At 56.6% G+C, this 45,455-nt stretch carries 53 protein-coding genes and 1 pseudogene; 13 read left to right on the top strand and 41 right to left on the bottom strand.

Annotated elements, in window-relative coordinates:
* Nucleotides 1–131: 131 nt before the first annotated feature.
* On the bottom strand, nt 132–818 hold the full coding sequence (locus RMO15_RS32925; protein WP_309723522.1) for a heme exporter protein CcmB: 687 nt from the start codon (nt 816–818) through the stop codon (nt 132–134).
* Nucleotides 819–907: 89 nt separating this feature from the next.
* On the opposite strand from RMO15_RS32925, the gene RMO15_RS32920 reads away from it, so the two are divergent.
* From RMO15_RS32920 to RMO15_RS32890, 7 genes are all read left to right on the top strand, one after another.
* On the top strand, nt 908–2,188 hold the full coding sequence (locus RMO15_RS32920) for a dicarboxylate/amino acid:cation symporter (RefSeq protein WP_309723519.1): 1,281 nt from the start codon (nt 908–910) through the stop codon (nt 2,186–2,188).
* Nucleotides 2,185–2,586, top strand: coding sequence for an ATP-binding protein (locus tag RMO15_RS32915; protein WP_309723516.1), 402 nt, complete (start codon nt 2,185–2,187; stop codon nt 2,584–2,586). Before RMO15_RS32920 ends, RMO15_RS32915 begins: the two co-directional genes overlap by 4 nt.
* A 202-nt stretch (nt 2,587–2,788) precedes the next feature.
* Nucleotides 2,789–3,622 carry a flagellin gene (locus RMO15_RS32910; protein ID WP_309723513.1) on the top strand — a complete coding sequence of 278 codons (834 nt, stop codon included), beginning with the start codon at nt 2,789–2,791 and terminating at the stop codon, nt 3,620–3,622.
* 214 nt (nt 3,623–3,836) lie between these two features.
* On the top strand, nt 3,837–5,801 hold the full coding sequence (gene fliD, locus RMO15_RS32905) for a flagellar filament capping protein FliD (protein WP_309723510.1): 1,965 nt from the start codon (nt 3,837–3,839) through the stop codon (nt 5,799–5,801).
* A gap of 32 nt (nt 5,802–5,833) precedes the next feature.
* Entirely contained in the window at nt 5,834–6,247 is a 414-nt protein-coding gene (gene fliS, locus RMO15_RS32900; RefSeq protein ID WP_309723508.1) for a flagellar export chaperone FliS, read from the top strand.
* Nucleotides 6,247–6,579, top strand: coding sequence for a hypothetical protein (locus RMO15_RS32895; protein WP_309723505.1), 333 nt, complete (start codon nt 6,247–6,249; stop codon nt 6,577–6,579). Before fliS ends, RMO15_RS32895 begins: the two co-directional genes overlap by 1 nt.
* Nucleotides 6,580–6,817: 238 nt before the next feature.
* Nucleotides 6,818–7,645 (top strand): flagellin, encoded by an 828-nt coding sequence (locus RMO15_RS32890; RefSeq protein ID WP_309723502.1) that lies wholly within the window; start codon nt 6,818–6,820, stop codon nt 7,643–7,645.
* Between the two features lie 92 nt (nt 7,646–7,737).
* On the opposite strand, the gene RMO15_RS32885 is transcribed toward RMO15_RS32890, so the two are convergent.
* The 28 genes from RMO15_RS32885 to RMO15_RS32750 form a co-directional block, all read right to left on the bottom strand.
* A complete protein-coding gene (locus RMO15_RS32885) occupies nt 7,738–8,094 on the bottom strand; it encodes a hypothetical protein (protein ID WP_309723499.1) in 357 nt (118 codons plus the stop codon).
* A gap of 9 nt (nt 8,095–8,103) precedes the next feature.
* The gene (locus RMO15_RS32880) at nt 8,104–8,937 is read right to left on the bottom strand and encodes a FliA/WhiG family RNA polymerase sigma factor (protein WP_309723495.1); all 834 of its coding nucleotides are present in this window, start codon (nt 8,935–8,937) and stop codon (nt 8,104–8,106) included.
* Nucleotides 8,938–8,978: 41 nt separating this feature from the next.
* Nucleotides 8,979–9,308: a hypothetical protein gene (locus RMO15_RS32875; protein WP_309723492.1), complete on the bottom strand. Its 330-nt coding sequence runs from the start codon at nt 9,306–9,308 to the stop codon at nt 8,979–8,981.
* Nucleotides 9,305–9,982: a PilZ domain-containing protein gene (locus RMO15_RS32870; RefSeq protein ID WP_309723489.1), complete on the bottom strand. Its 678-nt coding sequence runs from the start codon at nt 9,980–9,982 to the stop codon at nt 9,305–9,307. The genes RMO15_RS32875 and RMO15_RS32870 overlap by 4 nt, the downstream gene beginning before the upstream one ends.
* Nucleotides 9,983–10,918, bottom strand: a complete 936-nt coding sequence (locus RMO15_RS32865; protein ID WP_309723486.1) for a P-loop NTPase — start codon at nt 10,916–10,918, stop codon at nt 9,983–9,985.
* A gap of 4 nt (nt 10,919–10,922) precedes the next feature.
* Nucleotides 10,923–12,062, bottom strand: a complete 1,140-nt coding sequence (gene flhF, locus RMO15_RS32860; protein ID WP_309723482.1) for a flagellar biosynthesis protein FlhF — start codon at nt 12,060–12,062, stop codon at nt 10,923–10,925.
* A complete protein-coding gene (gene flhA, locus RMO15_RS32855) occupies nt 12,043–14,130 on the bottom strand; it encodes a flagellar biosynthesis protein FlhA (protein WP_369016190.1) in 2,088 nt (695 codons plus the stop codon). Before flhA ends, flhF begins: the two co-directional genes overlap by 20 nt.
* Before the next feature lie 9 nt (nt 14,131–14,139).
* The gene (flhB, locus tag RMO15_RS32850; protein ID WP_309723476.1) at nt 14,140–15,246 is read right to left on the bottom strand and encodes a flagellar biosynthesis protein FlhB; all 1,107 of its coding nucleotides are present in this window, start codon (nt 15,244–15,246) and stop codon (nt 14,140–14,142) included.
* Nucleotides 15,247–15,258: 12 nt separating this feature from the next.
* Nucleotides 15,259–16,041 carry a flagellar biosynthetic protein FliR gene (locus tag RMO15_RS32845; RefSeq protein WP_309723473.1) on the bottom strand — a complete coding sequence of 261 codons (783 nt, stop codon included), beginning with the start codon at nt 16,039–16,041 and terminating at the stop codon, nt 15,259–15,261.
* Between the two features lie 6 nt (nt 16,042–16,047).
* On the bottom strand, nt 16,048–16,320 hold the full coding sequence (locus RMO15_RS32840; protein ID WP_309723470.1) for a flagellar biosynthetic protein FliQ: 273 nt from the start codon (nt 16,318–16,320) through the stop codon (nt 16,048–16,050).
* 18 nt (nt 16,321–16,338) lie between these two features.
* The gene (fliP, locus tag RMO15_RS32835; protein WP_309723467.1) at nt 16,339–17,130 is read right to left on the bottom strand and encodes a flagellar type III secretion system pore protein FliP; all 792 of its coding nucleotides are present in this window, start codon (nt 17,128–17,130) and stop codon (nt 16,339–16,341) included.
* A complete protein-coding gene (locus RMO15_RS32830; protein ID WP_309723464.1) occupies nt 17,118–18,110 on the bottom strand; it encodes a flagellar biosynthetic protein FliO in 993 nt (330 codons plus the stop codon). The genes fliP and RMO15_RS32830 overlap by 13 nt, the downstream gene beginning before the upstream one ends.
* A 33-nt stretch (nt 18,111–18,143) precedes the next feature.
* Entirely contained in the window at nt 18,144–18,524 is a 381-nt protein-coding gene (fliN, locus tag RMO15_RS32825) for a flagellar motor switch protein FliN (protein WP_309723461.1), read from the bottom strand.
* Complete coding sequence (locus RMO15_RS32820) at nt 18,521–19,426, bottom strand: FliM/FliN family flagellar motor switch protein (RefSeq protein ID WP_309723459.1); 906 nt, start codon at nt 19,424–19,426, stop codon at nt 18,521–18,523. Before RMO15_RS32820 ends, fliN begins: the two co-directional genes overlap by 4 nt.
* 27 nt (nt 19,427–19,453) lie before the next feature.
* Complete coding sequence (gene fliL / locus RMO15_RS32815) at nt 19,454–20,008, bottom strand: flagellar basal body-associated FliL family protein (RefSeq protein WP_309723456.1); 555 nt, start codon at nt 20,006–20,008, stop codon at nt 19,454–19,456.
* A 107-nt stretch (nt 20,009–20,115) separates the two neighbouring features.
* Entirely contained in the window at nt 20,116–21,336 is a 1,221-nt protein-coding gene (locus RMO15_RS32810) for a flagellar hook protein FlgE (protein WP_309723452.1), read from the bottom strand.
* Nucleotides 21,337–21,413: 77 nt separating this feature from the next.
* Nucleotides 21,414–21,818, bottom strand: a complete 405-nt coding sequence (locus RMO15_RS32805; RefSeq protein ID WP_309723449.1) for a flagellar hook capping FlgD N-terminal domain-containing protein — start codon at nt 21,816–21,818, stop codon at nt 21,414–21,416.
* Between the two features lie 9 nt (nt 21,819–21,827).
* Nucleotides 21,828–22,682: a flagellar hook-length control protein FliK gene (locus RMO15_RS32800; protein ID WP_309723447.1), complete on the bottom strand. Its 855-nt coding sequence runs from the start codon at nt 22,680–22,682 to the stop codon at nt 21,828–21,830.
* Between the two features lie 318 nt (nt 22,683–23,000).
* Nucleotides 23,001–23,777, bottom strand: a complete 777-nt coding sequence (locus RMO15_RS32795; RefSeq protein WP_309723444.1) for a lytic transglycosylase domain-containing protein — start codon at nt 23,775–23,777, stop codon at nt 23,001–23,003.
* A gap of 22 nt (nt 23,778–23,799) precedes the next feature.
* Nucleotides 23,800–24,243 (bottom strand): flagellar export protein FliJ, encoded by a 444-nt coding sequence (fliJ, locus tag RMO15_RS32790; protein ID WP_309723442.1) that lies wholly within the window; start codon nt 24,241–24,243, stop codon nt 23,800–23,802.
* Nucleotides 24,240–25,571 (bottom strand): flagellar protein export ATPase FliI, encoded by a 1,332-nt coding sequence (gene fliI, locus RMO15_RS32785; protein ID WP_309723439.1) that lies wholly within the window; start codon nt 25,569–25,571, stop codon nt 24,240–24,242. The genes fliJ and fliI overlap by 4 nt, the downstream gene beginning before the upstream one ends.
* The gene (locus tag RMO15_RS32780) at nt 25,568–26,287 is read right to left on the bottom strand and encodes a FliH/SctL family protein (RefSeq protein ID WP_309723436.1); all 720 of its coding nucleotides are present in this window, start codon (nt 26,285–26,287) and stop codon (nt 25,568–25,570) included. Before RMO15_RS32780 ends, fliI begins: the two co-directional genes overlap by 4 nt.
* On the bottom strand, nt 26,280–27,314 hold the full coding sequence (locus RMO15_RS32775; RefSeq protein ID WP_309723434.1) for a FliG C-terminal domain-containing protein: 1,035 nt from the start codon (nt 27,312–27,314) through the stop codon (nt 26,280–26,282). The genes RMO15_RS32780 and RMO15_RS32775 overlap by 8 nt, the downstream gene beginning before the upstream one ends.
* A 51-nt stretch (nt 27,315–27,365) precedes the next feature.
* Nucleotides 27,366–29,006 (bottom strand): flagellar basal-body MS-ring/collar protein FliF, encoded by a 1,641-nt coding sequence (gene fliF, locus RMO15_RS32770; RefSeq protein WP_309723431.1) that lies wholly within the window; start codon nt 29,004–29,006, stop codon nt 27,366–27,368.
* Between the two features lie 33 nt (nt 29,007–29,039).
* On the bottom strand, nt 29,040–29,720 hold the full coding sequence (gene fliF / locus RMO15_RS32765; protein WP_309723428.1) for a flagellar basal-body MS-ring/collar protein FliF: 681 nt from the start codon (nt 29,718–29,720) through the stop codon (nt 29,040–29,042).
* Nucleotides 29,721–29,761: 41 nt separating this feature from the next.
* Nucleotides 29,762–30,346, bottom strand: coding sequence for a flagellar hook-basal body complex protein FliE (gene fliE / locus RMO15_RS32760; protein ID WP_309723425.1), 585 nt, complete (start codon nt 30,344–30,346; stop codon nt 29,762–29,764).
* A 24-nt stretch (nt 30,347–30,370) separates the two neighbouring features.
* Nucleotides 30,371–30,781, bottom strand: coding sequence for a flagellar basal body rod protein FlgC (flgC, locus tag RMO15_RS32755; RefSeq protein WP_309723422.1), 411 nt, complete (start codon nt 30,779–30,781; stop codon nt 30,371–30,373).
* Between the two features lie 25 nt (nt 30,782–30,806).
* Complete coding sequence (locus tag RMO15_RS32750) at nt 30,807–31,190, bottom strand: hypothetical protein (RefSeq protein ID WP_309723419.1); 384 nt, start codon at nt 31,188–31,190, stop codon at nt 30,807–30,809.
* Nucleotides 31,191–31,405: 215 nt separating this feature from the next.
* Here RMO15_RS32750 and RMO15_RS32745 point away from each other — a divergent pair, with 215 nt between their 5' ends.
* The 3 genes from RMO15_RS32745 (at nt 31,406) to RMO15_RS32735 (ending at nt 34,193) form a co-directional block, all read left to right on the top strand.
* Nucleotides 31,406–32,089, top strand: a complete 684-nt coding sequence (locus RMO15_RS32745) for a response regulator transcription factor (RefSeq protein WP_309723416.1) — start codon at nt 31,406–31,408, stop codon at nt 32,087–32,089.
* Between the two features lie 214 nt (nt 32,090–32,303).
* Complete coding sequence (gene motA / locus RMO15_RS32740; RefSeq protein WP_309723414.1) at nt 32,304–33,164, top strand: flagellar motor stator protein MotA; 861 nt, start codon at nt 32,304–32,306, stop codon at nt 33,162–33,164.
* 9 nt (nt 33,165–33,173) lie between these two features.
* The gene (locus RMO15_RS32735) at nt 33,174–34,193 is read left to right on the top strand and encodes a flagellar motor protein MotB (protein ID WP_309723412.1); all 1,020 of its coding nucleotides are present in this window, start codon (nt 33,174–33,176) and stop codon (nt 34,191–34,193) included.
* A 33-nt stretch (nt 34,194–34,226) separates the two neighbouring features.
* On the opposite strand, the gene RMO15_RS32730 is transcribed toward RMO15_RS32735, so the two are convergent.
* From RMO15_RS32730 to RMO15_RS32675, 12 genes are all read right to left on the bottom strand, one after another.
* Nucleotides 34,227–34,517 (bottom strand): carbon storage regulator, encoded by a 291-nt coding sequence (locus tag RMO15_RS32730; protein WP_309723410.1) that lies wholly within the window; start codon nt 34,515–34,517, stop codon nt 34,227–34,229.
* A gap of 9 nt (nt 34,518–34,526) precedes the next feature.
* Nucleotides 34,527–35,012 (bottom strand): flagellar assembly protein FliW, encoded by a 486-nt coding sequence (locus RMO15_RS32725; protein ID WP_309723408.1) that lies wholly within the window; start codon nt 35,010–35,012, stop codon nt 34,527–34,529.
* Between the two features lies 1 nt (nt 35,013).
* Nucleotides 35,014–35,901, bottom strand: a complete 888-nt coding sequence (flgL, locus tag RMO15_RS32720; RefSeq protein ID WP_309723406.1) for a flagellar hook-associated protein FlgL — start codon at nt 35,899–35,901, stop codon at nt 35,014–35,016.
* Between the two features lie 25 nt (nt 35,902–35,926).
* The gene (flgK, locus tag RMO15_RS32715; RefSeq protein WP_309723404.1) at nt 35,927–37,267 is read right to left on the bottom strand and encodes a flagellar hook-associated protein FlgK; all 1,341 of its coding nucleotides are present in this window, start codon (nt 37,265–37,267) and stop codon (nt 35,927–35,929) included.
* Nucleotides 37,268–37,317: 50 nt separating this feature from the next.
* Nucleotides 37,318–37,680, bottom strand: a complete 363-nt coding sequence (locus RMO15_RS32710) for a hypothetical protein (RefSeq protein WP_309723401.1) — start codon at nt 37,678–37,680, stop codon at nt 37,318–37,320.
* A gap of 2 nt (nt 37,681–37,682) precedes the next feature.
* Entirely contained in the window at nt 37,683–37,949 is a 267-nt protein-coding gene (gene flgM, locus RMO15_RS32705; protein WP_309723399.1) for a flagellar biosynthesis anti-sigma factor FlgM, read from the bottom strand.
* Between the two features lie 2 nt (nt 37,950–37,951).
* On the bottom strand, nt 37,952–38,245 hold the full coding sequence (locus RMO15_RS32700) for a rod-binding protein (RefSeq protein ID WP_309723397.1): 294 nt from the start codon (nt 38,243–38,245) through the stop codon (nt 37,952–37,954).
* A gap of 1 nt (nt 38,246) precedes the next feature.
* A complete protein-coding gene (locus RMO15_RS32695; protein WP_309723395.1) occupies nt 38,247–39,623 on the bottom strand; it encodes a flagellar basal body P-ring protein FlgI in 1,377 nt (458 codons plus the stop codon).
* A 72-nt stretch (nt 39,624–39,695) separates the two neighbouring features.
* Complete coding sequence (locus RMO15_RS32690; RefSeq protein ID WP_309723392.1) at nt 39,696–40,283, bottom strand: flagellar basal body L-ring protein FlgH; 588 nt, start codon at nt 40,281–40,283, stop codon at nt 39,696–39,698.
* Between the two features lie 18 nt (nt 40,284–40,301).
* Complete coding sequence (gene flgA, locus RMO15_RS32685) at nt 40,302–41,255, bottom strand: flagellar basal body P-ring formation chaperone FlgA (RefSeq protein ID WP_309723389.1); 954 nt, start codon at nt 41,253–41,255, stop codon at nt 40,302–40,304.
* 5 nt (nt 41,256–41,260) lie between these two features.
* The gene (gene flgG, locus RMO15_RS32680; RefSeq protein WP_309723386.1) at nt 41,261–42,043 is read right to left on the bottom strand and encodes a flagellar basal-body rod protein FlgG; all 783 of its coding nucleotides are present in this window, start codon (nt 42,041–42,043) and stop codon (nt 41,261–41,263) included.
* A 27-nt stretch (nt 42,044–42,070) separates the two neighbouring features.
* Complete coding sequence (locus RMO15_RS32675) at nt 42,071–42,796, bottom strand: flagellar hook-basal body protein (RefSeq protein WP_309723383.1); 726 nt, start codon at nt 42,794–42,796, stop codon at nt 42,071–42,073.
* A 75-nt stretch (nt 42,797–42,871) separates the two neighbouring features.
* Here RMO15_RS32675 and RMO15_RS32670 point away from each other — a divergent pair, with 75 nt between their 5' ends.
* The 3 genes and pseudogenes from RMO15_RS32670 to RMO15_RS32660 all read left to right on the top strand — a co-directional run.
* Nucleotides 42,872–44,191, top strand: a complete 1,320-nt coding sequence (locus RMO15_RS32670; RefSeq protein ID WP_309723380.1) for a hypothetical protein — start codon at nt 42,872–42,874, stop codon at nt 44,189–44,191.
* 12 nt (nt 44,192–44,203) lie between these two features.
* Nucleotides 44,204–45,025: pseudogene (locus RMO15_RS32665) on the top strand (M55 family metallopeptidase).
* 90 nt (nt 45,026–45,115) lie between these two features.
* Nucleotides 45,116–45,455: hypothetical protein (locus RMO15_RS32660; protein WP_309723377.1), on the top strand; the 340-nt coding region annotated here is incomplete at its 3' end.

Genomic DNA, 45,455 nt, shown 5'->3' with positions numbered 1-45,455 from the left:
AGGTGTAGCGCGACGATGCGGGCGAGCTCAGTGTTCTGAAAGCCGCGTGCGGGGGGCAGCTTCAGAAAAATAAAACCGAGCGCCAGGGTCATCCAGAGCCCGATCCCCATTTTCATCCAGTTTTTCATAGCTTAGTCATTCCAGATAAAATCAAACAGCCAGAGCGAGAGCACGATCGCCGCCACCGTGTAGAGCCCTAGCATCATCATATCGCCTGCCGCCACCTGCCACGCGGTTTTCGTGGTGGCCTCCATCCCAATCCCCAGTGCCGCTTTGGTTCCGTTAAGCCCTGCTTGGAAGGCAGGGACAAGAAGCGGGAAAGCCAGTGCCGCCAACAATCCCCCGCGCGCGGTGGTCTGTGCCACCAGTGCCGCCATCGTGGTAAACACGGCCGCGATGGCCAGCGTTCCCACTGCTAGGACGCCGCTTAGCACCCCGACGTTCACTGTTTCTAGATCTATCTGCAAAAGCGAAAAAAGCACGGGGGCGGTGAGAGCGTTGAGCACCAGTAAAAGCGCCGCGTTGAAGGCGAACTTGCCCAGCCAGAGATCCGTCGGGTTTGCATGGAGCCGTAGCACCAGCGCCGTGCCCCGCTCTGCCTCTTGCACAAAGGCCCGGCCCAGCCCCGTCGCTGCCGTAAAGAGTGCGAGCACCCAGACCAGCGCACCTGCCGTGAGCCTACTGACTGAGGCGTCTTTGAGGCCCAGGCCGAGGAGCAGCAGTGCACCCACCACAAAAAGCCCAACTCCCGAGAGCGCGACCCGTGTGCGCCACTCCGTTTGGACTTCCTTGAGAAAGATCGCGGTGACCCCTTGCATACTTAATTCTGTTTGTACCATTTTTCACAAAGATTGTCGAGTCTCTCGCACTAGAGGATTTCGTCTTACTTCCCTCGAAAGAGAGAGACATGAAACGCATACCGCTGGCGCTCCAGGTTCTGATCGGGGTCGCTCTTGGCATCGTGCTGGGAGTGATTGCGGGTAAGGGGAACCTGACCGAGACTCTCGGGGCGATTGGGATTCTCTCGATCAAGGCGCTACGGGCGCTGGCGGTGCCACTGGTCTTTTTTGCGGTGCTTGATGCCTTTGTCAAGACACGGATCGAGGGACGCAAGTTCGGACGGCTGATGCTGATCTGTGTGGTCAATGTCTCAGTGGCGATGGTCATTGGCCTGACGATTCTCAATGTCTTTCAGCCAGGCAAGCTCTGGCAGGGAAAGCTCGAAGCGCTGATCGCCCAGACACACGCCAAAGCGCCCGAGGCAAAAAAAGTGGAGGACCCGGAAGCGCCGGGGGCCACGCTGGAAGTGCTACCCAATGTTGCCTACTATATTCCGTCGTCGCTGGTGCGACCCTTTGTCTACAACAATCTGATCTCCGTGGTGCTCATGGCCCTTCTGATGGGGGCGGCGATCCGGCGGGTACGCTCCGAGCAGGAGGCACACGGGGAGATGAGCATTCGCACGGTGGAGAGCTTTATCGCTGCCTGCTATCAGGTGCTTCTTGTCATGCTGGAGTGGGTTGTTAAGACCATTCCCTACGCCGTGTTTGGGACGGTGGCCAAAGTGGTGGGGGCATCGGGCCTTGGGGTCTTTGCGCTACTCTGGGTCTTTTTGCTGGTGGCGATCAGCGGGCTGGCGATCCACAGCCTGATCTACTACCCCACGATTGCCTGGTTCTGGGGCAAGAAATCGCCCAAGGTCTATCTGGGACAGGGGGCGGACGCCATTCTCACCGGGCTCTCCACCAACTCCAGCCTGGCATCGGTGCCGATCACGCTCAAGTGTTTAGAGCGCATGGGAGTCTCGACATCGTCGGCGCGGCTCGCGGCCTGTGTGGGCACCAACCTCAACAACGACGGCATCACGCTCTACGAGGCGATGGCGGCGCTCTTTCTGGCACAAGCGCTGGGCAACAATCTCTCGCTGGGCGCTCAGTTTCAGGTGGTGCTTGCCTCGATTATGGCGGGCGCGGGGATCGCGGGAATCCCAGAGGCGGGCCTGATCGTCCTGCCGCTCGTGCTCAGCACCGCCGGGCTCTCCGCCGAGACCATTGCGGTTGCCCTGCCGTTGCTTATCCCCGTGGACTGGATCATCGCCCGCGCACGCTCAGGCGTGAACGTGATGAGCGATATGCTGGTCGCCATTTTGCTCGATGCGGGGCAAGAGACGAAGATCGCCGACGAATGAGCGAGCAGCTCTTACGCCTTCGGTTACCGACGGACAGTGCTTTTGTCAGTGTGGCGCGGGAAGCGGTGGTCTCGGTGGCGCGGAAGCTGCGTTTTCCTGAAGCGGAGCGCGAGGCTCTGCGGTTAGCGGTGGGCGAGGCGTGCAACAATGCGGTGGAGCATGGGGGCCAGCGAGGAATGCTTACCCTGCGCTGTTTGCAAGACTACGAGTTCTTCATTATCGAAGTGAGTAACTCAGGCGAGGGGACTTTGCCCGCTGATCCCGCCGCGATGCCCGACCCAAGTGCCGAAGGAGGCCGTGGTCGGGCACTCATGGAAGCCCTCACGGACAGCGTTGAGTATCTGATTGGTGAGGGGAATACCCTCGTAAGGCTCAAAAAGCGTCTCCCAACCTCCTGAAAACCTGCGGGTAATACTAGGTTTTAGCGTTTTTTGTTAAAACACCCTCCAGAACATACCCGGATCTGTCGAAAACATACTCAGACGTTGTGAGAAACTGTACAAAATAAGAAGAATCACAGAGTCTTGGCAGGAAGCCACCCGGAGAATAATCTGTTCTTGAAACAGAGAAGCTACCGGTAATTCACGGAGGATCCATAAAATGGGAATGGTTGTTAACTTCAATGCTGCTGCTTTAAATGCACAGCGCAATCTCGGTCAGACCAGCAAGGGACTAAATCAGTCCATTCAGCGTCTCTCAAGCGGACTTCAAGTCAATGGTGCCGCCGACTCGCCTGCCGGTTTGGTGATCTCGGAGCAGATGCGCTCCAAGGCCGATGGCATGAGCCAAGCCGTCAAGAACACAAACGATGGTATCAATCTGATCAAGACAGCAGAAGGCGCTTTGAACGAGGTGCACAGCCTCCTTCGCCAGATGCGTACGCTCTCTGTTCATGCTGCCAACGAAGGTGTTAATAGCGCCGACGATCTGGCTGCCGATCAGGCTGCCATCGCCGCTGCAGGTGACTCGATTGACCGGATCGGTGCCAGCACTCGCTTCAACGGCAAGCTGCTCCTGGACGGTAACTACACTGCCCAGAAGCTTCAGATCGGTGAGGAGTCTACAGACACCTTCGATGTGAGTATTGCAGATCTGACTGCGGTTGGTCTTGGCGTTGACTCGGGCACTCTGGACGTAACGGCTGTGGGTGGTGGTACAGCGGCAATTGATGCCATTGACGCTGCCATCAAGACTGTCTCGACGGAGCGTGCTAAGCTGGGTGCTACCCAGAAGTACACGCTTGAGACGACCGTCAACTCGCTGTCTGTTTCTGAGGAGAACATTCGGTCTTCTGAGTCTGCGATCCGTGATGCCGATATGTCCAAGGAGATGGTTGAGTTCACCCGCAACAACATCATGATGCAGGCAGGGACGTCTATGCTGGCTCAGGCCAACCAGTCGTCACAGTCTGTACTCTCGCTGCTGCGTGGTTAATCACTAGGCCAAGACGGCTAAGACCACGCGGGGAAGCACTTGCTCCCCCGCGTGGTTTTTTGGACTTTGTAGTGGGCATAAACTTACTCTGACAATGTCGTCTGAGAGTTGTTTGACAGCGGCGGCTAAGTTCTCGCGAAATGATCTCTTTATAACGCGGAATTAGCTGTTGTGGATCAACCTGTTTCGTCCGAAATAGATTACGAGGAATATCATGACAACACTAGGAGCAACTAATGTCAGCGGGTTAGTTTCAGGAATTGACGTTGATTCTATCATTCAAAAACTCGCTGCCCTTGAAGCGAGGCAGACTCAGAAGTACGCGGATCAGCAGTCCGCACTGATCGCACGACAGAGGGCTTTTCAAGACGTAAATACCCGTCTTGCCTCTTTTAAGGATGCGGCGACAAAGCTGACTGCCTCTTCTTATTTTAGCTCTCGTACGGCTACGGTTGATAATACCAATGCGCTGGTGACCGCTAAGAGCAGCGCTGTACCAGGCCAGTACGCCTTCAAGGTAAATACTCTGGCGCAGTCTCATCAGCTTGCCAGCCAGAGCTACGGAGATCTGACGGCAACCCGCTTGGGGACAGGCACCTTTTCCATTACGGCGGGTAGCCAGACAACGAGTGTTACCCTAGACTCCAGTAACAACACCCTAGGCGGCTTGCGCGACGCCATCAATGCTGCAGGAACCAATGTTCGGGCTTCGATCATCCAAGACGGAACATCGTCGTATCGCCTCATGTTTTCGAGTAAAGAGACAGGTGAAGCTAATGCGATGACGGTCTCCTCCAGCCTCAGTGGGGGCACGGAGCCGACTCTCGTCACACTTCAGGCTGCTCAAGATGCGACAGTGACTCTAGGAAGCGGTGTGGGAGCCATTACCGCGCGGCGCGCCTCAAACAACCTCCTGGACGTGATTCCGGGGGTGACGGTCAATATTGCCTCTGTCACGGAGGGCAGCCGTCTCAATATCAGCGTCACTCAAGACACGAGTGCCATTGAGGCAGGGGCTAAAGCCTTTGTGGATCAGTATAACAACCTCCAGGATTTTATTATCCAGCAGTCCAAGTTCAATGCGGACACAAGCTCGGGAGGCATCCTTCTTGGGGATTTTACTCTACGTGGGATTCAGTCTGAAGTACAAAACGTCATCGCCAGTGCCGTAACAGGTGTCTCCAATGGTTTCAATAGCCTCGCCGATGTTGGAATTAGCCTCGGGGGAGATGGCAAGATGACTCTTGACTCTGCAACCTTTCAAGCCAAACTTGCAGAGAGTCCCGAGGGAGTGACCCGTCTTTTCGCGCTGACGGGCAGCAGTGCGAATGCGGGCGTGCAGTTTTTAGGAGCAACCACCTATACAGACACCGTCGGGGCGACCTATGCGGTCAATATTACTCAGCCTGCACTCCAGGCACGGGTAACCGCAGGGAGCGCTCAGAACGATGTCCTGGCCTCCGATGAAACTCTGACGATCAATGGGATCAGTATTGCTCTGACCTCGGGAATGTCACGTAGCTCCGTTGTGGATGCCATCAACTCTCGTAGTAGCCAGACCGGCGTGACGGCGCGATCAACGGCGCTGGATGGAACAGGGAGCGGAGAGTTTATCACCTTGGCCACGGTGGCATACGGAGAGTCTGCCAAAATTAGCGTGGTTTCTAGTAGCTCTAATAGCGATACTAGTCCTCTTTCCTCCGGCTTTGGCAATACCACCGCGACCGAGACGAGCCCTGACGGGGAGTCGGGGGGAGGAACGGGAAATGTGGGGCAAAGTGTGGCAGGAACCATCAATGGGGAAGCGGCAACAGGCTCTGGACAGGTTCTGACAGGCAACAAAAATAATGCGCACACTGATGGACTACGATTACGGATTACCGCTGCGGCAGCGGGTGCACTTGGGAATGTGAAGATCTACAGTGGCATGGCAAGCATGACACAAACGACTCTTGCTCGCCTAACCGATATCGTGAGTGGTCCGCTCGCTACGGAGCAAGATGCACTACAAACAAGAGTAGATGACCTCCAAAAAGTAATTGATAAACTTAATGAACGTGTGGCCTCTAATTCTAGTCTACTTCGTACTAAGTTCAATAAAATGGAGGCGATATTGGGACAGTTAAATGCCCAATCGGCACAACTTAAGTCGCAATTTGAGAATAATTCAAAAAAATAACAGATTTATGGAGTGAAAAGGAAGACACACAAATGGTAGCGAGTTATGCAAGATCCCAATATCAGGAGATGCAAGTTCAGACGAGCCCTGAGAGGCTTGTGATCATGCTTTATGATGGGGCAATTTTTGCGCTGGAGCGAGCGATGGGAGCAATGCGGCAAGGGGACATGAAACTTCAGGCCGCCAGTATGGGTAAGGCACAAGATATTATCTGCCATCTGTCGGGAACACTCAATATGAGTGCCGGGCCGATTGCACATGATCTCGAAAGAATCTATCGGGGGTGCTTAACAGGCTTGCTGAAGGCCCATGCTTACGATGATATTTCAGGAGTGGAGGAAGTCTCCCGTGTCCTCTCCAACCTGCGTGAGGGCTGGGTGGAGGCGGAGCGAAAACTTGCCATTGAGCGTGCTGACACAGCGACACTGGTAGGAGCAAGCATGTAGTGGAGTCTCCACGAAGGCTAGCGGAGAGTCTTCTGTCTCTGACCGAGCGCCTGAAACAGGCACTGGAGCAGGGGCAAATGGATCTTCTCGCGACACTACTGGCAGAGCGTCAAGCACTACTGCAATCGTTAGGGCAAATGCTCCAAAAAGGGGACACTCTCTCTGATGAGCTCGTCCAGGCTTTACAAGAGAGCGATTCTGAGTTTCTTCAGACCGTGGAGGTCATGCATGCGAGCTTAGGACGTGAGCTGGCTAACCATCAAGAGCAACAGCGCGTCTCATTTGTCTACAGAACAAGTGCCCACGCGACCTTTTTAGACCAGCTTGGCTAGTCCTAGAAAGCTCGTTTTATCAAAGCCCGATCCATCAGGATCGGGCTTTTTCCATGCTTGGTTCGAAATTTAAACTTGTATTTTTAAGAGAAAAAACCTTAATTTTCGAGTTGTACCTGGCAAATATAATTGTAACACCACGGGATGTTGTAGAAAACTAGTAGATGCGTAGTGTTATGGCAAGATGCCAACCGGTAGCTTAACTACCGGCAATTCACGGAGGATAAATATTATGGGTATGGTTGTAAACTTTAACGCGGCTGCAGTCAATGCACAGCGCAACTTGGGTATGACGAGCAAGGGACTGAACCAGTCCATTCAGCGTTTATCGAGCGGACTTCAAGTCAATAGTGCCGCTGACTCACCTTCGGGGCTAGTGATCTCGGAGCAGATGCGCTCCAAGGCCGATGGCATGAGCCAAGCCATCAAGAACAGCAACGACGGTGTGAACCTGATCAAGACAGCGGAAGGCGCTCTGAACGAGGTGCATAGCCTCCTTCGCCAGATGCGTACGCTCTCTGTTCACGCTGCCAACGAAGGTGTTAATAGCGCCGACGATCTGGCTGCCGATCAGGCTGCCATCGCCGCTGCAGGTGACTCGATTGACCGGATCTCCATCAGCACTCGCTTCAACGGCAAGCTGCTTCTGGACGGTTCCTATGCCGCCCAGGTGCTTCAGATTGGTGAGGAGTCCACGGACACCTTCACGGTGACTATTGCAGATCTGAGTGCGGTTGGTCTTGGCGTTGACTCGGGCACTCTGGACGTGACGGCTGTGGGTGGTGGTACAGCGGCAATTGATCTCATTGATATTGCCATCAAGACTGTCTCGACGGAGCGTGCTAAGCTGGGTGCTACCCAGAAGTACACGCTTGAGACGACCGTCAACTCGCTGTCTGTTTCCGAGGAGAACATCCGGTCTTCTGAGTCTGCGATCCGTGATGCGGATATGTCCAAGGAGATGGTTGAGTTCACCCGCAACAACATCATGATGCAGGCAGGGACGTCTATGCTGGCCCAGGCCAACCAGTCGTCACAGTCCGTACTCTCCCTCTTGAAGGGCTAGTCTCGGTATCCTGATCTGATTTCAGCTTCTCCTTAAGAAGGCACGGTTGGTGGATCGTCGAGAGATCTACGAAAAGCCACCGTGCCGGTTTTTTAATCTTCTAATGCGACTATTGTCTCAATTGCACCCACAGAAAGACGAAGCTCACGAGCGATCTGAGCGACGGTTTTACCGGTGCGGCGAAGCCGTAGGATCTCCTCGAATTGCTCTTTTTGTTCCTTGCTTGCGCGAGAGATAGTAGGAGCTAAAGGAAGGGAACTGGGGAAGACAGGCTGAGAATAAATCTGAGCACGTGTGTTTTCCAGAGCAAGCTCCACCACGCGCAGCTCTTCATCGGAGCGTGCGCGCTGAAGCAGAGACTCGCTCTCCATTCGTTGTGTGTGGACATACAGCGAGACACACGTGACAACAAGCCCCGCAATGACGAGCAGAAGCCAAGAATCGAGCATAGGGCTTCCTTATTTCGTCAGTGTGAGGAGCAGATCCTGGTGGCGCAGGAGCTTGTGGCTCATTCGTAGCATCGCGCGTGCGTGGATCTGCGAGATGCGCTGCTCTGTGACCCCTAAGATCAGACCGATCTCTTTGAAGGTCATCTCTTGAAAGTAATACAGAGAGACGATCTGCTTCTCGCGATCGGGGAGCGCGGCGATGGCACCCGCGAGACGGTCCTTGGCCTCCATGCGCTCGGTATCCCGGTAGGGGTCGTCGTCTTCACTACCCAGCGCGATATCAGCCAGCGGAGAGCTGTCCATTCCCGCCACGAGATCATCCAAAGAGACCAGGGAGGTTCGCGCCACATCGGAGAGCATCCCATCAAGATCTTCCTCAGAGACTCCCATGAAATCGGCGACTTCGGCATTGGTGGGAGGACGGCCTAGCTGGGACTCCATCCGGCCAAAGACCTGGCGCAGCTGTGACTCACTGGCACGGAGCGAGCGTGGAACCCAGTCGAGGCGACGGAGCGCATCCAGAACCGCCCCGCGGATTCGCGGGGACGCAAAGGCCTCAAACGAGGTCTGAAGCGTCGGATCGTAGCGGTCAATGGCATCAATGAGCCCGAGCACAGCATAGCTGAGTAGGTCCTCTTTGTTGACACAGCCCCAGGCCGCAATCTGCAGACGATCGACAGTACGCCGCGCCAGAGGAGCATAGGTGCGGATAATCTCTTCACGAAGCTTCGGAGCGCGTGCCTTAACATACTCCGCCCAGAGCTTCTTTTTCTGACGCTCTTCGAGGCTTTTCGCTTCTTCGGTAACAGAGGGCTGCTTGAGGGCAGGTCGTTTCAAGATCATGATCATGGTGTGTATTGAATCTCTAGGTGATCGTTCTTGGGCTAGTTTGTGAGTGTGGTGTCGTTAGACTCCGTAGGGACGAGAATGCGCTCCATCAGGCCAATTCCCAGGTTGCCAATGATCCACGTCCCCAGCCAGGCGAGAGCACCTCGAACCGTGGCTTCTAAGAGATCAGCAATGGGGATGGCTTGCCAGCCAACCAGTAGAGCAATGAGCCAGGCCAGAAAAAGCAGGCCACGACGCGCCCCCACGAGAGCGGGGCTCCAGATATCTTGGGGAGAGCGAAGTGCCTTCAGCGGCTCTGCTGTTTCGGTACGCTGCTTTTCGGATTCTTCAGCAAGCGGCTCGGGTTCTTTGGCGTTTTCATTCATGTGCTGGTCTCCTCCTCCGTCACAAGGGCATTAAGGCGCTCCCGACACTGGCTCCAGCGCTCTGTCTCAAGCAGTGTCGCACTCTCGGCGAGGGCGGCTCCCACTTTTTGGGAGCGACCCCGTGGATGAAGCCAGTTCTCCAGGCGCGTGATGCACACAGGGATATGGCGGCACCACTCATCGTCAGCGAGACGTAGCGTGAGCTGACCGGGCTGCTCGATCTTGAGGGATTCGGTAGCAGGCAGTAAGAGTGAGACGCCACCCGCGCTGATGTCCAGAGTTCGTCCACAGATACGCTCGCCATGGGGAAGCTGCAAAAGAGCCTCCAAGGAGCGCGGCTCGCGTTGTTCCTGACGGCGCTGTTTTTGAGTCCAAGACTTGAGCCCCCCCACGACCAGCATGGCGGGCTGTGTCCAGACCCACTCACGGATAGTCGCCTCAAACTCCCAGCAAGAGCCCGCCCGATACATCGTGAGCTGAAGCGGTGTTCCTGGAGCGCAGAGAGCTGCATGCCGGGCACTGTTTCCCCCGACCGTTAGATACAGAGCCTGGCCTTGCATGCGTGCGGCACGGCAGGAGAGTGTATTACCCTCGACCAAGACATCCACCCGTGTTCCTGGCCCCAGAACCGGCAGCTCAAGAGACAGGCTCTCTTCGGAAGACGAGTGTGGCATCTACAAAGACCCCTTCAGAGCGTTTTGAAGTGCTTCTTGGCGCTGGTAGGCTGCGACCACCGTGGAGACGGTCTCCCCAATATTGCGCAGAGCCACGCTGGTGCGGCCCCAGGGAGCGCTCTTGAGCAGGGGACGCTGATTGCACACGGACTGCGAGACCGCCGAGTCCTGAGGAACATAGCCCCAGTACGGAATCTCTTGCCCGAGAAAGCGCATCGCGACGGCATTGAGCCGCTCGGCTGCTTCTTGTGCACGCTCTGCGGAGGGGGCTTGGTTGATCACCAGCCCGACACTTCCGTGCAATGGCTCTTGGTAGAGAACCTTGAAGAGGGCGTAGGTATCGGTGATCGCCGTGGGCTCCGGAGTTGAGATGACGACGGTTGCGGTGGCACGTCGGATCACATCAATCGTGGCAGGCCCTAGGCCGGGGTGCGTGTCGGCGACAATGAGGTTGCAAGAAGGCTCCGCGGCAACAATTCCCCGCATGACATAGTCGAGCTGCTCGGTGAGAGAGTACTCATGAAACGACTCCCCACAGGCATTAGGCAAGAGCAAGAGTCCCTCGTAGTCAAGAAGTGCCTCCGCGACGGAGCACTCACCAAAGAGCACATGACCCAGGTGCTTCTGGGGCGCAATTCCCAATGCGATATCGAGATTTCCCAGGCCCCAGTCTAAATCCATCACCGCGCATTTCTTGCCTTGGCTGTGCCAGTCAAGCGCAAGATTCACGGAGAAGAATGTCTTACCCACGCCGCCTTTTCCACTGGCAATCGCCACAAGAGGAGGCAGAGGAGTCTCTTTTTTTGAAGGCTTGATCCGAGGGGGCGCAACGATATTGTCGTCTGCGCCTTGGAAGAGTCGAAAGATACTCTCTTCTTTGCTGGAAGGGCCCCGCCGTAGTCCGGCGGCTTGATCTTCTAAGCCAAACAGTGTCATCTTGCTACTCCTCACCCAGTAAAATGCGCTCGGCCAGGTCGTCTGGGCTTGCAAGAGCTAGGTCTTCGGGGACACGTTGCCCAGTGGTGACATAGGAGAGGGGAATACCAGACTCCATGACGATTTCTAAAGTAACCCGCAGTGAGGCGGTCTCATCAAGCTTGGTTAAGAGAATATGGGTGGGATGTAGCAACGAAAAACCTTCCAGCGAGCGGCGCAGGGTAGCCGGGCTCGCACCGCTATCCAGACAGAGATGCACCTCATCGGTGCCCAGCGTCTCTAAGAGCTCTATCTGCTCGGAGATCTGCTTGGTGTTGAAGGCGGAGCGCCCGATAGAGTCGACAAAGATCAAATCGTAGCTGGCGTAGCGCTCTAAGGCTCCTTTGATGTCTTCAGGAGCGTAGACACGGGTAAGGGGCACCTCTAGCAAGCGGGCATAAGCCTCCAGCTGCTCCAGAGCACCGATTCGGTAGGTATCAATCGTGATAAAGGCAATACGCTTATGTTCTTGACGTGAGGCGGCGGCAGCGAGCTTGGCCAGAGTCGTGGTCTTACCCACACCGGTGGGACCGATCAGACCAATTACCGTGGGACGGCCTTGCTTGAGCTGGATCGAGCTGGTACGAAGATCACGGTGTAGCTCTGCCAGAAATGTCTCCGGGTCGTCGGCACCCATCGCCTCAAGATCAAACTTGGGCATCGGGCTCAGAGGCGAGCGGGAGAGCTGGCAGCGTAGCTGGGCAAGCTCATGGCGTAGCTGAGAGAACTCCTCTTGCCAGCCTTCCATTGCCTTTGTGGTATCCGAGGCCAACGCGGCACGCTTCAGCGGGGGCTGACCAGCAGGTCGGACTTGTGGGTTCGAAGCTGCTGCTGGTGTTACGGGGGGCTCAAAATGCTCCGTTAAGGCGGAGGTCGCTGAGCCGCTGCTCCGCTCCTCACGGATCAAAGGAGCGTTCTGAGGCGCGGGGGCAGTGCCTCCCTGAGCGCCATCTACTGCTGCCAGAACTTCGACGCGCTGGCGGCGCAGGACACCCGGAGTCCGGATATTTCGTGTCTGTAAAATGACAGCATCTTCCCCGAGAGCTTGCTGAACTTTCGCAAGCGCCTCACGGGTGCTGTCTCCCTCAAACCGTTGGATTTTCATCGCTTAACATCACCATTCCCAAAGATTCGACCGCAATACCGGCGGTGATCTCAGCATAGGAGAGTACGATGAGCGTGGGCACGCTTCGCTCGATTAACGGGCGTATCGCACTTCTGAGCCGAGGGGCGCACATGAGCAAGGGCAGGTGACCTGCCGCCGCCATGCGCTCCGCCTGCCGGCGGATCGCGGAACCCAGACGTTGCTGAGTAGTTGGATCCAGTGTGATCTGCGTGCCGACGTCGTTGCGTCGGAGGTTATCCATCAAAGTCTGCTCCACAGAGGGATGCAGGGTCATGCAGTACAGGCGACCATCGGCCTCCACATACTGATGTGTCAGTTGACGCGACAGTCGGAAGCGGACATGCTCTGCCAGGACTTCCGGATCGCGCGTGCTCGTTGCCGCGTCCGAAAGTGCCTCTAAGATCGAGGTGAGGTCTCTTATCGAGACCCGATCTCGCAGCAGAATCTGCAAGACCTTCTGCACCTGACCCAGGCTCATCAAGCCTGGCACTAGCTCGTCTACCACAGCCGGTGAGCTGCGGCGGACGTTGTCCACCAGGGATTGCACATCTTGACGGCTCAGGATTTCGGAGGCATGCCGCCGAAGCTGCTCCATCAAGTGCGTTACCAGTATATTTATCGGGTCAACGACTGTATAACCAGAGACCTCCGCCATCATTCTTTGATTGGCCGCGATCCAGACAGCCGGAACCCCGAACGCAGGGTCTTGTGTGGGTGTCCCTGGCAGGGGCTGCACCTCGCCGCCACCTTCGAGGGCGAGGAACTGGCCGGGCATCAGCTCGCTGCCACCGATCTCCTGACCGCGCATGCGGAAGACGTACTGATTGCCGACACGTAACCGAAGATTGTCGCGTACGCGGATGGGGGGGACAATCACTCCGAGCTCGGTAGCAATCTGGCGTCGCGCCGAGGTCACACGGTCTAGTAAATCGCCGCCTTGTTTGGGGTCGGCGAGACAGAGGAGTGCGTAGCCCAGCTCGATCTCCAGTGGATCCACCGTCAGCAGCTCGTTGAGGTTCTCGGGAGCCTTGGGAGCGGCGGGCGGTGCTGGAGGCGGTGCATCGCGCTTGACCTGGAGGCGGTAGCCGTAGAACGCAACGGTACAGGCGAGCAGGGCGAAGGGGATTTTAGGAAGCCCCGGAGCCATTCCCAGAAAGAACAGGGCACCTGAGGAGATATAGAGTGCATGGGGGTGGGCCATGACCTGCTGGCTTAGCTCCTTGCTCAGGTTCGACTCGCTCGCGGTCCGAGTCACGAGAAGGCCCGAGGCGGCGGAGATCAAGAGCGCAGGGATCTGGGTGACAATTCCCTCACCCACCGTTAAAATCGTGTAGCTCTGGATGGCAGCCGTGATATCCATCCCGCGCTGGAGGATTCCGATGCCTAAGCCACCTAAGATATTGATGACAATCATCACCACCGAGGCAATGGCATCACCACGGACGAACTTACTGGCACCGTCCATGGCTCCGTAGAAGTCCGCCTCACGGGAGACATCCTGTCGGCGCTGGCGGGCCGTGACCTCATCAATGGCCCCCGAGTTGAGCTCCGCGTCAATGGCCATCTGCTTACCCGGCATGGCGTCTAGGGTAAAACGGGCGGCGACTTCTGCGACGCGGCCTGAACCGTTGGTGATCACCACGAACTGGATTACCACCAGAACGATAAAGACCACGATTCCCACGACAAAGTTGCCACCGATCACAAATGTTCCAAAGGCCGCAATCACCGAACCCGCATGACCTGTTCCTAGAATCAGACGGGTCGCGGAGACATTAAGCGCCAGCCGAAAGAGCGTTACGAGCAGCAGGAGCGAGGGGAAACTTGAGAACTCCAGTGACTTCTTGATGTAGAAAGTCATCATCAGCACGCCCAACGCCAGAGTGATATTCAGCGCCAGCAGGATGTCCAGTCCCCAAGTAGGGAGCGGGACAACCAGCATCAGGATAATGCTGACAGCGGCAATGGCGGCGGCTCCCTCGGAGAAGATGCTGCTACCTAGGCGGGTGAGCCCTTCTTTCGAGAGAATAGACGGTTTAGATAGAATCGTGGCCACTTAGAGTTGTTCTCTTTCTGCGGAGGGAGTGGTGGTAGTTGGGGTAGGGCGCGGTCCTCGCTGTGTCTGACTAAGACGCCAGAGCATGGCGAGCACTTCGGCAACACCACGGTAGAGGTCGGCAGGGATCTCATCGCCAATCTCGGCCTGGGCGAAGAGGGCACGAGCAAGCGGCGGGTTCTCTAGGACGGGAACATGGTTTTCTTTGGCGATCTCACGGATGCGCAGGGCGATCTTATCCTGGCCCTTGGCGATCACGCGGGGAGCACCAGGCTGGCCGGGCTTGTAGAGCAGGGCGACGGCAAAGTGGGTCGGGTTGGTGATGACCACAGTGGCTTTGGGCACTTCGGACATCATGCGGCGGCGGGAGAACTCACGCTGGCGCTGGCGAATGCGCTGGCGTGTTTCCGGGCTACCCTCCGCATCCTTCATCTCATCCTTGACCTCTTGCTTGGTCATCTTCATCGACTTTTCGTGTTGGTAGCGCTGCCAGGCGTAGTCCAAGACCGCGATCACGAGGAGGGTCTGCACCATCTTCATGCCCAGCTCATGGGTCATCTTTCCCACCGTGGGGCCGATCTCGCGGGGATCGTTTTGTACTAGCCGTAGTAAGCTCTCCGCATTCTGATTGATGTAGCTCCAGCCTGCCTGGCCTACCAGCCCGACTTTGACAAGCCCTTTACCAATCTCCATAAAGGCATTGGGAGAGAAGAGACGCTTCGTGCCTTGTAGCAGGTCCACACGGCTTGCCTTGACGTTGAGGAGGGCGGGGGTAAAGGTCAGCCCGACCTGGAGAATATTGATCCCGACCGCCAGACCCATCGCGGTGAGCATCGGAGCCATCGTGAGCTGCCCGACATTGCGGAATAGATCGCCTGCCAGCTCCGTGAGCTTCTCGGGGCCGGTCTCGATCCTCAGCAGGGAAAAGCTCTTCAAAAAGAACGTGGTAACAGTCTCCCCAATCTTGGGAAGCAGTGCGGGTGCTCCACTAACCAGGCTGAGTAGTACCACGCTACTCACCAGATCGGAGCTACGGGCAACCTGGCCTTCTTCACGAGCTTTTTTGCGACGTTTGGCTGTTGCTGGCTCTGTTTTATCTTCGGACATGGTGTTTGATCTCTAGCCCTTCAGAATCCGTAGGGCGCTCACCAGCACGTTGCCAAAGTCCACGAACACCAGCGCGAGCGCATTGCCCAGCGAGGGAAGCGCCGTGGAGAGTGTCAAAAGAGCGAGCATGGCTTTCAGTGGCATGCTCAGCATGAGCACATTGAACTGTGGCAGTGTTCGGTTGACAATGCTTAGTGCCATCTCACTCATAAAGAGAGTCACCCCAACCGGAGCGGCGATCTGGATCGAGAGCCAGATTGCCTTGACCAGGAAACTAAACCAGTCGTCCACGCTTCCCACTCCAAGAACCAGGGCACCCGGTGGGCTGATACGGAAGCTCTCCGCCGCCGCTTGAAGGACAATTGCGTGGCCATTTACGGCTAAGAAAAGCATCCCTGCGAGAATGTACTTCAGGTTTCCCAGAGGGCCACCTCCCGCCTGAAACACAGGGTTGAAGAGCTGAGCCATCTGAAAGCCTGCCTGAACATCGAGCCACTCGCCTGCCATCTGTACACAGGAAAACATCAGCGAGGCGATCCAGCCCAGCGCGAGGCCAATCATAAACTCTTTCACAAGGCCCGCCCCGAAGATCAAGATATTACCTGGCTGAAGCGCGGGCATTAGGGGGGTCAGGATTAGGCTGAAGAGTGCCGCAAGCCCCACACGAACTGGGGTGGGGATGCTGTGGCTGGAGAGCAGAGGGGCAGAGAAAAGCACTCCACCTAGACGTGCAAAGATCAGGAGCGCCGTAATAAAACGCCCTTGTGATATCTCCAGCCAGAAAGAAAGATCCATAGTGGTTTACTTGTGCAGAATCGTGGGAAGGTCAAGAAAGATATTGCGACTGTAGTCCACCAGCTTAATCATCATCCAGCCGCCACTTAGCGCAAGAGCTCCTAAGAGCGCGCCGACTTTAGGGACAAAAGACATGGACTGCTCTTGGATCTGGGTGGCTGCCTGGAAGATACTGATGGTGGAGCCAACCGCTAGGGTGGCTGCGATCAGGGGAGTGATCACCTCCATGGCGATTGCCAGACACTGTTGGATGTAGGTATAGGCTTGTTCTTGGCTCATAATCGTTTGTCTTTCTGCTTAAAAGCTCAGTGCCAGTCCACGGGCCAGCAAGTGCCAGCCGTCTATGAGCACAAAGAGCAAGATCTTAAAGGGCAGTGCGATCTGCATCGGGGGAACCATCATCATTCCCATGCTCATCAGGATCATGCTGACAATTAAGTCAATGACCAAAAACGGGAGCATGATGATAAAGCCCATCATAAAGGCTGTCTTAAGCTCGCTGATCACAAAGGCGGGAATAATAACATAGGTGGGGACATCGCGCACCGTGCTAGGACGGGGGATGCGGCTCATCTCCACAAAGAGAGAGAGATCGGACTCACGGGTCTGGCGGAGCATGAAGCTACGGATCGGGGGGACGGCTTTCTCAACCGCTTGGTCGGCGGAGATCTGCTTGGCCAGGTAGGGCTGGAGGGCATTGGTATTCATGTCCGCAAGCGTCGGCTGCATGGTAAAGAACGTCAGGCAGAGCGCCAAGCCCATCAGAACTTGGTTCGGCGGGAGCTGCTGGGTTCCAATGGCGGAGCGGGTAAGCCCAAGCACGATCACGATTCGCGTGAACGAGGTCATCATCATCATGATGCCTGGTGCGACGGCTAAGACCGTGAGCATTCCCAGCATCTGGAGCGACTGCCCCATCTCCTGCGGCTGGTTGGCAGCGGGTAGCTTCACCTCGACCGGGATGCCGGTCATCGGAGCGCCCGTGCTCGCTGCTTTGGTCTGGGCAAAGGCCACTCCCAGAGAGCAGAGCAGAAGAAGAGCGCCCAAGAGCGCTCTCCCTACAAGTGTCCGCCGGGTTAGCGAGACCATCGTCCGTCTCCTGTTGCACTGGTCTCACCTGCGGCGCGGAAGAGGGAGCTGCCACGGCTGGCTCCAGCAAGCACGCGCTCTTCCTCATCTTCGTCCAGCTCGGCGATCGTGCGGCTGGGGCGGGCCTGCTGAATACGATACTCGCTGGCAACTGCTGGCTCCTCTTGAGCACGCAGGCGATCTAAGATACCGGCGAAGCGGTCTTCGGTTGCGACAGGGCGTGGGGTACGGATCGCAGGCTCAGGCGACGATTTCACGTTCACGCGCTCCCCTCGGGTCTCCAGCTCACGAATTGCCTCGGTGAGTGGAGCAGGGAGGGCACTGGTCATGGTGCTTGCAATGCTTCCCTTGGTCAGGTCGGTGACTAAATGCAGGTTCTGCGGGGATGAGCCCACCAGAAGCACACGCTCGGCGTAGCGCACAACATAGAGAACCTGCTGGGGGCTCAAGTGGAGCTTCTCCATCACTTGCAGGCGGGCATCGTTGCGGTCGCGGTCTGTGCTGCCGACTTTGGGAAGGCCAATGCCACGGCGGCGGAGCTTGCGCCAGCCCAGGGCGGAGAAGACCATCAGGCCAATGACACCACCGAGCTTCATTCCCACGTCCTGAACCATGGCTTTAGGATCCGTATTGGCTGTGCTGACGGGAGCCACATAGCCGGCCAGCGGCTGTGCTTCAGGGTCCGTAGGCTTCTTGGCAACCGGAGCAGGACTTGCCGCCGCGACAGGGCTTGCAACCGGAGCGGGACTCGGAGCGGGAGTCGCGACAGCAGCAGGCGTGGCGGCGACGGGGGCGGGAGTGGCTGCCGCAACGGGCTTTGAAGGAGCTGGCGTGGCAGGAGTTACGGTGGGAGTGGTCGCCGCCGCAACGGGAGGCTTAGGGGCCGTCGGTGCAGAGGTGGTGGTCGCGTTCTGAGCGTGGGCGGCGGAGGCGGCGAGCAAGAAAGTGAGAGAGAGAGTGGCTAGAGAGAGAGATTTCATGAGAGGTAACCTTTCCTTAAACGGGTGAACGGACTATCTTTGGGTGGGCAGTGGAGTGCCCAGCTCTGTGATGCGCACACCGAAGTGCTCACCAATAACGACGATCTCACCACGGGCAATACAGTGTCCATTGGCAAGGATATCAACGGGCTCGCTGGCACTGCGTTGCAGCTCAACCAGAGCCCCAGGAGCCAGGAGCATCACCTGGCGAACGGGCATTTGGACACGCCCGATCTCTGCACTGACGGTTAAGCGAACATCGAGTAAGTACTCTGGAGTGTGTCCAAAGGGAGTTGCCCCCATGCGGTGGGTGACTTCTGACTCTGCGGCGGGCTCCGCAGCAGCAGCGATAGCGGCGATAGACTCGGCGGCTTCAAGCGTCGCCCGAGATTCTTGAGTGGCTGTGGTACTCATCCGTTTCCTTTTTCCTTTGGCCCGGAGACAATCTCCAGAACCACGTTCTGTCCCGCAAGTGCGGCTCGTGCTCGGAGGAGCACATTGTTATCTAGGGTCAGATCAACCAAGTCTTCGGAGTGGCGATCTAGAGTGATGACGTCCCCGAGCTGTAAGCTAGCCAGAGCATCAAGGGAGAACTCCGCCTCACCTAGCACGGCATGTAGCTCTAGGGGAACGTCTCCAAGCCGACTATTGACTTCCTCTTGGGCAATCTCGTTTTCAGTTTGCTGGTAAGTGATTCCCAGCAGGTCACGCACACTATTGACGGAGAGGGAGATATAGAGTGCGGTCTCAACGGTTCCGCACCGGAGAGGGCACTCTACCCGCATCCAGAGTGAGCCTGGTTCTTCGTCGCCATCGTGATCGGTTCCACTGCCATCATTAAGCCGTAGTGTGCTGAGCTGGAAGGCAGTACTGATCTGTATCAGCCACTCCGCCACTAGCTCCCGGAGCAGAGAGCGCTCTGAGGGCATCAGTGTCCTGTCTGCCTGAAGGCTCATCGGAGCGCCAAAGAGGCGCTCACAGAGAGCAGCCGCAAGGGGACGAGGCAGTGCTAGAGAGAGACTCTGACCTTTTTCAGGGCCATAGACGGCATGGAAAATCTCCTCATCCCCTCGCCAGCGCTGGTTCTGGCTTACGATCATCTGCTGGGGCGGAAGAAAGATACAGGGCAGTCGTAGGATCGTTGTCATTTCACGCTGGAAATGTATGCCCCAACGGGTAAGCACGTTGAAAAAAGCACTTTGTTGCTCTTTATCCAACTGGCTGACGCTGGGAAAGACGGCGACCACCACATCAGGTGTGGTATAGAGGCTCTTGAGAGCGGATCGCTCTTCTGAATTAAGGAGTTCCTGCGTCATGATCTTCTTTCTGAAAGGCAAGGAAGCCTACTGCATTGCAAAACTTTCAAGATAGACATTGCAAAGATGAATTTTAGGAATTAATTTGTCCATATTCTTCAGAAGCTCTTCTTTTAGATCATCTAGTCCGTTTGGTTTGTGAAGATCTGTAAAACGCTTCTTAGAAATAAGGCGGATGACCGCATCTTTAAGAATGGGCTCGTAGGTCTTCATCTCTTCTGGAGTGATTTTCTCTTCGTAGCCAACCGCAACCATGACCTTGACATAGCGCAGATTTTCTACGGAGACGTCTGCTAGGTTGATGACCATCTCTCCGAGAGGGTAGATAGTGAGAGGGGTGCGAGCCTCGGGCTCTTTTTTCTCCGCGTGTTTGTCAGCGGTGGGTGCCGCCGGAGCCTGTTTACTGCGTAGAAGCAAACCTGTACCAACGGCGGCTCCAACCGAGCCTAGCACCGAGGTTGCTACGAGTATGATAAGAGTCTTACCAGCAAGTGCCATTTTTTTGTTTCCTGATCCTTTAGTGGGCGCTTTCACGCTCCTGTGAGGATTATCGCCATTGAGGGAAACAAAGCTAATAGACACCTTGGCTAATTTTGAAGCGCCAGGTGGATAAGAAAAATAAGCAACCGGACTAACAAGCTGTAATCCGGTTGCTTCAGGAGGGATAGGTGATTTGAGAGAGTGAGAGGTTAGCGGATGATCTGCATCAGCTCTTGGAGCATTTGGTCTGATGTCGTAATCACGCGGGAGTTGGCCTGGTAGCCACGCTGGGTGACAATCATGTCGGTGAACTCACGGGTCAGATCCACGTTGGAGCCTTCCAGAAAACCGCTGCGTAGGGTGCCATGGCTGCCACTGCCGGGAGTGTTAAAAGCGGGTTCGCCCGAGTTGACTGAGGCACGAAAGAGAGTATTGCCGACACTTTCAAGGCCATCGGTATTGGCAAATGTGGCGGTGGCGAGCTGGCCCAGAGACTTAGTTAAGCCATTGCTAAATACTCCGGCGATCTCCCCGTTCTCACGGATCGTCACCGATGTCAGGGTTCCAGGAGCAAGCCCGTCTTGGGAAGCAAGAGAGGCACTCGAGTCTTTGGCGACCTGGGTCATGCCGCTGACATTCAGATCGAAGTTCAGGCTACTGGTCGCTCCACCCGCTCCTGTCAGAGAGAGAGTGAGGGGGAGCTTGCTGAGCTGAGGGGCACCCGTGGCATCAAATGTCAGGTTGGCGGAGCCATTGACACTGACCGCACCATCCGGGCTGCTGCCACTTACGGTCCAAGTGTTGTTCGTTGCGGACTTGGTGAGGCTAAGGCTCAGCGAGTGCGCCGCACCCAGCGAGTCGTAGACCGTCGCGGTGATCGGCTGGCTCTGTCCTGCAGGGATTCGCGAGTCCAGGTTGCCACCCAGAGTCACATTGGACGTGGCACGGGCCAGGCTTGCCGCTCCGACGGGTACTTTTACAGTGGAGGCAGGGGTGACCGTGCTACTGCCAGGAGCCGTGGCCAGTACCCGGAGCTTGGTGGCGAGCTGGATCAAGGAGCCATCGCTGTCAATTCCCAGGCTACCATTGCGGGTCATGAAGATATTGGAGCCATCGCTGACGGTTAGAAATCCATTACCTTCCACGGCGACATCCAGATTACGCCCCGTGTCTTGAAGCGTCCCCTGGGCATAGTTGGTGTTCAGTGACGAAACCGTGACACCCGATCCCATGGTCGAGGGGTTGGTTCCGCCATGCGTTGCTGTGGTGGGAGTGGCGGGGCGGATCGTCTGATTGAGCAGATCAGAGAACTCTGCGGTTGAGCTCTTAAAGCCGATGGTATTCGCATTGGCGATATTGTTACCAACGGCATCCATTCGTGTCTGGTGGGCGAGCATTCCGCTCACGCCTGCTTGTAATGCTGTAGTCATGGTTTTTAGTGATTTCCTTTTCTCTTTGCTACACTTTTTTATTCGACAGGTTTTTCAGAGTTTGAAAGACCTAATTTTTAGTGAATGGACTGAACATTGGTGTAGGGGATTTGCTCGCCATTGATCATGAGAACCGGTAAGTCATTTTTGAGGATAACTGCCGAGACGCGTCCTGACTTGGCCACATCTCCGCCTTCTGGCATATAGTCAACATCATGGCCGACCATCTGGAGAGCTTGTGTGCGCTGCTGGGCGTTGATAAGAGTGGTGAGTTGTTTTCCCATGTCCAAAGAAGACTCCAGAGTGGATATCTGGGCCATCTGTGCGATAAATTCTTCATTACTCATAGGGCTTAAAGGATCCTGGTTGCGTAGCTGGGTGGTCAGGAGGGTGAGGAAGTCCTGTTTTCCCAGCGTGTTTTCGGTGGCTTTGGTGAGCGAGGCGGTGCTGGTTGTCTGGTTGTTAATGGCGTTGATAGACATAATTTTTTTCTAGGCGTGGACATCAAGTCCGCCGATGGTCAGCGGGATACGGGCAACGACAGAGAGAGACTCTGCCTCAGGGACTGCCGCACTTAGCAAAGAACGGTGGGTAGGAGCGGCGAAAAAACGTGACGGTGACCGCTGCCCGCTGGTATCTCCGGCAAGGGAAGCGGAAAACGAGGCCACCGAGAGATTCTGGCGGCTCAGCTCGTCGTGAAGCTGAGTACGCTGATCTTGAAGAAGCAGGAGAGTCTCGCGGCTCTCGGCGACAATGCGAACCGAGATCCCGTCCAGCCCGTCTTCGACGATCACATTGAGCTCTCCTAGATGGGGAGGGTCGAGGCGCACCCGAAGCTCCTGGCGACCTTCGGTATTGACACGACGAAGAATCGGCACTAGCTGCTGAGAGAGCTCGGGAAGCCGAACGGCTGTCCGGGTTGGTGGTGTTGACGCTGGTGTGGCGACTGCCTCTTGAGGGGCAGTGGTAGTCGTAGAGAGAGCGCTTCCAACACTTGGGCTTGGGCTCTCTGTGCCAGGCACGGGTGCTACTGTCTGGGCTGCTTTCGGGGATTCCATCATCTCGGTCGTCGGAGAGAGCGTCTCGTTTCCTTCCGAGTGCTTCGTGGTTCCGGGAGCAACGGCTTCGGAAAGGGCATCAACAGCCGCCTGGATCTCCTGAGGAAGCTCCTGGGTCGAAGCCATCTCTAAGCCCGAGAGAACCGGAAGAGAGTCCGAGGGAGTCTGTGGCGTGGGAGCCAGCGTGGCCTCTGTGGGAGCTGAAGTCGCCCCTTCAACATTGACAGCCGTCTCGTCTTTGACGGTTGGCGCAACGGTTACTAGGAGGGGAGCAGGCGCAGGAATCATAAAATTTAGGAGTAGGTTAGGGTTTAGAAGAGCATTTTCTTCGTCACTTGTCTGATTCTGCTCTACTTTTTTAGCGTCAGAGGCTATCAAATCCCCCTCTGTAGCATTCTGACTAGTCTCAGTGGCTGTTTGATGTAAGGCATTCTGCTGAAGTTGTAAGGCAATCTGGAAGTCGCTTACCTGTGGGGACTCTTGAGCCGTGGCTATGGGGCGCACCGAGGAATCGGTGGGGGTGGCCACAAGGCTCTCTGGCGTTCCCGTACTAATTGTCAGCGACTCTAAACCCATGATACGTAAACCTACTCCCTAAAGAATTTTCTAGCCCGCATCCTGGATCGCACCCGCTTGGCGGAGCATTCCCGTGATTCGGCGAACATAGTTCTGTGTCTCTCGGAACGGTGGGATTCCCCCGTACCGAACGACCCGGCTGGGACCGGCATTGAAGGCGGCCAGCGCCTTCTCCAGTGTCCCAAAGCGATCCACGTACTCACGCAGGTGCTTCGATCCCGCTAAAATGTTCTCCCGAGGATCGAAGACATTGCGCACCCCAAACTGCTCTTCGTTTTCCGGCATGAGCTGCATCAGCCCCTTTGCCCCTGCGGAAGAGACCGTCCCCGGCTTGTACGACGACTCCGCCTGGATCACGGCTCCGATCAGCACCTCGGGAAGACCCGTCTGCGCCGCCGCCTCCCGAATGATCGGAAGATAGCGCTCGCGCCGCGCTGCCTCATCGGGATCCAGCGGAATCGCGGTGGCCGAGACATCCTGCCGGACTCGGGTGGCCAAGGGCATGGTCACTGGGGCGAGCTTGGTGGGCTCTGCGTCGCTACTCGTGGAGAGCACCTGTGGGGAGATCTCCATCTTGGCCGAGACATCCGGCGGCAACGACTTCCGCAGAGGCTGGATGCCATCATTGTTCTGGATCAGCTGATTTTGTAGCTGTGTCCCAAACTCTTCTTTCGACATATTGTAGGGAGAAGACAAGCCCGAATTTGCGTTCCACCGCGTTATTTTTTCGGACGAAGGTATCTCCGGCTCAATCAGAGCGCGAATTTGTTGGATACGGTTTTCAATGCGTGTAATGGCTTCGATCATGACAGTTTTCCTTGTTGGTATCCTATGCACGGCTCAGACGAAGTATCGCGACTTCATCGAGCCAGGCTTGCTCTTCGGCAGCCGCTTCTTGCTGGTGCTGCTGGTGTTTCTTCGATTTTAGTTTCTCAAGCACCTCACACTCCTGCCGGCAGTGCTTGAGCGCATCACGGCGCGTGTCACGCAGCTCTAGGGCGAGGCGGACTTGCTGGCGCTGGGCTTCCAGGCTCTCTTCAATAATGTCGGTGTACTGGCAGCTTGCTGTAATAAGAGCCATATCAGGAGTGCGCTGCTCCTGGAGACGGGCATAGTACGCCCGGTGCTGCTCGCGCTCCTGGAGAATCTGGGTGAGGGCACGCTCTGCGCTGGCGACACCGCGCTCGGCTTCCGAAAGAGCGGCCTGTGCCTGCTGCTCGGCCATGTTGCGCACCCGCAGGAGTGTCTCTAGGCGAAAACGAAAGCGCCTCATGCCACGACCTCATTCAGCCACTTTTCCATGGTCTCCCAGTCCGTTGGCTCGTCGGGGGGCTGGCGCAGAAAGGCCAGCACTCTGTCTCGGCAGGCGATTGCCTGATCAAGCTTGGCATTGGTGCCCTCTACATAGGCTCCTAGCAGGATCAAGTCCTCAGACTCCTGGTAGGTGGCCATCAGCTCCCGCAGGCGATTGGCTGCGGCTTTATGATCTTTCGAGGCCACTTCGCTCATCAGACGGCTGACAGAATCCAGAACATCAATCGCGGGGTAGTGGCCTCGGGCCGCGAGCTCACGCCGCAGCACAATATGGCCGTCTAAGATACTTCGTGCTGCATCGGCGATCGGCTCGTTCATGTCATCGCCATCTACCAAAACGGTGTAGAGCCCGGTGATCGCGCCTCTCTCTGCCGTACCCGCTCGCTCTAGCAGCCTTGGGAGCATTGCCAGCACCGAGGGCGTGTAGCCACGGGTGGTGGGCGGCTCTCCAATGGCCAGCCCAATCTCGCGCTGTGCCCAGGCAAAGCGGGTGAGGGAGTCCATCATCAGCAGAACCTGCTGGCCCTGGTCGCGGAAGTACTCGGCAATCGCGGTGGCGGCGAGGGCACCTTTAAGGCGAACCACGGCGGGCTGATCCGATGTTGCAACAATCACCACGGAGCGAGCAAGGCCCGCCGGTCCCAGATCGCGTTCGATAAACTCACGAACCTCACGACCACGCTCTCCGATCAGGGCGACCACGTTGATGTCCGCCTCTGAGTTTCGGGCGATAGAGCCCAACAAGGTACTCTTTCCCACGCCACTTCCGGCGAAGATTCCGACGCGCTGGCCACGGCCAATGGTGAGCAGGGAGTCAATGGTGCGCACCCCGAATCCCAGTGGCTCCTCAATGCGCTGGCGCTGCATGGCGGCAGGAGGGCGGTTGTCGAGCGGGTAGTTTTGGTCGCTGACGAGTGGTCCCAGACCATCCATCGGGCGGCCTAGTGGGTCTATCACGCGGCCTAAGAGGCCATGTCCCACTGGGACAGTGAGGGCACGGCGGCTATTGACCACGCGGCTCCCCTGACCTATCCGCCCCGTCTCGGCGAGTGGCATTAGCAGGAGGCGCTCCTGGCGGAAGCCGACAACCTCCGCAGGAACACGAGTCTCCGAGCCGGGTGTTTCGATATAGCACAGGTCGCCCAGACACGCCGAAGGGCCTTCGGACTCCAGTACCAGCCCCACCACCTGGGTGATCTTGCCGCTGGTCTCGATAGGGTCAAAGTGGGAGAGCTGGTGGCGCTTGGCACTCCAGTCCAGCAGAGGGGAGCTAAGAGTCGGTTTCATGCAGCCCTCAAGGTTTGTGCGAGGCGGCGCATGGCCCCCTCAGAAGTCGCGTCTACCACGCCCTGGCGGCTCTCTATACGGCAGCCTCCACGGTTGAGACTGGGGTCTGGGGTGAGCTGGACATGGTCCGTGCTACGTGCTGTCAGTGTCTCTAGTTTGAGCAGGGGTAAATCGTCGGGATGAACGGCGACCGTTAGCTCATGGCCATGGGGCACATGGGAGATGGCGGCGCGGACAATGGCGGCAATACGCTCTGGCTCCAGCGTGAGCTGCTCATGCAAAATAGACTCGGTGGCCTTGATACAGATCTCGGTCATGGTGGGTACTTGATTGTGGCAGAACTGAGTCCAGGCAGCGGGGAGCTCTGTAAGAAGGGCTTGCAAGGGCTCGAGCTGCGACTGGCACTCGGTCTGAAGCTGTGCGCGGCCTTCGTTGAGACCCGCCTCCATCCCTTCGGCATGCGCCTTGGCGAGCACACGCTCTGCCTCCAGCTCTAGCTCGCGCAGGGCGGACTCGCGCAGCTGCTGAACCGCAAGTCGGGCATCGGTAAGCAGCGATTCCGCTTCGCGCACGGCCTCCTGGTAGAGAGCCGTCGTATCCGTCTTGGCAGCCGAGGCAGAGAAATCGGGGCGTGCTGCCGCGATCTCCCAGGTGCGAACCTCGTTGCCGATGCGGCGCGCAGAGCGGATCACATAAGGCTGGACAAGCTCAGGCAAGCGCTTCTTCCTCAGTTTCTTGATTGGCCGTGACCAGTGTCACCTCGCCCTTGTCCGCCAGCGATTTTGCTAGGTTGACCATTTTTTGTTGTGCTGCCTCGATATCGCGCAGACGAGCCGTGCCCAGGCTTTCGACTTCTTCTCGAATACGCTCGGCGGCACGCTCGGACATGTTGCCATAGATCAGCTCGATCTGGTCCTCTGGAAGTCCCTTGATCACCAGAGGGAGGGTGTTCGTATCCAGATCGCGAAGGATGCGCTGGAGCACACGGCCCTCTTGCTCCATCAAGTTCTCGAACGTAAATCGGTAGCGCTGAACCTCGCGGGCCAGGTCAGGAGCATTTTCTTCCAGCGACGTGAGAAAGAGGGTCTCCACCGAGCGGCGCATGCGACTGAGGATATCGGCGACATGGCGAGGACCTGCCGGGCTCTCTTTCGTATCCATGATTCCCATTTGGAGCTTGACAGCGAGTGCCTGCTCTAGGTGCCTCAGAGCACGGGGCGAGGGAGTCTCTAGCTGTACAAGGCGTGCTGTGACACTGGTCTGTAACTCACTCGGAAGAGCCGTGAGCATGGTGGCTGCCTTGTCCAGAGGAAGCTGGCTCACTAAAACAGCGATCATCTGCGGGTGCTCTTCACTCACTAACGAAGCGAGGGTCTCGGGGAGGGTCTCTTTAACAATGCGCTCCAGAGTGAGCGGAGGGGCTTCTGCTTCACGCTCATTGGTCAGAATCGTGTTCGCACGTTCGGAGCCGATGGTCTCCAGAATCTGACGGGTGTACTCAGGCGTGGTGTGCAGACCATTGACATAGTGGCGGAGGTCTTCCTCAGACTCCTCCAGAATCCGATCCCGCTCCTTGCCCGCCACATGCCCCAGGTGGGACATGGTCTGGATCATGAGCTCCATCTCGGCTTCACTAAGACAGCTTAATATACTGGCAGCCAGTTCCGCACCCACAGAGCGCAGAAGAATGGCCCCTTTGTAGAGCGGGTCATTTGTATTAAATCGCGGGAGAAGTTCATCCATAGTTGCCATCGCTTGCTTTCGAGCGTCTAGGTATCAAGTATTCTAAAAAAGTTAGTGTCGGCTTATGGGCTGTTCGCGGAGCCAGTCCTGGAGCATCGCCGCGACATCTTCGGGCTGGTTAGTGGCGACTCTGCGGATGCGGCCAAGGGGCGTTGCGAGCTCGTCCTCATCAAGAGGAATCTCGTTGATCCCACCGTCGGCTCTGTTGTTAGGTTGCCCATCCTCATTCAGACCTGCAGGGGCTCCTGCGATTCCACGGGCATTCTTCCTGCCGCTAGGAAGTGCAGGGTTATCTGTATCATCCAGGGTCGCATCTAGTTTCTGTTTCTTGGGATGCCGGGGTCGCATCATGATCATCGTAAAGATCGCCACCAGAACTAAGGCTGCTAGGGCCGCTCCATTTCGGATAAGTGCCATCTGTGTCTCTTGCTTAGTGGCCGCAAGAGAGTCTGCCTTCGCCTTTTCTTCGTCGGCGCGGTTAAAGGCCAGCACAGTCAGGGAGATCTGATCGCCGCGTCCCCCTGCTGTGGTCGGGTTCAGATCCAGACCCGCTGCGGCGGCGAGTGTATTTCGTAGCTCCGTTTGCTTGATGGGGGCAATATTGGCTGCTTCATCCAATAAGATAGCAACAGAGAGATGCTTAATCTTGCCCTGAGCCATCGTGCGCTTTTCGTTGAGTTTATCAACCGCATAGGTATTGGTATTGTTAATACGGTTGTAATCACCTACCTGATTTTTATTGTTAGTCACCAGGTTTGTCATAGTTCCCGGAGCCGTCGGAGCATCTTTTTCTTGCTTGGTGTAAACCTCGCTACTCTTGGTCTCGTTGGTGGGCAGGTTGCCGCCATTGGGGCCGCTAGGCTTGTAGGTCTCGCGGAGAAGCTGGCTCTGATCCCAGTCTAGTTCTGTTCGTACTATGATCTCCGCACGACTGGGGCCAAGTGCACGGTCGGCAAGGCGCTGAAGATCGTCGGTAAGGCGACGCTCATAGCGCTCCTCCATGTCTATCTGGTCTCTGCCGATATTCTCCCCTTCGCCTGGACTGTTGAGGCTATTGCCTTTGGAGTCTAAGACGGTCACTTTATCCGGGGTGAGACGCTCCACGGAGGAGGCGATCAGTTTTACGATTCCTGTAACCTGCTTCGCACTGAGCTGGTAGCCCTCTAGCATGTGTATGGTGACGGAGGCTTTGACATCGTCTGTCGGCTCCGAGAAGGCAGTCTTATCGGGCATTGCGATATGCACGATAGCATCATCAACGCCTTCCAGGCTTTTTATCGTACGATTCAGCTCGCCTTCATTTGCCCGCCGCTTATTTATCTTTTGAACGGCATCGGTCATGCCAAATTTGTTCTGGTCAAAAATCCCGTCGCCAATATCCGCATGGCCCTTAGGAAGATCCATTCCGGCAAGGTCTAAGCGGGTGCCCGTGACCTGATCCGCAGGGATCTGGATGATCTCACCTCTGCGATCCGATTCCAGCTTGAAGCTGATATTGCGCTCTTGTAGCTTGGTTTTGATGGCACTGGCATCTTCCATAGAGAGCTTTGAGTAAAGCACTCCATAGGTAGGACGGCTGGACGTGATGGCAAGGGCGAGAATCCCGCCAAAGACCGCGACCAGAATAGCAGCAAGTCCCGCCTTTTGTAGGTTCGAGAGTGCGCTCCAGTTGTTTTTCAGAGAGTTAAGCATAGTAAATAAGAGAGTTCTAGAGACAGACTAAGATTAATAAGCTAAAGAGGGATCTTTGTGCGGAGTATTAAGAATATTGCCTTTGGAGTCGAGGATGATAACTTTTTTTGGAGTGAGACGCTCCACGGAGGAGGCGACGATGTACTTGATCCCTATAACTTGCTTCACATTGAGCTGATAGCCTTTTAGCATGTGTATGGTGACGGCGGCTTTGCCGTCTTCTGCCGGCTTCGAGGCGACAGCCTTAACGGGCATTGCGATATGCACTCTGGCATCCTTAACGCCTGTCAGACCCTTTATCGTACGGCTGAGCTCACCCTCTATTGCACGCCTCTTGTTAATTTTTTGAACAGGCTCAGTGATGTCACAGGTTGTCTTATCAAAGATCTCGTTGCCAACATCCGCGTGGTCCTTGGGAAGGTCCATTCCGGCAAGATCTAAGCGGGTGCCCGGGACCTGATCCGCAGGGATTTGGATGGTCTCCCCTCTGCGATCCGATTCCAGCTTGAAGCTGATATTGCGCTCTTGTAGCTTGGTTTTGATGGCACTGGCATCTTCCAAAGAGAGCTTTGAGTAAAGCACTCCATAGGTAGGACGGCTGGACGTGATGGTAAGGGCGAGAACCCCACCATAGACTGCGACCAGAATAGCAGCAAGTCCCGCCTTTTGTAGGTTTGAGAGTGCGTTAAAGTTATTTTTAAGAGAGTTAAGCATAGCAGTAAGAGATTTCTAATGAAATATTAAGATCAATAAACTTAAAGAGGGATCTGCATCAGATCTTGGTAGGCTTTGAGGGCATGTGAGCGCACCTGGAGCGTAAGCGCCATAGCATCACTGGCTTCATTGAGTGCGAGCATTACCTGATGCACATCGACAGGCTCACCGAGCGCCAGAGCCTCAGTGAGCTCCTCGCTCTTCTGTTGCGACTGATTGACGTTTTTAATAAAGCCCTCAACAACTTCCCCAAATGCGGGAGCCACCGCTCCACCTGTAAGGGCCGCGAAGCCCGAGCTGGTGGACATCTGAAGCGTGTCGTTCTCACTCAGTGTCCGGTTTCCCAGGTTCTGAGAGTCTTGTCCTGCTCCGACTCCCTGCACGGCCATCCCCGGGTTATTCTGGAGGCCATTAAGGGCTTGTGTGGCCTTGGGGTCGTTAAGAAGGCCGGTCATTCCATTGGGGGGAAGGGCACCATTGGTATTACCTGCTGCTTGGGCACTGCCGGGATTGGCGATACTCTGAAAGTTGGCAAGGATTTTTTGTGCATCCCCTGCGCCTCCCGTATTCTGGGTGCGCGGGGATGGCATAAAAGAGCTTGAGATAGGGTTAATAGGGTCTGGCATAACAGTTCCTCAGGACAAGGAGTTTTAGATCCGTCCTAGTTCAATAGCGCGAGAGATCATGGTCTTAGTGGCATTGGCGGCTCCCACATTGGCTTCATAGGCACGGGTCGCGGCGATCATGTCCACCATTTCTTCAATCATGTCCACGTTGGGCATGGCGACATTTCCATTGGCGTCGGCATCCGGGTGGCCAGGACGATGGACGCTCTGTACACCCTCTGCAAGCTCCAGGGTATCGGTTACTTTAACTCCCCCTGGCTTGCCATCCTCACCGGTAATAGACTCAAAGCGCACCATCTGGCGCAGATAGGGGCCCGCCTGGCCATCGCTACGCTGTGTGGTTTCTGCATTGGCGATATTGCGAGAGACCGTATCAAGACGGGCACGCTCAGCGCTGAGGCCACTTCCGCTGATTCTTAAACTGGAAATAGACATGGTAAAAACTCCTCACCGGGCTACGTTAGCGCGGTGCCTCCGTAATGACGCTGTGGAGGATATCGTGACGCAGACGAGCTGCCTGGGTGAGAGCCTCGTAGGAGAGCTGGTTGACCGCAAGCTCGACAACTTGCTGATCAATGGAGAGCTGGTTGCCATCGGCGCGTCCTAGAGTCTGTTTACTGGGTTTGGTGGTAAGATCGAGATCCGGCTGTGAGAGAGCATCGGCATGGAGCGGATCGGCTAGCATGGCATCGCGAATACTACGAAGCTGCTCCTCAAACTCGACAGTCTTAGGGATGAAGTCGGGAGTCTCTGCGTTGGCAACAGCATCTACATACGCGCGGTGCCGGGCCGACATGCCATTGAGTGCTCCGCGAACTACAATATCGGTACGTGTTTCAAACACTGCTTGAACTCCTTTCCCTCAATCAAGGGATGGCTTGTCTTATTGAGACACTGCCACTTTGAAGTATCGTAGGTTTAGGCACCTTGGAGCATAGCTTATGCGGCTAATAATTTTTAGCCACTTGTGCATGTGGAGCACTCCAAACGGAGAATCACCCGCTATAATCTAGTGTATTGCAGGCAGATACACTGCTCTAACTTCAGGAGTTTCTCAGGATGGTTCAAATTTTACTGGCGGTCGAGGATCCTCTCCTTCGCAATCTTCTGGCGGAACGGCTGACACAAGAAAACGATTTCCAGATAACGGGGGCGGTGGGGGATCCCGAGAGCTTACTGGACGTGGTGATGTTAGGCCAGCCTGATGTGATTATTCTGGATCTACAGTGGAGTAGTGCCAGTGGTCTGGCGCTGCTGGAGCGAGTGCTCCTCCAGAAACCCGATGCCATGTTCTTGACTTTGGTGAGCGAGGAGGCGGAGGATGCTCAGGTAATGGCGGCACAGAACGGTGCCCGAGGCGTCGTTACCAAGACGGAGGGTATTACCGTTCTTCCCCAAGCGATCCGTGCACTAGGGCGCGGTGAGGTCTGGTTTACACGGCAGGTCTCTCGGCGCATCTTTCAGGAGTACCATCGCCTCGCCCGTCAGCTTCGGGAGCAAGAGCAGCCTCTCGCGGGTCTCTCTCCCAAAGAGCGCGAGGTGCTTGCTCATGTCGCGGAGGGACTCACCAACCGCGATATCGCCGAGCAGCTCCACATGAGTGTTCATACGGTCAAGCTTCATGTTCAGCGTATTTTGCAGAAGCTTGAGCTACCCAACCGAACCGAGGCCGCTGTCTTTGCGGTTCGGGAGGGACTGGTAAGCTCTCTGCCAAAACGGGTTGTTAGCAAAGATACCGTGTAATTACTAGGTCGTACTGGTAATTTTAATGTCGGTATTTATGCGTTAATTATTGGAAAATGGATTAAAAATGCGATTTTAACCGTTTAATTACCGTGTTTTAGAAATATTAGCGTCTCTATGGATGCGATCTCCTAACCGAAAACATAGCAGGTATGCTTCTTGGCTCTGAACCCTTCGGAGAGTAGAAGCGCCTTAGTGTACGGAGATCGCTAAAATGTTGGTAATTGTTGGGTTTATAATCGTCATTGGAAGTGTGCTTGGTGGCTACATCATGCACCACGGCCAGATCGGGGTCCTGATTCAGGTCTCTGAGTTTATCATCATTGGAGGGGCTGCCCTGGGAGCGATGCTCATGGGGAACCCTCTGCCAGCCGTGAAGGCGACATTTCAACGTGCCTTTGCGCTGGCGAAAGGTAACCCCTTCACTCAGAAGGCGTACTCGGAGCTTTTGACGTTTCTATACGAGGTTTTCGCCCTCGCCAAGAAAGATGGTCTGCTGGCTCTAGAGAAGCATGTTGAGAGTCCTCATGAGAGTGAGCTCTTCAAGAAGTACCCGACTTTGGCGCACAACCACCACGCCGTTTCGTTCTTTGCGGATACGGTCAAAGTGTTGCTCTCGGGAGCCATTGAGGCACACCACTTGGGAGAGATGCTGGAAGTGGATATCGAGCAGCACGCCGAAGAGGCGCTGGTTGCCTCTCATGTTCTCGCCCGAACCTCGGATGCTATGCCCGGCTTTGGAATCGTCGCCGCCGTTCTTGGGGTTGTCGTGACCATGGGAGCCATTGGGGGGGCTGCGGCGGAGATCGGAGAGAAGGTTGGTGCGGCTCTTGTCGGAACCTTCTTGGGTATTCTCTTGGCCTACGGCGTGCTGAGCCCTCTCTCACAGGCTTGTGAGGGGCAGGCGAAGGCAGAGACGGCGTATCTGGTCTGCTTAAAAGTAGCACTGATTGCGTTCGCCAATGGCGAGCCTCCGATGACGGCTGTTGAGTTTGCTCGCCGCAGTATCGAGCCCGGTGTGCGCATCTCATTTACGGAGCTCGAACTCTTGCTCAAAGAGCAAAAAGGTAAGTAAGGAGGCACTATGAGCGCAGATCCTTCCGAAGAGCAGCTCCGTCCGATTATCCGAATCACAAAAAAGAAAGTGATCGTGGCGGGGCACCACGGTGGCTCGTGGAAAGTGGCCTATGCTGACTTTGTAACCGCGATGATGGCCTTCTTCCTGGTGATGTGGATCGTCAGTATGGATCAAGAGACCAAAGAGGAGATTCAGGAGTACTTTAACAATCCCTCTTCTAGCTCTCGGAGTAAAGTGGGAATCTCCAATATGGCGATGGGGGGCAAGAGCCCAGTTTCCATTGGCAGTGGAGTGGGTCTCAATGCCAAAAACTGGCGCGAACTTGCGATGGAACTCCAGCGGGAGAAGATGGTCAAGGCGGATACGCAGATTAAATCTAAAATTGAGGGTCAGCCCACGGTTGCAGGACTTGGCAAGCAAGTTGAGATCAAGCTAACGTCGTATGGCATGATGATTGAGCTTGTCGAGGCGGAGAACTCGCCTTTCTTTGCCAGCGGCTCTGCGGAGCTGCCCGCGCCTACTGTCGGGATTCTAAAGCTGATCGCTCAAGAGATCGGGCAGCTGCCTAACCGAGTCTGGATTGAGGGGCACACCGATGCGGTTCCGTTTGGCAATGGCAGCGGGTACTCCAACTGGGAGCTCTCCGCGGATCGTGCCAATGCAGCCCGTCGGGTGATGGAGGTCTCAGGGCTTCAGAAAAACCAGGTGGAGCAGATCCGAGGCTACGCGGCCAGCCAGCTTCGGGTTCCTACCAAACCTTCGGACACCTCGAACCGCCGTGTGACCATTGTGGTGCTCTTTAGCTCCCTGCCTGATGAGAAGGGGCCAGACGAGAAGCAGGCGGGCCAGGCTAAAAATGGGGCCACTCAGCCTGCGATTATCACCGGGCACGATGTGCAAAATAAGTCTATGGAGCTAACCCTGGAGAAGCTCCACAACCAGGACATGCGCCCCTGGGAAGGCAACGATCCCAAAGATCCGCTTGGGATTAAGACACATGTCAGTGATGCGGTGGGAATCCACTAAGCATTACAGAGACACTGAGAGTTTTCCGTACACTCAGCGAGTCGAAGGGGGACGGGGTTTCGTGACAACACGAGGCCCCGTCCCTGTTTTTTGGGGAGAGTCCGAAGTAGAGTTGCCCATTAAACGGAAGACATCATCGGCGGCAGTGAGTGCGGCAAGGTTGTCCTGCTGAACTTCCTCCAAAGCATCTCGGCGCTGGATGATCAGGCTACGCGGGGCTTTGATCGCCAGACGAACCTGATCGCCACGGATGCCAATGACCACAACCTCGATATCATCGCCGATTAAAATGGACTGACCCGATTTACGTGCAACAACCAGCATCCGCTCGCCTCAAACTTTCTCTACCGGCTGACGCATGGCCAAGGTATGGCGGCAGGTGTAGTTGCTTCCATGTTGGACAATCTGAGTGCCAACACGCTCTTCATGGTTTATAGCCAGTGGACCTAGTAAGTTCGTACAAACCTGGCTATGATCCGCCGCCATAGAGATCGTGGTGTAGAGAGTCAGATCCGACGGATCTTTGGCACGCAGAAGCTCCACTTGGCTATCGGGAATCTCGACCTCGTATTCAGGGATATGGCGAAAGGGGTCGGTGACAATTAAGGCGACGGCAGGGTCCTGAAGCGACTGGAGCCAGTAGAAGCCAGCCATATTGTCGTGCTCCAGGAGACAGTAGTCATGCCGATTGTCTAGTCCCAGAAGGGCTACCGGGAAGTGGATGACCGCTTCTTCAGGAAGGCTTAGACGCCCAAAACGGGTTGTATCAAACTCTTTCACGCTCACCTCAGTTTTTACGCTCACTTCAGTTGGACTCACTTTACCGTAAATAATCAAGAAGGGACATACCCCCGATCTTGCTTGCCATTGCCAGCGCTGCTTGCTGGCCGTTCTCCGCTAGTTTTGCCGTGACGATTGCCTCGGCCAGATCCACATCGCGCAGATCGGACTGCCTGGTCTGTAGTAAGATAACTTCCTTATCAATGCCATCTTGGGCCATCTCTAAGTAGTTGAGGCGGGATCCCATATCTCCGCGCAGGTTGATCACGCGGTCACGATCCCCATCCAGCTTATCTATCCCCACACGGATGGCAGCGCTATCTCCTGCACGAACTGCTTGTTCCAGCGCCGTAAGGTTTGCAAACAGGTCACTGCCTGCTTGACCACCACGAATCTGCTCCCCCGTGACACTGATCTCAATGGGATTGCCATCGGTGACATCGATCTTGAGAGCACGTGTATTGCCCGCATAGGTGACAGAATCTCCGGTGAAGGGCTGAACATCGCTCTTGGTGCCACTATAGAGATAGCGCTGGTCCACTTTCAGGTTCGCTTGCTGGAGCACCGTGCGCTTTGCCGCTTGAATCTGCGCTGCGAGCGCCGCACGATCCGCATCGCTACCGGTGGCGGTATTGGCGGCTCGAAGCGCCGCGTTGCGAGCGCTGAGGAGGGCATTGGAGATGTCCCCAAGCGATGACTCGGTTGCCTTCATCAGAGGAAGGGCACCCTTGATACTCGCCCCTTGCTGCTCACGCTCGGTGAGCCTTGTTTGAATCGTGAGTAGCTCGACAGCCCCTGTGGGGTTATCGGAGGTGCGCTCCAGCTTCCGACCCGAGCTGACCTGGTTCTGGGCCTTGTTGAGACGCGCTTCTGTACTCTGTAGATTTGCCAGTCGCTGCTGGTGGGTCATCCAAGTGGTGATTCTCATGATGGTTTTCTCTCCGTTAGTTTATTTAAACACCGGTGCGCTGAATCAAGGTGTCCAGCATCTGATCGTAGGTGGAAAGGAGGCGGGCGGAGGCGGCATAGATATGCTGCTGTGCAACCATGGTGGCCAGCTCTTCATCTAAGTTCACACCACTCTCCGACGACTGCATGGTCTCTAGCTGGGTCAGGCTGGCCTGGGTCATCTCCAGGCGCTGCTTGGCAAAGCTGACGCGTGTGCCGACTTCCCCAACTAGGGTCTGGTAGGCGGGCAGAATGCTGGGCTGGTTACGGAGCTGAGAGATCGTCCCCGCAACGGCCCCATCGCCTGCAGTTCCATCGCCAATGGCCAGACGATTCGAGTCGCCTTGAAGCACTGCACTCACGGACATCGTGCCGCCTGAGTCAAAGACAAAGACTGGGCCGCCTGCTGCACCCGTTCTGTCGGTGCCTGTTGCGTGGAGCTGGTTGACCTGGGTGGCGAGCGTGTCACGGATCGCCATCAGGCGGCTCTTGTGGCTGGGAATCTCTTGCTGCACCGCTTTCAGCCGATAACCGAGCTCTCCCGCGCTGGCAACCAGCTTGGTGCCATCAGTCAGGCTGGGGGAGCCATCTGGGCCGAGCTGGATTGTCTGCGCTTCGCCGTCTTGTACCAGCGTGATGCCACCCACACTGACCACAAGATCGCCGCCGTCTCTGCCCGAGACTTGTGCGCCTGTGAGCTGGGTAAGCTGGTTGAGAAGCTGATCCCGCTGGTCCAGGAGCTCGCTGGCAGGCTGACCAACCGCTTGGGCAGACCCAATCGTGCGGCTCAGACCGGCGATCTGCTGAGTGAGGCTATTGAGCTGATGGATATTACTCTCGACACCATCCTGAACTTCGCTCTGAACCGCATCCAGATCGAAGAAGGCCTGCTGGAAGCGATCCGCGACCTGGGTGGCGGAACGGACGGCTGCGGTGCGGAGTGTGGAGTCGTTGGGACGATCTGCGACGGCTTGAAAGGCAGTGAAGAAGCGGTCTAAGCTGGCCTGGAGGCCCGTGTCGCTGGGCTCACCCGTCACGCCCTCAATGCGGGTGGCAAGCTGACTGGCAATCGCCGCATCGCCCACTTGAGCGCGGAGAGAGTCAGTGGAGCGATCCAGCCAGGAGGCATGGCTGCGGAGGATAATACTAGCATCCACTCCGCCTCCAACCCCATTGCTGACTCCCGCGAGGGTAGTACTATCAGCAGAGCTGACCGAGCGGAGCGCCGTGACCTGTCGGGAGTAGCCTGGTGTGTTGACATTGGCGATATTCTGCCCGGTGGTTTCCAGAGCGCGCTGGTGGGCATTGAGTGCTCGGCTGGCGAGATAGATTCCTTGTAGTGACATTTTGTGTGATTTCCTTAACTCTCTTTGCTTAAACTCAAACTTTTAAATTTTCAAACTTTCTCGCTCAGCAGCACCGAGGTCATGCTCGGGTTTTCTGCAAGCGAGGCGGCAAAATGATCCGTGACTGCCAGGCCGTTTTCCAGCAGGAGTCGGTTGGTGCGCATCTGTTGGCGGAGCTGGTCGAGAGCGGTACGTGCCTCAAAACTGCTCTCACGAGCCAGATGACCGCGCAGTGTCGTCAGGATCTTGGCGATTGCCTCATGGTAGCGCTCCACCCGAAGGACATCCCCCTGGATCAGCGCGTCTTGCTGGCGACGGAGCAGATCACGGGCAATCTCCACTAAACGGGGGAGGGAGACCAGATCCTCGGCGCTCCACTCGGCCTGACGTATTCCCATCGAGGAAGCTGTCATGTTTAGGGATGTGACTCCAGAAGCTTCTCCGCCAGAGCGTCCTCATCTACCTGAAACGTGCCTTGCTCAATCTGGGTGCGTAGCTCCGCCACTTCGTCGGTGCGAACATCGGGGGCGGTTTTGAGGGCATCAAAAGCCGTCTGGATGTCCTCCGCACGCTGGGAGATCACGGTGGCATCAGGACCCTCTGCCGAGGATTCGATCGTACGGTTTTTGGCTCCCCGTAGCGCCGCGATTGCACTGACACTCAGTCCACTATCAACTCGCATGGCTATTTCCCTTCTCCGTCGAACTGCTGAACCAGGATCTCACCGATTCCCAGACCGCCACGCTGTGCGATTCTCTGAGAGATTTCCTGATCAAACATCTGGCGGAACATCTCTTCGCCGCTACCGTGCTGAATCGCACCCCCTTTGGGAGCGGTGCGGTGCATGGCCTCTAGGAGCTGCCCGACAAAGAGACTCTCAAACTGCTCGGCTGCTTCTTTAACGGTGGTAAGCTTCGTCCCGGCCTGAGCCATAGAAGTCATTGAGGCCGTCGAAGCACCTGGTAGATTTACTTGCATCTTACTGTACCTCAACCTCGGCAAAGAGTGCCCCCGCATTTTTAATGGCTAAGATAATGGCGATCACATCACGCGGGCTCACCCGGAGGGCATTGAGCGCCCGAACCAGCTCGGCCAGAGTGGCCCCAGGCTTTAGCTCGACAAGCGATGCCCGGTTCTCTCCGGCAGCCACATCAGTTTGGCCGGTGACCACGGTCTCCCCCACACGGGAAAGAGGGCCGGGCTGGGAGATCAGGGTCTCCGACGTAATCTCAACGGTCAGTGCGCCATGCGCCACTGCGACCGGCGCGATTCGGACATTGCCGCCGATAATCACCGTTCCCGTGCGCTCATTCAGCACGACTTTGGCAGGCACAGAGGGCTGAACCATCAGGGCACCCACCTCGGCGATCAGGCGCACGGGATCATCGTAGCCTGCGGGAGGCTGCACCCGAATCGTGGTGGAGTCGAGAGCACTCGCCGTGCCTGCCCCCAGCTTTTCATTGATCGTTAGAGCGATCTTCGTGGTGTTTTCAAAGTCCGGCGTGGAGAGGTTGATGCGCACCGAGCCATCGCTGGCAGTGAGCTTGGTGGGAATCTCGCGCTCGACAATGGCACCTTCCGGGACACGCCCTGCGGTGGGGTGGTTTTTGGTGGCGCTGTTGCCGCCTCCTCCCGCGGCGAAGCCCCCGATCATGAGGCCGCCCTGCGCCACGGCGTAGACATTTTCATCCGCTCCAATTAGCGGAGTCTGCAGTAGGACGCCACCTTGGAGAGACATAGCATCTCCCACGGAAGAGACCGTAACATCGAGCTTACTGCCGTTCTTGGCAAAGGCGGAAATCTCGGCGGTAATCATGACGGCAGCGACGTTCCTCGTGCGGAGCACTCTGGGGTCTACGGTCACGCCAAAGCGCTGGAGCATGGCGACCACGGCTTGGATCGTAAACGGAGACTGCTGCGTGTCGCCGGTTCCATTGAGGCCAACCACGAGGCCATAGCCAACCAACTGGTTGGAGCGAACGCTCTCCACACGGGCAATGTCTCGGATTCGGACTGTGGGAATGGGGAAGCCGCCAGGGCTAAAGACACTCGCATTGGGGCGTGCAGCGGAATCGGTAGTAATAGGGCGCAGCACGGGTTTGGCAGAGGGTTTGATCACCACGGGAACGGGTTTTAGCTCTGCGGGGCTAGGCTTGGTCTCTTTGGCTTGAGGAGTCTTCTTTGCGTCTTTGTTGCCCGCTATCTCGGTTACTTCCAGCTTGGCGGGGGGCTGCTTACCCGGCGCTTGGTTGGTAGTGGGCTCCAGATCGGCTGCACGGCCTGTGCTCACCAGAATCAGGGCACTGAGGCTGACCACACTGGCTGTGGCTATGTTTTTATAATTTTGACGAAACACCTTAAATACGTTCCTCCTCTCTATCTTTCGACAGAAGAGGAGGATAATGAAAGGGTTATTTGTGGGAGAGATTTAAAACAAAAACTCAAAGACACGACCGAGTAGGCCGGGTTTCGTATGGCGATCCACCGGGCCTTTTCCAAAGACCTCGATCTGGGCATCGGCGATAACATTGGAGGAGATTGAGTTGTCCTGCATCACGTCCTCAAAGCGCGCAATCCCCGAGAAGCGCAGGGTCTGCACATCCTCGTTGATCTTCACGGTCCGATCTCCTCGAATCACAAGTTGTCCAGTGCTGGTGACCTCAATGACACGGCAGGTGATGGTGGTCGTGAGCCGGGAGTTGCGCGTGGTGGAGCCGGAGCCTTTTTGCGCGGTCGAGCCGCCTAAAGACGCACGTGGGATAAGCTTCATGAGCCCCCAGAGCCCCTCACCTCCCTTGGCACTGGCCTCCCCGCTACGCTTCATGTCCACATCGGCAGACTGGATCGCCGTGGTGCTCTCGGCGATAATCACGGTGACCACATCCCCGGTTGTGTGGGCGCGACGGTCAGCGAACATGCTGCGTTTTTTATCCGTGGGGTAGATCGTGTCGGCGAGGGCGTAGGAGGCAATCGGGAGAGTGAGAGCTGCTAGGACGAGCTGTTTTAGGCGTTTCATAAGAGTTTCCTTAGGTTTTTAAAAGACCATCTCCAGCTCGTCTGGCCCGATAACACGGGCGCTAAAATCGAGCTGGCTGATGACATTGCGAATACGAATGGTCTGGCCCATCGTGCCATCTTGCTGGGCCTCGCCCGTGCAGGCAAGCGCGACAGAGCCACTGCGGCAGGTCACTTTTACCCGTGCCCCTCGGTGCACTAGGGGAATCAGGCGGAGCTGCGTTGACAGAACCGGTGAACCTTCACGGAGGGCCACACTGAGCTGCCGTCCGAGTGCCTGGGTTGCATCCAAGAGAAAAGTCGTGCCTGGGTTTGCGGGAATCTCGGTGAATGCGAGATCGGCTTCGGTAAGAATGGTGCCTGCGGCCAGAGGATGGCGGGCGACGAGCGCCCGTGTACGCTGCACAACACGCAGGTTGAGGGTGATCGTGCTCTCGACCTGTTGATCCACGCAGATTTCGACGATCACACTGGCCGAGGTACTCGTCAGGCGGGGCTCACGAGCACGAAGACTGAGTGCACCCGGAGCGACCCGGACTTCCTGTGGTGGTGTGCCAGGCTGAAGTACGCCGTCGGTGAGCTTGGGCTCAATGGCTTCTACTGCGAATTGGAGCAGTGCATCGCCGGAGACACTCTGGAATACCCGTGTAATGGCGACGTTTTCCGGGCCGGTGTACTGCACTTGCTCATCGCGCACCCCGAGGCTCTTGACCCGCAGGCGGGCATAGGCCACTGAGACCGTGCGCTTGGTGCCAAAAAGAGGGGACGAGCCAATATCGAGCTGGCATAGGGCTTCGGTGAGCTTTGTATCGGCACACTGAATCTCGGCAATATCGCTTAGGTGGATGACACTTCTGCCGACATCGGCGCTGGTACGAAACGTCAGTTGAACGGGCACCCCGCCTGCCGTGAAGGCAGGCAGGGGAGCCAGTGTCGAGATCAGAAGCGCACTCAGCAGGCTTCGTCGGTTCATAGAGATTACCGTCGCAGACCGTTGGCGATCTGGAGCATCTCGTCGGATGCCTGGATGCTCTTGGAGTTGACTTCGTAGGCGCGCTGGGCGGTGATCATGTTGACCATCTCCTCCACTACTTTCACATTGGACATCTCCACCATTCCCTGACGAATCGTCCCACGCCCGTCGGTGCCCGCGTTTCCAAGTACTTCCGCTCCTGAGGCAGGTGTGATGGTGAGCAGGTTGCGGCCAATCGCAGAAAGTCCCGCTGGGTTGGCGAAGTTTGCAACCTGGAGCTGACCCACCGCTGATTGGGTACCATCGCCTAGTGAGACGGTAACGGTGCCGTCCTGAGAGATACTGATTCCTGTAGCTCCTGCGGGAATCGTGATCTGAGGCTGTAGCATGTAGCCATCATTGGTGACCATCTGTCCCTGGTTATCAACCTGAAACGCCCCATCACGGGTATAGCCGAACTGTCCGTTGGGGAGCTGGACTTTGAAGAAGCCATTGCCTTCAATGGCCAGATCATTAGGTTTTCCCGCTTTCGGATCTCCTTGGGTGTGGATACGGTCTACGCCCACGGCCCGGACACCGAGACCTACCTCAAGCCCGGTGGGAGCCTGGGAGCCTTGGCCTGTGGAGGAGCCTGCGGCGCGGGTGGTCTGGTACATCAAGTCTTGGAAAGTTGCCTGGCCGCGCTTGAAGCCATTCGTATTGACGTTGGCAAGGTTGTTGGCGATAACATCCATGTTGAGCTGTTGGGCATTCATTCCCGTTGCGGCGGTGTAGAGAGATCGGATCATTTTGGTTTTCCTTAGGTTTTAAGAGAGCTAGCGAAGAAGGGTGAAGAGATTCTCCAGGGTCTGATCCTGGGCTTGGATGGACTTCTGATTTGCCTCGTAGGCACGCATCCCGCTGATCATGTCCACCATCTCGCGGACGGGGTCTACGTTAGAGCGCTCCAGGTGACCGGAGAGCACGTTCACGGTGCCAGGGGCAAGCTCACGGACTTCGGCAGCGGCACTCATGCCATTTCCGACAGGCGTAAGAGGGGTATTGGGCATCACAAGGCGCAGGCGTCCCAGAACCTGTCCATTTCGGTTCGTAATCGTCCCGGACTCCGAGATCTTCCAGTCTGAGTTCCCCACAGGAATGGGGGTTCCACTCGCACCGAGAACAGGCTCACCCGTGGGGAGAGCGACCTCGCCGCGTGCATTGAGTGTCAAGGAGGCACTGCGTACCAAGCGAACCTCTTTATCGGACTGCACCATCATGTAGCCGGGGCCAGAGAGAGCCACATCGTGTGGGTTGCTGGTAGGCTGCACCAATCCTGGCGTGGTGTCGCGTGTGGCGATAGGCTCCGTGGCAAAAGCAGTGTTAAACGGAGAGGGGTTACTGGCTCGCTTCTCTTCTGTGAGAGCATAGCTACCATGAAGTGCAACCACTTGACGCTGAAAACCAGTGGAGTTGACATTGGCGAGGTTATTGGCCGTCACATCCTGAAGGAGTTGCCGCGCCCGCATTCCCGTCGCACTTTCGTAGAGTCCTCTTAACATACTCAGTCTTTCGACCTCGTGTCTGAACAATGAAAGGGTTATTTTTGTGGCTTTGGGTGGTAAAATCAGAAGGCAATGGCTGCCTATAACTCCTCCCAACGAAACTACCTACCACTTCTGTTTTTGCTCGCACTGGGTGGCGTTGCTCTAACAAGCTGGGGAACCTGGCGCAGTCGCCAACCCACAATGCAGATTCCGCTCGCCCCAAGAGCCATTCGTTCGGCACTGAGCACTAGTGAGAACTGGCGACTCTCGGGGACACAGCACCAGGTCTACGGGCGCTGGCAGCAGTATCTCAACCCTCGCAGTCGCCCTCAGTTTTCCGCCGATGGACGCTACATCGCGGTGGGGTTAGGCCTTTCTCTGCACCTCTATAGCACTGAGACCGGCAAGCTTTTAGCCCACTGCGAGATTCCCCCCGCAAAACCTCTTCCCAACACAATCCTTCACTCTCCGCGGCTGAGGATTTATTCCGTATATGGAGAGAACGCCTGGTATGTCTGGCACGGCGATCAAGGTGAGCGGGCACAGGTCTATCGTCTGACCCCGGAGAACTGGGATGCAGGAGAGCCACTCCCCGGATTTACCTCGGTCGGGCTAATTTCTCCTGACGCTCGCTTTGTCTTTGGTTACGGCCAAAAGGGAGCACGACTGGGCTGGGATCGCAAGACAGGGAAAGTCGTGAAGTTCTCGGAGAAACTCGCGATTTCCTGGGAGCAGGCACGAATAGACCCACGCTCCGGGGCAGTCTATGGAGTCTTTCTCTCCTTCAAAAAGCCCATTCAAAACCGCGCTGTTTTCCTCGACCCCGAGACAGGAAAAGAGCTTCCGACACCTGCGTACCTACAAGATAAAACCTTGGTTGCCTTTCGCCTGAACAAGTACGGAGTTGTAACCGGACATCAAAATGGAACAATTACAGTACGTCCTCTCTTATCGCCCGAAACCTATAAATTGACCTACAAGACAAAACTTCACTCCATTGACTGGGTTTCGCTTTCGGGTGAGCGAAGGATCTGGGCAGGGGGACTTGTTCCCGCAACAGGCAAGAAGGGTAGCTTTCGGATGGCAGTCGAGTGCCTGGACCGCGAGGGTAGCGAGGGAAAGCTTTTCACACAACCAGACTTCACTGACGATGAGAGAGGGGATGAGGCACAGTGGGGGGAGTTCATCGATCGCTGGGGTAAGACCCGGCTCTATGCGCTGGGGCGCACCTGGTACAAAAACAAAACCAGTACGCGGCATGAAGCCTGGATTGGTGATTCGGTAAGCGGGAAACAGGTACTCATTCCGTGGGAGGTCTCCGCCACCGATATCTCGCTCTCGCCTCAGGAAGACTTTGTTGCCTGGATTGACAAGTCCGGCACCCTAAATCTCTGGCGGGTGCCGCTTTAGTAGGAGAGTTTCATGCGTGTTTTGATCATGTCGGACATGGAAGGCGTCAGTGGGATCGTGACGTGGAAGCAGGTGGAAGGCGGCTCTCCGATGTTTGAGGAGGGCCGTCGGCTCTACACGGAAGAGATCAATGCCGCCGTGCGTGGCGCTGTTGCGGCAGGGGCCACGGAGATTGTGGCGGTGGACTGCCACGGTGCGGGCGGCGACTGGACCTTTAACTCCTACATCCCCGAGCTGCTCCACCCTGCTTGTGAGTGGGTGGCGCACCATACCTGGAGCCGCTACACCGAGCTCTTGGAGTAGGGCTGCGATGCCGCGCTGATGGTGGGGATGCACGCACGCGCCGGAACCCCCGATGGGGTGATGTGTCACACGATCTCCACGGTTACCTGGCGCAATCTCTGGTTCAACGACGACTTGGTAGGCGAGCTAGGAATCAATGCGGCACTCTGTGGGCACTTTGGCTGCCCCGTCGCGCTGGTCACGGGCGACGAGGCGACCTGCCGTGAGGGCCGCGAGATCCTCGGCGATGATCCGGTCTATGTCGCCGTGAAGCGCGGCCTCTCACGCTACTCCGCCCGCCAGATTCCTCCCGTGCGTGCCCGCCAGATGATCGAGGACGGTGCTCGCGAGGCGCTCTCGCGGGTGAAGAAAGGCCATGTCTACACCGTCGGCTCCCCGACCACGATCACCATTGAAGTGGAGACGGTAGATAAAGTCGGGCAGTTTCGCAATAAACGCGGGGTCGAGGTGATCGAGCCGCTCAAGGTGCAGAGCAAGGCGGAGAACTGGATGGCGGCCTGGGATCAGATCTGGCCCCAAGCGGAGAAATAACCCCTCCAAATGGGTGCATACCAGACGGGCGGCTAAAGCGGCCCGCTGGTGCGGCAAGCAGGCTAAAGCCCGCTGGGGAGTTTTTGTGGGATGGCAAATCGAGCGTATCTGACCACACACGATCTACTGGGAGTTAATAAAACGACTCTCCTGCTCGCCGCCGACTGCCGTTACTTCGACTCCCGCTGGACGATACCCCTCGCCTGGCTATTTTTCTTCCGACCCGAGGAACTGGTCGTGATAGACGAGGATGGCTGGGGGCCAATGTTGCGCTTGGTTGCGGATCGGCTGTCTGCTTGCGATTACTTCACCCAAAAGCGTCCCTTACTTGAAGCACTTGCGGGTAATATGGAGTTCATGCTCCCTCTGGATAGGCTGTATTCGCGTGTCCGGGACTGGCGACAGGGGAAGTACCTGATCTTAATTCCTG

Source organism: Armatimonas sp. (assembly GCF_031410135.1).
Taxonomy (GTDB): Bacteria; Armatimonadota; Armatimonadia; order Armatimonadales; family Armatimonadaceae; genus Armatimonas.
This window is presented reverse-complemented; position numbering and strand designations above follow the sequence as displayed.

Bases quoted from the DNA above. Each gene is read 5' to 3' on its own strand.
- RMO15_RS32890 (WP_309723502.1), top strand. From the start codon at position 6,818: ATGGTTGTAAACTTTAACGCGGCTGCAGTCAATGCACAGCGCAACTTG.
- RMO15_RS32840 (WP_309723470.1), bottom strand. From the start codon at position 16,320: ATGAGCCAAGAACAAGCCTATACCTACATCCAACAGTGTCTGGCAATC.
- fliN (WP_309723461.1), bottom strand. From the start codon at position 18,524: ATGAGTACCACAGCCACTCAAGAATCTCGGGCGACGCTTGAAGCCGCC.
- flhF (WP_309723482.1), bottom strand. From the start codon at position 12,062: ATGAAAATCCAACGGTTTGAGGGAGACAGCACCCGTGAGGCGCTTGCG.
- fliP (WP_309723467.1), bottom strand. From the start codon at position 17,130: ATGGTCTCGCTAACCCGGCGGACACTTGTAGGGAGAGCGCTCTTGGGC.
- RMO15_RS32870 (WP_309723489.1), bottom strand. From the start codon at position 9,982: ATGCCACACTCGTCTTCCGAAGAGAGCCTGTCTCTTGAGCTGCCGGTT.
- RMO15_RS32775 (WP_309723434.1), bottom strand. From the start codon at position 27,314: ATGGATGAACTTCTCCCGCGATTTAATACAAATGACCCGCTCTACAAA.
- flgG (WP_309723386.1), bottom strand. From the start codon at position 42,043: ATGATCCGATCTCTCTACACCGCCGCAACGGGAATGAATGCCCAACAG.
- fliF (WP_309723428.1), bottom strand. From the start codon at position 29,720: ATGCTTAACTCTCTTAAAAATAACTTTAACGCACTCTCAAACCTACAA.
- flhB (WP_309723476.1), bottom strand. From the start codon at position 15,246: ATGTCCGAAGATAAAACAGAGCCAGCAACAGCCAAACGTCGCAAAAAA.
- flgA (WP_309723389.1), bottom strand. From the start codon at position 41,255: ATGAACCGACGAAGCCTGCTGAGTGCGCTTCTGATCTCGACACTGGCT.
- RMO15_RS32745 (WP_309723416.1), top strand. From the start codon at position 31,406: ATGGTTCAAATTTTACTGGCGGTCGAGGATCCTCTCCTTCGCAATCTT.
- flgK (WP_309723404.1), bottom strand. From the start codon at position 37,267: ATGTCACTACAAGGAATCTATCTCGCCAGCCGAGCACTCAATGCCCAC.
- RMO15_RS32830 (WP_309723464.1), bottom strand. From the start codon at position 18,110: ATGAAATCTCTCTCTCTAGCCACTCTCTCTCTCACTTTCTTGCTCGCC.
- RMO15_RS32925 (WP_309723522.1), bottom strand. From the start codon at position 818: ATGCAAGGGGTCACCGCGATCTTTCTCAAGGAAGTCCAAACGGAGTGG.
- RMO15_RS32795 (WP_309723444.1), bottom strand. From the start codon at position 23,777: ATGATCGAAGCCATTACACGCATTGAAAACCGTATCCAACAAATTCGC.
- RMO15_RS32915 (WP_309723516.1), top strand. From the start codon at position 2,185: ATGAGCGAGCAGCTCTTACGCCTTCGGTTACCGACGGACAGTGCTTTT.
- RMO15_RS32880 (WP_309723495.1), bottom strand. From the start codon at position 8,937: ATGATCTTGAAACGACCTGCCCTCAAGCAGCCCTCTGTTACCGAAGAA.
- RMO15_RS32690 (WP_309723392.1), bottom strand. From the start codon at position 40,283: ATGAAACGCCTAAAACAGCTCGTCCTAGCAGCTCTCACTCTCCCGATT.
- RMO15_RS32845 (WP_309723473.1), bottom strand. From the start codon at position 16,041: ATGGATCTTTCTTTCTGGCTGGAGATATCACAAGGGCGTTTTATTACG.
- RMO15_RS32885 (WP_309723499.1), bottom strand. From the start codon at position 8,094: ATGCTCGATTCTTGGCTTCTGCTCGTCATTGCGGGGCTTGTTGTCACG.
- RMO15_RS32910 (WP_309723513.1), top strand. From the start codon at position 2,789: ATGGGAATGGTTGTTAACTTCAATGCTGCTGCTTTAAATGCACAGCGC.
- RMO15_RS32800 (WP_309723447.1), bottom strand. From the start codon at position 22,682: ATGATTCCTGCGCCTGCTCCCCTCCTAGTAACCGTTGCGCCAACCGTC.
- RMO15_RS32730 (WP_309723410.1), bottom strand. From the start codon at position 34,517: ATGCTGGTTGTTGCACGTAAATCGGGTCAGTCCATTTTAATCGGCGAT.
- motA (WP_309723414.1), top strand. From the start codon at position 32,304: ATGTTGGTAATTGTTGGGTTTATAATCGTCATTGGAAGTGTGCTTGGT.
- RMO15_RS32810 (WP_309723452.1), bottom strand. From the start codon at position 21,336: ATGACTACAGCATTACAAGCAGGCGTGAGCGGAATGCTCGCCCACCAG.
- RMO15_RS32920 (WP_309723519.1), top strand. From the start codon at position 908: ATGAAACGCATACCGCTGGCGCTCCAGGTTCTGATCGGGGTCGCTCTT.
- RMO15_RS32805 (WP_309723449.1), bottom strand. From the start codon at position 21,818: ATGTCTATCAACGCCATTAACAACCAGACAACCAGCACCGCCTCGCTC.
- RMO15_RS32670 (WP_309723380.1), top strand. From the start codon at position 42,872: ATGGCTGCCTATAACTCCTCCCAACGAAACTACCTACCACTTCTGTTT.
- RMO15_RS32735 (WP_309723412.1), top strand. From the start codon at position 33,174: ATGAGCGCAGATCCTTCCGAAGAGCAGCTCCGTCCGATTATCCGAATC.
- flgM (WP_309723399.1), bottom strand. From the start codon at position 37,949: ATGCGAGTTGATAGTGGACTGAGTGTCAGTGCAATCGCGGCGCTACGG.
- RMO15_RS32865 (WP_309723486.1), bottom strand. From the start codon at position 10,918: ATGACACTGTTTGGCTTAGAAGATCAAGCCGCCGGACTACGGCGGGGC.
- flgC (WP_309723422.1), bottom strand. From the start codon at position 30,781: ATGTCTATTTCCAGTTTAAGAATCAGCGGAAGTGGCCTCAGCGCTGAG.
- flgL (WP_309723406.1), bottom strand. From the start codon at position 35,901: ATGAGAATCACCACTTGGATGACCCACCAGCAGCGACTGGCAAATCTA.
- fliF (WP_309723431.1), bottom strand. From the start codon at position 29,006: ATGCTTAACTCTCTGAAAAACAACTGGAGCGCACTCTCGAACCTACAA.
- RMO15_RS32700 (WP_309723397.1), bottom strand. From the start codon at position 38,245: ATGCAAGTAAATCTACCAGGTGCTTCGACGGCCTCAATGACTTCTATG.
- fliD (WP_309723510.1), top strand. From the start codon at position 3,837: ATGACAACACTAGGAGCAACTAATGTCAGCGGGTTAGTTTCAGGAATT.
- fliJ (WP_309723442.1), bottom strand. From the start codon at position 24,243: ATGAGGCGCTTTCGTTTTCGCCTAGAGACACTCCTGCGGGTGCGCAAC.
- fliS (WP_309723508.1), top strand. From the start codon at position 5,834: ATGGTAGCGAGTTATGCAAGATCCCAATATCAGGAGATGCAAGTTCAG.
- RMO15_RS32710 (WP_309723401.1), bottom strand. From the start codon at position 37,680: ATGACAGCTTCCTCGATGGGAATACGTCAGGCCGAGTGGAGCGCCGAG.
- RMO15_RS32875 (WP_309723492.1), bottom strand. From the start codon at position 9,308: ATGAATGAAAACGCCAAAGAACCCGAGCCGCTTGCTGAAGAATCCGAA.
- RMO15_RS32820 (WP_309723459.1), bottom strand. From the start codon at position 19,426: ATGACGCAGGAACTCCTTAATTCAGAAGAGCGATCCGCTCTCAAGAGC.
- fliI (WP_309723439.1), bottom strand. From the start codon at position 25,571: ATGAAACCGACTCTTAGCTCCCCTCTGCTGGACTGGAGTGCCAAGCGC.
- RMO15_RS32675 (WP_309723383.1), bottom strand. From the start codon at position 42,796: ATGTTAAGAGGACTCTACGAAAGTGCGACGGGAATGCGGGCGCGGCAA.
- fliE (WP_309723425.1), bottom strand. From the start codon at position 30,346: ATGCCAGACCCTATTAACCCTATCTCAAGCTCTTTTATGCCATCCCCG.